Origin of the sequence: Enterobacter cloacae complex sp. IR5418 (assembly GCF_049238105.1) — a bacterium.
In the GTDB taxonomy this organism is placed as follows: domain Bacteria; phylum Pseudomonadota; class Gammaproteobacteria; order Enterobacterales; family Enterobacteriaceae; genus Enterobacter; species Enterobacter hormaechei.
Window position 1 is genome coordinate 1 of sequence record NZ_JBMKHS010000018.1, and the last position, 56,629, is coordinate 56,629.

The window sequence follows — 56,629 nt, forward strand, 5'->3', positions numbered from 1 at the left end:
AAGATGCGTGATCTGATCCTTCAACTCAGCAAAAGTTCGATTTATTCAACAAAGTCGAAAGGAGGCTATCACCGGGCTTTTTTTTTATCGATGGAAATAACGTTTATAAATAAACAAGTTTATTCTTTCGTCGCAGCGGCCTTAAGGGATAATGCTGAGTCCAATTATTTCCCTGGAGTGTTTCGATGAAGAGCCTACCGTTCTTTTTCGCTGTATTAACCCTCAGCACATTAACAGCCTGTAGCTCTCCCCCACCAGACAACGTTGAAAAGATTAATCATCTGCAAATTCCGCTGGTATTGCCTGGCGAAAAACCACCGCAGGCACAGATATCACATATTGCCTCTCTCTATCAGGAAAATAAACAGCAGATTGATAATTTAACGCGCAGCGTTAAATCACAGTATCTTCAGGACACCTCCGCAAACGAAATTTTTATTGCGGACAGCGCTGTTCAACGCGTCTATGCCTCGCTGACCAAACTGGAACAGTTAGATATGGTTAATCAGCAATACCTGAAAGATAATAATGTTACGGGCCTGCAAAATATTCATATTATTCTTGAACCGTTATTCGCCAGCTGAAAACAAAAAACCCGGCAACATCGCAGCCGGGTTTTTATTAAGGGACAAAGCACGGGCATCAGTCGTACTGACCAAAGCGATAGCTAAGCCCTGCGGTGACGGAACTCAGGTCGCTGCTCACACCGATCTGGTTAGCATTGCCCACGTTGCTTACCCACTGATACTCCAGGCGACCCGCCCAGTTTTTATTGAAGGCGTATTCAGTACCCACGGCGGCAAGCGGGCGCACACCCGTTTCAAAGCGATTGTGACCACTTACATCGGATTCAGCGCGATAGCCCATTGCGCCAGCCCGGCCATAGATATCCCAGTCATTGGTCAGGGCGTAGCTGGCCTTCAGCGACATTTGCAGACCCTGAGTCTTCATTTGCGCCCCTGCGCCATGCTGACCTTTGATCTGCATATTACCTAAATAATCATAACCGCCTTCTACCGCAAGCCAGGGGGTGATCTGGTAACCCGTATACACACCCCCGCCGACATTATCATGATCAAAGTCGAAGTGGTCGGAATGGGTGTTCTCAAACGCTTTCGACCCCATATTGGTATCAAAATAGTGAGACCAGCCGAATTTCGCTCCGCCATACCAGGTGCCCGCATCTGCGGCTGCAAACGCTGAGGTGGCGGTAAACGCGTTAACCATAATCAAAGCGATAACTGTCTTTTTCATAAATATACCGTTTACTTGATAAAGATAAAACTTAGAAAGCAAACGATATAGAAAATTAACGTCGTCGTTAATTCCATTTCTGTTTAATTTTAAACTTTCCCTAGAATGATTCAGGTAAATGTCTGACTTCAAGCAGATATCCACCACGCTTAAAGGTAATATATTCCCCCTGCTTAAGGGCGGATAATACATTGAGTATACTGCTGCGAGAGAGCAGCGTACGATCCTGAATATATTCCAGAATCGTGGTACGCAAACGCGTCTCCTCCGGGAGTAAAATCATTTCCTGAAGGTGATTACGAATAACGGAATAGGTACGCTGTTGAAGTACCTGCGCATCACGGAATACCAGATAGGCGGTGTGATAGGAAAGCAGCGCGGCGACATCCTCCCAGACGCCCTCGGCACGAAATAACGCTGCCGCCTTGTCCGCATCGAGACGTAAAATAGTAGACTCCCTTTCCGCACGAAGAAAATGCCCCTGCGTAGGCTGGATCATCTCTGCAATACCAAACAAATGCGGCTCGTAAACGGTCACGACCACCAGTCCATCCGAGGCCCGCAGGAGGGACAGCTCTCCCTCCAGAAAGAGGTACATCTGCTGTTTCCCTTTGCGTAACCAGGTGAGTCGCTTACGCGGGACAACTTGCACTTTCTCCGCTATCGGCTCAAGGATAGCGGTTAATCTTTCGATGGATTTTTCGGGTCGAACAGGCGGTAAAATATGCATGGCACAACCTTCTGACAATGAATATCAGCCATTATAGACCATATATTTTAAGCGGTTAGCCAATCAAAACTGATAGCTGTAGTTGACGCTGGCAAACCAAAGATAAGGATGATCGTAACTTCCGGCAAACACCGCGGGTGATTTCACATGCGACGACTGCATATGCAGATACGATACGGCAAAACCAATATTGCTGGCCGGGGTGATCTGATACTGGGCTCCCGTGCCAAATCGCCACTCGTCGCCGGTGGGTAAGGTTAAGGCCACATCACTCTGGCTTTCATACGGCGAGCTGTCGAACGCCACACCGGCATTCAGTCGCCACTGAGGTGTTGGACGATACTGTACGCCCACCGCGCCGTGCCAGGTGTCCTTCAGGCGGCTGACATTGTTCAGTTGCTGATCTCCGACGACGATTTGCGGCGCACCGAACTGACTCCAGTCCTGCCAGCCGAGATCGCCCATCACCGACCACCGCGGGTTAATATCATGCACAAGACTGAGCATGATTTGCTGCGGCGCGCTGATTTGTGCCGACACCGGCAGGTCGTAGGTGCCATGCTGCACGCGCACTTTGCCGTTAATAGTGTAGCGATAGTTCGTCTCGCTGTTCCATGTAATACCGGCTCGCGTCTGGTCGGTCAGTTGCATGAGTAACCCAAGCCGATAGCTCATGGCCCAGTCCTCATCGTGCCGCCGGTAGTCGTTATCATTAACGTTGCGGGTCAGCGAGAAATAACCGTAATTAACGTTGGCGGACGCCCCTATTGAGAGGCGGTCGTTGAGCTTATAAGCCAGTGACGGACTGAGCGTCATTGCGACCAGAGTGCTCTTTTTAATCAGCCTGTCCCCTGCCCAGCTACCGTAATCGATCCCCAGACCGTAATTACCGTAAAGCCCCACGCCTGCATACAGATCATCGTTTATTTTCTGACTATAAAAGGCGCTGGCATTCGGGATGGTTTTCATCACGTCGCCGGGGCTTTGATGGGCATCGTTATCCAGCTGGTTGTCGATGGAGCCATCCATTACCTGTAACCCACCGGTGATCATATGATCCGGTAAGCGCGTCATGCCAGCAGGGTTGGTCATGATTGTAGAGGCATCCTGCGCACGAGCCGCCTGCCCTGCTCCGGCAAGCGCGGTGTCTTCGGTGCCAGCTTCATAAAAATAGAGTGCGCTGGCATGGGCACTGGAGGCGGCTAATACGCCAGCGCACAGGAGGTATCGTGTTTTCATCTGCGATCCGGGAAATAAAAAATTTGCCGACAGATATAACAGGAGAAAATGTAGGGGTAAAAAGGAAGAGGGTTTAATTTTAAATTATGCGCGGATCAGCCCCTCTGACTATTTTGGCAAATCAGCATGGATGGCAAGCGTTACTCCTCACAGGGATCCCCCTTGTCCTCTCGCATGGATTCAATAAACTCCCGTTGCTCCTGTGTGAGTTCAAGCTCATCCAGCAAGCGATCTAACTCTTCTTCAGGTGATTCCTTTTGATTTTTTCTTTTCCCGGTAGCCATACTCACCCTTGAGTTATTAGGATTAATCTCAGGGTATCCAGGGTACAGGAAATGTGCAACCTAGCGTGTTACACCATGGGTTATTGGTTGTTTAGCAGAGGAAGGTAAATGACAACGTTTGTTGAATAATATCTTGAATAACATGCTGAATCACAGCAACACCACCGACACCAGATACGGACTGGATTTAGACCAGTAAGTCGTTAGCCGTGCGATCGATGAGATGGATTTATAAACAGAGTTACGAGACAAGAGAACCTTTTACACGACTACAATCTCTCGTTTTCTGAAACAGACAGATCCATTCTCAACGATGTCTTACATCGGATATGATCAGGATGTGCAGGACGATTTATCAAAAGAGTTTTCTTTAGGATCACTTAACTCAAATGCACCCCATAGTTACATTTTGGTTTTGTTGCGTTTGCTCATTTACTCATCTGCATCAAAAACCTACACTTTCCGCATGGACTTATAAGCAAAATAAGGAAAAGGACGAATGGCCATTGGTCATTTTTTATTCAGAGGTGATAAGACAGCTTGCGGTGGTAGGATTATTGAAGGATGCCCCGACCATCATTTTTTCAATAAAGATATGGCATGTGAAAGCCATAAAGTAACCTGTGGCAAACATCCCGGGTATTATCGCATCTACGGCGGTCTTGATAGTGATACCCTACATGGTAAAAGAGTAGCCGGTACACTGCACAGCCGTAGTTCCTGTCCCTGCAATTCACGTTTTATTCCTTCCATTGATGACACTTACGAATTTTCTACAGAGGCAGAGAAAGCCGACACAGCCCAATCTCACGTTGTTAAATTTCCCATTCTCCCCGGCCCGATAGACGATCCCGAAAATGATAGCTTCGCTGACACCTGTAAGCCAGAAGATAACCTGCTATTGAACGGGGTTTACCTCTGGACTGAAATCACAGACGCAGGACATGCTTTCGTTTCCGTACATCAAGACAATTCGATTTATCTCTATACCTATGGTCGCTACGGCAGAACAGGCCCCGGGAATTTAACTGGAGATGGAATTTTAAACTTTCTGCAAGATGAAGACGCGAGGGTTTACTACAGAGCAGAGCTGTACCGAATGGGCGCAAGAGCGTTTAGAATAGATGATGCTGATCCAACGAAAACGAGGCAATTCTTTGAAGATCTTTGGAACAAGGGTGAAACAGCGATTCGCACATTGGAAATGAAAGAAACAACCCAACGCAGAGGCCGCACAATTGATGAGTACGACGTAACAGGAAACAACTGTACCACTCACTCTGTTGAAGGGATTAAGTTTGCTGGTTCAACGGTATTCGAGCACAACTACACATTGACTACGACGCAGATTCCTATCGAATCCGAAGAAGATTTCACAATCCCTGTCTCATTGCAGCGTTATCTTGAGTCAAAAAATTCTGACTTCTCATCAATGACAGTTGTTGAAATGACAGGCGAGTTTAAAAAAATGTATCCCAACAAGGACAATTTATCGCGATACCAAGGGCCGCCAAAGGGTAATGTTCAGCACATTGCAGTCGAAGCAGCTGCTACTGGCGATTCATTATCGCAGTATTCCAGCGGTACTTTTGGCGGTGTATTAGGTGGATCTTATGACGTTGACGAATAGGACTAAAACCATTCTCCGTTGGGGAGGGATTTGTATTGTCAGCCTGGGTTACTTTCTCGGACTGTTTGCAGCCTCGCAAGCATTCGAGATTTTCTCACAAAATCAGACACTTACCTCAAACACTGTTACATTAAAAGAGTATTACCAAGCTGTTGATTCGCTTGCTCAGGCTACAAACGGTGTTTTTGATGCGGCAATTTACGGTTTCGCAGTCTGCGTCCCTCTGATCCTGCTTATCTTCAAAAAAGTAAGATGAAGCCAAAGGCTGGAGATATTCAGCCTTTCCCCTTTTCCCCAATTTCAGATAATAGAAGCCATAAAGCCTGGTTGGTGATACAGCAACAAACGGAGCGTAGCGACTCCAACAGACTGTCAGAGTGATCACAACGCTGAGTTATACTGTCATCTCACCATGTAACTTAGCGTGACAGTTACCAAGGGCGGATCACAATGGTAGAACCCATAGGCGACTAAAATAGGTAACGATTTAAGTTGCTGATAGAAAAGGCTTTTAAGGCTTATCCACAAGAGAAGAAACTGGAGCGGGCGAAGGGAATCGAACCCTCGTATAGAGCTTGGGAAGCTCTCGTTCTACCATTGAACTACGCCCGCTTTGAGGTGCGTAAGGCATTATAGACCTTACGCCTCTTCATACAAGCCTTTACCCCACTAAGTGGCGATTAAATAATCACTTAGCACTTTGGTTTACTGCCCTGCACCGGAAGATAGCGCTGCGGATCGATGGCCGTGGCCTTATAGCGGATCTGGAAATGCAGCTTCACCGTATCCGTCCCGGTACTGCCCATGGTCGCAATCTTCTGCCCCGCCTTCACGTTCTGGCCGTTATTGACCAGCATCGTGTCGTTATGCGCATACGCCGTAATGTAATCCTCACCATGCTTAATCATGATCAGGTTACCGTATCCACGTAGCTGGTTACCGACATAGACCACCTTCCCGGCTCCGGAAGCGTAAACCGGTGTGCCGCGCGCGGCAGCGATATCAATACCTTTGTTTCCGCCTTCCGAGAGCGAGTACGGCGCCACCACTTTTCCGCTTGCAGGCCAGATCCAGCAGCGCTGACCGACCGGCGGCCAGGATGATTTAGGCACCTGATAGGATGGCGTGACTTTGGCTGTTTTACGCGTGGAGGACTTTTTCCCTGAGGAGGAACCGCCGTTAACCTTGAGCTTCTGTCCAACCTCAATGGTATACGGTGGAGAGATATTATTCAGGCGCGCCAGCTCCTTCACGCTGGTTCCGGTTGCGCGGGATATGCGGTAGAGCGTGTCCCCGCGCTTAACGGTATAGACTGCACCAGAATAACTGCCCATATCCGAAGATTTACTCCCCGAGCATCCCGCTATAAGTAGCGTCAGCGTCAGGCAGAAAACGGCAATGATCGGGTTTCTCGTCAGGCTTCCTGCAAACAAAACAGCTCCTCGGTCAGCGTGAATGGCGCACTATGATAGCAGCCCAAACTCATGCGGGTCATGCCCTTTTCCGCTCTGTGGGCCAAACCGTTCGGATAAGAATGCAGTATAATAATTCCGCTGATGGTGCTGAACCATTAAGCATTTTGGCACTGGAGCATCAATGAGTATTCAAGAACACGTTATTTTGGTAAATGACCAGGGAAAGGTGATTGGCACTCAGGAGAAGTACGCCGCGCACACGTCACACACCCCGCTACACCTGGCTTTCTCTTCATGGCTGTTTAACGCTCACGGAGAATGTCTGATCACCCGGCGCGCCTTAAGTAAAAAAGCCTGGCCCGGCGTATGGACGAACTCCGTTTGCGGACATCCACAGGCCGACGAAGCGACAGAGCAGGCGATTATCCGCCGCTGCCGCTTTGAAGTCGGCGCCGAAATCACGGACATCACCCCCATTGCCCCGGAGTTCCGCTATCGTGAAGCCGACCCGTCAGGGATCGTTGAAAACGAAATTTGCCCGGTATATGCCGCCCGCGTAACAAATACCCTCGCAATCAATAGCGAAGAAGTGATGGAGTATCAGTGGGTGAAGCTGGACGCGCTATTTCGCGCGCTGGACGCTACGCCGTGGGCTTTCAGTCCGTGGATGGTGCAGGAAGCGAACGCCGCGCGCGAAAAACTCAGCGCCTTCGCGGCGCAATAAAAAAGCCCCGGCGATAAACGCACGGGGCTTTTTTTACGTCTTAACGGCTTATTTCACCGGACGCATCGCCGGGAACAGGATCACGTCGCGGATGGTGTGGCTGTTGGTGAACAGCATTACCATACGGTCGATACCAATACCCAGGCCAGCCGTCGGCGGCAGACCGTGCTCCAGCGCGGTCACGTAGTCTTCGTCGAAGAACATCGCTTCGTCGTCGCCTGCCGCTTTCGCGTTAACCTGATCCTGGAAGCGCTGCGCCTGATCTTCTGCATCGTTCAGCTCGCTAAAGCCGTTACCGATTTCGCGGCCACCGATGAAGAATTCGAAGCGGTCAGTGATTTCCGGGTTCTCGTCATTACGACGCGCCAGCGGAGACACTTCCGCCGGGTATTCGGTGATGAAGGTCGGCTGAATCAGATGCGCTTCGGCCACTTCTTCGAAGATCTCGGTCACGATACGGCCCAGACCCCAGCTCTTCTCAACCTTGATACCGATGCTTTCCGCGATCGCTTTCGCAGAGTCGAAGTTATCCAGGTCAGCCATTTCGGTTTCCGGACGGTATTTCTTGATCGCTTCGCGCATGGTCAGTTTTTCGAACGGCTTGCCGAAGTCGAACACTTCTTCACCGTAAGGCACTTCGGTGGTGCCCAGAATGTCCTGCGCCAGGGTGCGGAACAGGGATTCGGTCAGCTCGATCAGATCTTTGTAATCCGCATACGCCATATAGAGTTCCATCATGGTGAACTCTGGGTTATGACGTACGGAGATACCTTCGTTACGGAAGTTACGGTTGATTTCAAACACGCGGTCGAAACCACCGACCACCAGACGCTTCAGGTACAGTTCCGGCGCGATACGCAGGTACATGTCGAGATCCAGAGCGTTGTGATGGGTGATGAACGGACGGGCAGAGGCACCGCCTGGGATCACCTGCATCATCGGGGTTTCCACTTCCATAAAGTCGCGGTTAACCATGAACTGGCGAATACCGGCCATGATCTGAGAGCGAATTTTGAAGGTCTTACGGGATTCATCGTTAGAGATAAGATCCAGGTAGCGCTGACGATAGCGCGCTTCCTGATCCTGCAAACCGTGGAACTTGTCCGGCAGCGGGCGCAGGGCTTTGGTCAGCAGACGCAGCTCGGTGCAGTGGATAGACAGTTCACCGGTTTTGGTTTTGAACAGCTTACCTTTTGCGCCCAGGATATCGCCCAGGTCCCATTTCTTGAACTGCTCGTTGTAGATGCCTTCCGGCAGGTCGTCACGAGAGACGTACAGCTGAATGCGGCCGCCCACGTCCTGTAAGGTCACGAAGGACGCTTTACCCATGATACGACGGGTCATCATGCGGCCCGCAACGGACACTTCAACGTTCAGCGCTTCCAGCTCTTCGTTCTCTTTACCGTCGAAGTCTGCGTGCAGTTGGTCTGAGGTGTGGTCACGACGAAAATCGTTCGGGAACGGCACGCCCTGCTCGCGCAGCGCTGCCAGCTTCTCGCGGCGGGTTTTCAGTTCGTTGTTAAGATCGACTACCGCGTCAGCGCCCTGTGCTTGTTGTTCAGACATGTTGGTTCCTCATAACCCTGCTTTCAAACTTGCTTCGATAAATTGGTCCAGGCTGCCGTCCAGCACCGCCTGCGTGTTACGGGTTTCAACCCCGGTACGCAGGTCTTTGATGCGGGAGTCATCAAGGACGTAAGAACGGATCTGGCTGCCCCAGCCGATGTCGGACTTGTTGTCTTCCATCGCCTGCTTCTCAGCATTTTTCTTCTGCATCTCCAGCTCATAAAGCTTCGCTTTCATCTGCTTCATGGCCTGGTCTTTGTTCTTATGCTGGGAACGGTCGTTCTGGCACTGTGTTACCAGCCCGGTTGGAATGTGGGTAATACGCACCGCGGATTCCGTACGGTTAACGTGCTGACCACCCGCGCCGGATGCGCGGTAAACGTCGATACGCAGGTCCGCCGGGTTGATGTCGATATCAATATCTTCATCCACTTCCGGGTAGACAAACGCGGAGCTGAAGGAGGTGTGACGACGACCGCCGGAGTCAAACGGGCTTTTACGCACCAGGCGGTGAACGCCGGTTTCAGTACGCAGCCAGCCGTAAGCATAATCACCAATAATCTTGATGGTGACGGATTTGATCCCCGCCACTTCACCCTCGGATTCTTCGATAATCTCGGTTTTGAAACCGCGCGCTTCCGCCCAGCGCAGGTACATGCGCATCAGCATGCTGGCCCAGTCCTGCGCTTCGGTACCGCCAGAACCTGCCTGAATATCGAGATAGCAGTCAGCGCTATCGTATTCGCCGGAGAACATGCGACGGAATTCCAGCTGCGCCAGCTTCTCTTCCAGCACGTCGAGTTCTGCCACGGCTTCGTTAAAGGTTTCTTCGTCGTCGGCTTCGACAGCCAGCTCCAGCAGCCCAGAAACATCTTCCAGACCCTGCGCCATTTGATCCAGCGTATCTACGATGGCTTCGAGGGAGGAACGCTCTTTACCCAGCGCCTGAGCGCGTTCAGGTTCGTTCCAGACGTCCGGCTGTTCCAGCTCGGCGTTTACTTCTTCGAGACGCTCTTTCTTGGCATCGTAGTCAAAGATACCCCCTAAGAACGTCAGAGCGCTCCGTGAGGTCCTGAATGCGGTTTTTTACCGGATTAATTTCAAACATGGTCTGTTTTCTTTTATGAGCTTGTCAAAATGCGGTGATAAGAGCGGGATTGTACCGAATCCACGCCCTTTTTTATAGAGATTACTGACGCTAAATTGGCCAGATATTGTCGATGATGATCTGAAGGGAGCGGTTACCGCGGAACTCGTTAATATCCAGCTTGTAGGCCAATTCAACCTCGCGCACGCCGTTGTCCGGCCAGATGGAGGTATCAACGTTAAAGGCGATGCCGTCGAGCAGCGGCCCGCCGCCGACCGGTTCCACCATCACTTTAAGATGGCGCTCGCCCACAATGCGCTGTTGCAACAGGCGAAAACGTCCGTCGAAAAGCGGCTCCGGGAACATCTGCCCCCAGGGGCCAGCATCGCGCAGCATCTGCGCCACGTCCATGGTCATTTCAGCCGGGGAAAGCTCGCCGTCAGAAACCACTTCTCCCTGCAACAGAGCCGGATCGATCCACTCGGTGACCAGTTGGCCAAACAGACGCTGAAACTCATCGAACTTCGCCTCTTCCAGCGACAGGCCCGCCGCCATCGCGTGGCCGCCGAACTTAATCATCAGATTCGGATGAAGCGTGTCGAGACGCTCCAGCGCATCGCGCATATGCAGCCCCTGAATGGAACGACCGGAGCCTTTCAGCGTGCCGTCTCCGGCGGGCGCAAAGGCAATGACCGGACGGTGGAAACGCTCTTTAATGCGCGACGCCAGAATGCCCACCACGCCCTGATGCCATTCGGGGTGATACATCGCCAGCCCGCCCGGCAGCGTTTCGCCGCTTCGCTCCAGCTTTTCGCACAGGGTCAGCGCTTCGGCCTGCATGCCCTGCTCAATCTCTTTACGGGTCTGGTTGAGTGCGTCCAGCTCACTGGCCAGCACGCGCGCTTCACCGATGTTGTCGCACAGCAGCAGCGCGACGCCAACCGACATATCGTCCAGCCGCCCCGCCGCGTTCAGGCGCGGGCCGAGAGCAAAGCCTAAATCGCTTGCCGCGAGCTTCAGCGGATCGCGGTTGGCGATCTCCAGCAGCGCCTTAATCCCCGGACGGCATTTACCTGCCCGAATGCGGCTTAAGCCCTGCCAGGTGAGGATACGGTTATTGGTATCGAGCGGCACCACGTCCGCCACGGTTCCCAGCGCCACCAGATCGAGATATTCCGCCAGGTTCGGCACGGCAATCCCGCGTGATTCGAACCAGCCCTTATCACGCAGCAACGTGCGCAACGCCAGCATCAGATAAAACGCCACCCCTACTCCGGCCAGCGATTTCGACGGGAAATCGCAGTCGCGCAGATTCGGGTTAATGATGGCTTCGGCGGCAGGCAGGGTTTCTCCGGGCAGGTGGTGATCGGTGACCAGTACCGGGATCCCCAGCGCATGGGCATGATCGACCCCCGCATGAGAAGAGATCCCGTTATCCACGGTCATGATCATCTGTGCGCCACGGGCATGGGCCTGATCGACCACTTCCGGGCTGAGGCCGTAGCCGTCTTCGAACCGGTTCGGCACCAGGTAAGCCACGTTATCGCAGCCCAGCGCACGCAGGCTGAGCACGCTCAGGGCGGTACTGGTTGCGCCGTCGGCATCGAAATCGCCCACCACCACAATGCGCGTCCCTTCACGGAACGCGTCGTAGAGCATTTCAGTCGCTTTTTCGATGCCACTCAACGCTTGCCAGGGCAGCATGCCTTTGACGCTGCGCTCAAGATCGCTTGCCGTACGCACGCCACGGCTGGCATACAGCCGCTTTAACAGTAGCGGAAGCGTGTCTGGTAAATCAGCGGTTTCACCCGCATCGCGGCGGCGCAGTTTTATCGGGGCTTTCACGCGAATTATTTACCACCCATCTGTTTCTGGTGCTCGTCGAGGAACGCTTTCATCTCTTTTGGCCCCTGATAGCCCGGCACCACGTAGCCGTTGCTCAGCACAATGGCTGGCGTACCGCTCACGCCAAACTGTACGCCCAGCGCGTAGTGGTTAGCGATGTCGATATCGCAGGACGCAGGCTTCACGCCTTTGCCGTTCATCGCGTCATCAAAGGCCTTATTACGGTCTTTCGCACACCAGATCGCTTTCATATCCTGCTCAGGCTGGCTCTGCACACCGGCGCGAGGGAAGGCCAGATAACGCACGGTAATGCCCAGCGCGTTGTAGTCTTTCATCTCTTCATGCAGCTTGTGGCAGTAGCCGCAGGTGATGTCGGTGAAGACGGTAATAACGTGTTTTTCCTGCGCCGCTTTGTAAACAATCATCTCTTTTTCGAGCGCGTTCAGGTTTTTCATCAGCAGCTGGTTAGTGACGTTGACCGGCTGCGCGCCGCTCACGTCGTACATGGGTCCCTGAATGATGTGCTTGCCGTCTTCGGTCACGTACAGCACACCGCTGTTGGTTAAAACGGTTTTCATGCCAGCCACCGGCGCTGGCTGGATCTCGCTGCTGGCGACGCCGAGTTTCGTCAGAGACTGTTTAATGGCGTCATCGTCCGCATGGGCAAAACCGGAAACCGAAGCTGCCAGCAGGGTGAGCAGCGCTAAAGACTTTTTCATATATGATCCTGTAACAATTCGTCGGCACTCACGCGCGAGGGTGGTGCTGTTGGTGTAGCTGCCGCAGGCGTTCCGTCGCGACATGGGTGTAAATCTGCGTCGTTGAAAGATCGCTGTGTCCAAGCAGCATCTGGACCACGCGTAAATCAGCGCCGTGGTTTAACAGATGCGTCGCGAAGGCGTGACGCAAAACGTGCGGCGACAGCTTCTCACTGTCAATACCCGCCAGTGTGGCGTAATGTTTAATGCGATGCCAGAACGTTTGTCGCGTCATCTGCTGTGCACGCTGGCTCGGGAACAAGACATCTATAGAGACGCCGTTCAGCAGCCACGGACGCCCGTGTTCGAGATAGGTCTCCAGCCAGTAGACCGCCTCTTCACCCAGCGGCACCAGCCGTTCTTTGTTCCCTTTACCGATGACGCGCACCACGCCCTGACGCAGGCTAATGTCGCTCATCGTCAGGCCAACCAGTTCAGAAACGCGCAAGCCCGTGGCATACAATAGTTCAAGCATGGCTTTATCGCGTAACTCCAGCGGAAGGTCAACTGCGGGCGACTGTAATAATCTCTCAACTTGTGCTTCGCTGAGATCTTTTGGCAACCGCTGAGGCAGTTTTGGCGATGCCAGCAGTGCGCTGGGATCATCCGCGCGGATCTTCTCGCGGTACAGATGCTGGAACAGGCGGCGCATGGCGCTCAGCAGACGCGCGGAGCTGGTAGCTTTGTAGCCCCCTTCCATCCGCTCAGCCAGTAACCCTTGCAGGTCATCGCTTTGCGCGCTTTCGAGCGTCAGCCCCCGGTGCGCCAGCCACTCCACCAGCAGAGTAAGATCCCGACGATAGGCGCTAAGCGTGTTTTCAGCGAGGTTTTTCTCCAGCCACAGCGCGTCGAGAAACTGTTCGATGAGTGCGAGATCCTTTTCCACATCAGCCCCTTTGGTTCTGCAATCTGGCCATTATGCCTGATTGCCATCGGTTTCTGGTACACTACGCGCAAAGTCATAGCAAGAATTGAGATAGTTACGCGATGAATATTGGTCTGTTCTATGGTTCCAGCACCTGCTACACCGAAATGGCGGCGGAGAAAATTCGCGACATCATTGGTCCGGAACTGGTGACGTTGCATAACCTGAAAGATGACGCGGTGGCGCTGATGGAGCAGTACGATGTGCTGATCCTCGGTATCCCGACCTGGGACTTCGGTGAGATACAGGAAGACTGGGAAGCCATCTGGGATCAGCTCGATTCAGTCAATTTTGACGGCAAAATCATTGCGATGTACGGCATGGGCGATCAGCTGGGCTACGGGGAGTGGTTCCTTGACGCACTCGGCATGCTGCATGACAAACTGGCGCCAAAGGGTGCGACGTTTATCGGCTACTGGCCAACAGAAGGCTATGAGTTCACCAGCCAGAAACCGATTATCGCCGACGGTCAGCTGTTTGTCGGGCTCGCGCTGGATGAAACCAACCAGTACGATCTCAGCGACGAGCGCCTGCAAACCTGGTGCGAGCAGATCCTGGGTGAGATGGCCGAGCAGTTCAGCTGATTTACTCCTGCGTCGGCTGTTGCACAATCAACCGGCGCAGATCACGCCACTCTGCGGGATCCATACTGTCTGCGGCCAGCCACAGGTGCTCGCGACGATTGTCCTCAACCCGTCGCAGCCGTAGCATCATCCCCGTGTTAAGCATCCACGGCGTCCCTGTCATCTCCCACTCTTTTCCCTGCCAGCGCAGGCGAGAATCCATCAGCAGCTTAATTTCACCCTGACGGGCGTTGATTCGACGCTGGCTGCGCACGCTGTCAAACACCACAAACGACAGTAATAGCAACCACAGCGGGGTATAGCTAAGTGGCCACGGCACCAGTAACACCAATGCCGCGACCAGACCGTGGAGCAGTAAGGACATCCACTGTGAGCGCCACGAGACGCGAAGATCAGATTGCCACAGGACCACGTTCCTGATTCCGTGTTTGAATTAATTGCACCATCCGTTGCAACTCGGTGTCGGCGGGCTTGCCGTGATTCATCAGCCAGTTGAATAAATCCGGATCGTCAGACTCAAGCAGACGGACAAACAGGCGCTTATCGTCATCGCTTAAGCTGTCGTACTCATACTCGAAGAAAGGCATGATGGAGATATCAAGCTCACGCATGCCGCGACGGCACGCCCAGTGAATACGGGCCTTGTTGTTAATATCCATGTTCTGTTTCCTGCATTACGTTTGGCACAGTCGGTATCCCGTTCGGTATTCATTATTGCTCTCCGGGAACACCTGCTAGTGTAACGTGTTTTTGACCGTTTCTTTACTGGAATATTGCGAACCTCGAGCAGGCTTCCTGAATATTCCTTACAAAGACAGCGGATTACACTATTTTGCGTAGCGCCACGCATAATCGCGTAATGGCACGAATGGCCTGCTGAAAGCGCTTGCATTGAATACAGTCTCTTTTACCATTAGGTATTATCAAAGCGTTAAGCAATTCAGGACATCACTATGGCATTTACACCATTTTCTCCTCGCCAGCCCGCCGCCTCTGCGCGTCTGCCGCTGACGCTGATTACTCTTGATGACTGGGCACTGGCGACACTGACCGGTGCGGACAGCGAAAAATACCTGCAAGGCCAGGTCACGGCGGACGTGGCGCAGTTGACGGAGCACCAGCATCTGCTGGCCGCGCATTGCGATCCAAAAGGCAAAATGTGGAGCAACCTGCGTCTGTTCCGCCGTCAGGACGGATTCGCCTTTATTGAGCGTCGCAGCCTGCGTGACGCCCAGCTTAAAGAGCTGAAAAAATACGCGGTCTTTTCTAAAGTCACCATCGCCCCGGACGATGAACACGTTCTGCTGGGGGTTGCGGGTTTCCAGGCGCGTGCAGCGCTGAAAAATCTGTTTGCCGAGCTACCGGATGCCGAAAAACAGCTGGTCAGCGAGGGTGCCACCTCCATTCTGTGGTTCGAACATCCGGCGGAACGCTTCCTGCTGGTAACCGACGTGGCCACGGCGGAACGCGTCACCGACGCCCTGCGCGGTGAAGCACAGCTCAACAACAGCCAGCAGTGGCTGGCGCTGAACATTGAAGCGGGCCTGCCGGTCATTGACGCGGCAAACAGCGCGCAGTTTATTCCGCAGGCGACAAACATCCAGGCGCTGGGCGGCATCAGCTTTAAGAAAGGCTGCTACACCGGTCAGGAGATGGTGGCGCGGGCGAAATTCCGCGGCGCGAACAAACGCGCCCTGTGGACGCTGGCAGGTCACGCCAGCCGCGTGCCGGAAGCGGGTGAAGATCTTGAGATGAAGATGGGCGAAAACTGGCGCCGTACCGGCACCGTGTTAGCCGCCGTCCAGCTCGATGATGGCCGCCTGCTGGTGCAGGTTGTCATGAATAATGACATGGAGCCCGACAGCGTGTTCCGCGTGCGGGATGATGCAAATACGCTCAGCATTGAGCCGCTGCCGTATTCTCTGGAAGATTGATGCTGTATCGCCCGGTGGCGCTGCGCTTACCGGGCCTACAGATCCCGTAGGTCGGGTAAGGCGAAGCCGCCACCCGACAACAAACTACACTTGCCCAACATACAAATAAATTGCCAGGAAGTGACACACGCTGCCGCCCAGCACAAAGCCGTGCCAGATGGCATGGTTGTACGGGATGCGCTTGCAGACGTAAAAAATCACGCCCAGCGAGTAGACCACACCGCCCACCGCCAGAAGCGTTACGCCGCCTACCGACAGCTTAACGGCTAACTGATATACCACAATCAGCGACAGCCAGCCCATTGTCAGATAGGTAACCAGCGACAGCACTTTAAACCGGTGCGCAATGGTCAGCTTAAACAGGATCCCCAGCAGCGCCAGGCTCCAGATCACAATCATCAGGCCGCGCGACAGCGGTGAGTTGAGTCCCACCAGCAAAAACGGCGTGTAAGTACCTGCAATAAGAAGATAGATAGCGCAGTGGTCAAATTTCTTAAGCCATATCTTCGCCCGTTGATGCGGAATAGCGTGATACAGCGTTGAGGCCAGGAAAAGCAGGATCATACTCCCGCCATACAGGCTGTAGCTGGTTATCGCCATCGCGCTGGCATTAGTATCCACCGCCTGCACCAGCAGTAACACTAAACCGACAATCCCAAACACCAGGCCAATGCCGTGGCTTATACTGTTGGCTACTTCCTCAGCCAGCGAATATCCCTGTGCGATTAATGGTCTGCTCACCATACTTAACTCCGGGAAAACAAAAGATGATTATTCATCGCCAGTCTATGCTAACTGAGAATGATTCCAGTGAACACCTGTTAGCTAAAATAAATCCACATTCAAGATTTATCCTTATAAATCAGATAACTGCAAATACAATCCACCGCACAGGTGTAAATAATTTCATTAACATCTGAGTAATCAAGGAGATAAATCCGTCTCCCGCCCTTCGTCATCATGGTATGATTTATGAATAGTGTCCGACAGCGAGTTTAGCCATTGTGAGTATGTTCAGCCATTCCGCCATTGCCAGCCTCAACAATCTGGAAATGATGGTCTATAACTATGTCATTAAGAACCGCGACAAAGTGATGTACATGACCATCCGCGAGCTGGCGGATGCGGCGGGGGTCTCTACTACCACTATCCTGCGCTTCTGCCGTAAGCTCAACTGCGAAGGCTACTCGGAATTTCGGGTGCGCTTTAAACTCTATCTGGAACAAAACGAGCCGCAGCAGGCGAATTTTGGTGCCAGTGAAATTATCAGCTTCTTCAAAAGCGTAAATAACGAAGAGTTCGATGCGCTATTAGATAAAGCCGTCGATATTATTTTATCTTCTGAACGAATTATTTTTGTCGGTGCGGGCACCTCCGGATCGCTGGCAAAATATGGCGCACGTTTCTTTTCAAATATCGGAAAGTTCAGCAACCATATCGACGACCCTTATTTCCCGGTCACGAATGATATGGCTAAAAATGCGCTGGCCATTGTCCTCTCCGTCTCCGGCGAAACCGAAGAGATCCTGCGCTTCGCCAGTCAGTTCAGCCTGCACCACTGCAAGGTGCTCTCCATCACCAGCCACGAACATTCGCGTCTCGCGAAGCTCGCAGACTTTAACCTCTCCTGGCATGTCCCGCAAACGCGCATTGGCGGCGTATACGATATCACCACGCAAATTCCCGTCATCTATATTCTGGAATCATTAGGCCGGAAACTGGCGAAGAAATTAACAGAATAAAACATCCTGTTTTTTTGATGTGACAAATTACAATTTCCGCAAAATGTTATATCGTGACATTTAATTCCGCTTTGCTAGACTCGAAATCAATAAATCCTGAATTGAGAATAGCAAAGATGAAAAAACTCACCTTACCGAAAGATTTTTTATGGGGCGGCGCGGTGGCGGCGCATCAGGTTGAAGGCGGCTGGAACAAAGGCGGCAAAGGGCCAAGCATCTGCGACGTGCTCACCGGCGGTGCACACGGCGTTCCGCGCGAAATCACGCAGGAAGTGATTGAAGGCAAATATTACCCGAACCACGAAGCCGTCGACTTCTATAGTCATTACAAAGAAGACATCAAGCTGTTTGCCGAGATGGGCTTCAAATGTTTCCGTACCTCCATCGCCTGGACGCGCATCTTCCCGAAAGGCGACGAAACTCAGCCAAACGAAGAGGGGCTGAAGTTTTACGACGACATGTTCGATGAACTGCTGAAGTACAACATCGAGCCGGTGATCACCCTCTCCCACTTCGAAATGCCGCTGCACCTCGTTCAGGAATACGGCGGATGGACCAACCGTAAAGTGGTCGATTTCTTTGTGCGCTTCTCGGAAGTGGTATTTGAGCGCTACAAAAATAAGGTCAAATACTGGATGACCTTCAACGAAATCAACAACCAGCGCAACTGGCGTGCGCCACTGTTCGGCTACTGCTGCTCCGGCGTGGTTTATACCGAGCACGACAACCCGGAAGAGACCATGTACCAGGTGCTGCACCACCAGTTCGTGGCCAGCGCGCTGGCGGTGAAAGCCGCACGCCGCATTAACCCGGAGATGAAAGTCGGCTGCATGCTGGCGATGGTGGCGCTCTATCCGTACTCCTGTAAGCCAGAGGACGTGATGTTCGCTCAGGGATCCATGCGCGAGCGCTACGTCTTTACCGACGTACAGCTGCGCGGCTACTACCCGTCCTACGTGCTGAACGAGTGGGAGCGCCGTGGCTTCTCCATCAAAATGGAAGCAGGCGACGAGCAGATCCTGCGTGAAGGCACCTGCGACTACTTAGGTTTCAGCTACTACATGACCAACGCGGTCAAAGCGGAAGGCGGCACCGGCGACGCCATTTCCGGCTTCGAGGGCAGCGTGCCGAACCCATACGTCAAGGCGTCCGACTGGGGCTGGCAGATTGATCCGGTAGGCCTGCGCTATTCGCTGTGTGAACTGTACGAGCGTTACCAGAAGCCGCTGTTTATCGTGGAAAACGGTTTCGGCGCCTACGACAACGTGGAAGAGGACGGCAGCATCAACGATGACTACCGCATCGACTACCTGCGCGCCCACGTGGAAGAGATGATGAAGGCGGTGACCTGGGACGGCGTGGATCTGATGGGCTACACCCCGTGGGGCTGCATAGACTGCGTCTCCTTCACCACCGGCCAGTACAGCAAGCGCTACGGCTTTATCTACGTCAACAAGCACGACGACGGCACCGGTGACATGTCCCGCTCCCGTAAGAAGAGCTTTGAGTGGTATAAAACCGTCATTGCCAGCAACGGCGAAACGCTGTAATGGCTCGCCCTCTCTGCAAGCGGAGAGGGCAAACCGCTTATCTTCCAGACACTTCTTTACAGCTTTTGCGTTGCCAAAATATGTTCGCCCGATAATATAGGCGTCCTGAATATTTGAGGCGAACATGATCAAGCGACAACGCAACGCTATCCTGCTTGTAGCCCTGGCCTGCCTGGTGGTGCTGATATGCACCGCCCAGCGGATGGCCGGGATGCACGCGCTTGTCATGAACGTCACCGCCGCAAGCCAGTCTGTCCAGCAGGGTCAGGAGAGTGCCGACGCCCCGGTAACCCCGTGTGAGCTAAGCGCCAAGTCGCTGATGTCGGTCCCGCCTGTTTTGTTTGAAGGCGCCCTGATTGCCGTCACCCTGCTGCTGGCGTTGCTGGCAGCCAGTCCGCCGCGGCGTGAACGTCAGTGGCCTCCTCGCGTTATCTCCCCGCCCCGGTTACGGGTACATCTGCGATTATGCGTCTTCCGTGAATGAGCCTTCGCCTGTCACTTCAGGTTAATTCATCATTTACGGAGAAAATTTATGTTTACTGTATTCAGGCGACTGCTGGTCTGCCTGCTTTGGCTATGGCTGCCCCTCAGCCAGGCTGCCGACAGCGGCTGGCTGCGCGCCGCCGATAATCAACACGCCAGCGTCAGGCTGCGTGCACAACCCGAGAGCAGCGGCGAAACTCGCCTGCTGCTGGACGTCGCCCTGCAAAAAGGCTGGAAAACCTACTGGCGCTCGCCGGGCGAAGGCGGCGTCGCACCCGCGATTAAATGGCATCAGCCCGTCGAGGCAAACTGGCGCTGGCCTGTGCCGCAGCGTTTCGACGTCGCGGGCATCACCACGCAGGGCTATCACGGCGATGTCAGCTTTCCCATCACCCTGCGGGGCGACGTTCCGAAGATCCTGAGCGGCGTGCTGACGCTCTCCACCTGTAGCAACGTCTGTATTCTCACGGACTACCCGTTTTCGCTGAACCTGACCGCATCCGCAGAAGCTGGTTTTGATTACGATTTCAGCCGGGCCATGGGCACCCTTCCGCTCAGTGGCGGGTTGACCTCAACGCTTAACGCCACCTATGCCCCCGGCAAGCTGACCGTGACGGCACAGCGTGACGCAGGCTGGCAGGCGCCGTCGCTGTTTATCGACGGCATGGACGACGTTGATTTCGGCAAGCCGACCCTCGACGTACGCGGTGATTCACTGGTCGCCACCGTGCCCGTGACGGACAGCTGGGGCGAAGCCGCCCCCAACCTCAGCGGAAAAACCCTGTCGCTGGTTCTGGCCGATAGCGGCCAGGCGCAGGAGTCCCGCGTGGATATCCAGCCGGGCAGCGACGCCCCCGCGTTCTCGTTAGGCTGGGTGCTGCTGATGGCGCTGGCTGGCGGCCTGATCCTTAACGTCATGCCCTGCGTACTGCCCGTGCTGGCCATGAAGCTGGGCACGCTGATGCAAACCGGGCTACAGGGGCGCGGTCAGGTACGTCGACAGTTTCTTGCGTCGGTCGCCGGGATCGTCATCTCGTTCCTCGCGCTGGCGCTGATGATGACGGTATTACGTTTAGGCAATCAGGCGCTTGGCTGGGGGATCCAGTTCCAGAATCCGTGGTTTATTGGCGCGATGACGCTGGTGATGGTGCTCTTCAGCGCCAGCCTGCTGGGGTTATTTGAAATCCGCCTCCCTTCCGGCGCCAGCACCTTCCTCGCCACGCGTGGGGGGAACGGGCTTGCGGGTCATTTCTGGCAAGGCGCGTTTGCCACGCTGCTGGCGACGCCCTGCACCGCGCCATTCCTGGGGACGGCGGTCTCGGTCGCGCTGGCGGCGCCGCTTCCCCTGCTGTGGGGGATCTTCCTGGCGATGGGTATCGGCATGAGCCTGCCGTGGCTGCTGGTGGCGGCCTGGCCGGGGCTGGCCCGAAAGCTGCCGCGACCGGGACGCTGGATGAACGTTGTGCGCCTGGTGCTGGGGCTGATGATGCTTGGCTCCTCGCTGTGGCTGCTCAGCCTGCTGACGGTGCACGTTGGCAGCCTGCCCGTTATCACGCTGGGCGTACTGCTGATCCTCGCGCTGCTGCTGGCCACCGCCTGGCGCTACCGCTGGCAAACGGCCCTGCGCGCCGGAGCATTCGCTGTCGTGGTAGCCGGGGCGGTCGCGTTTGTTTCCGGCTCCGGTGGCGAGAGTTCCCGCCGCGATCGTATTCACTGGCAGCCGCTCAGCGAGCAGGCCATTACCCGCGCGCTGGCGGAGAACAAACGAGTGTTCGTCGACGTAACCGCCGACTGGTGCGTGACCTGTAAAGCCAATAAATACAACGTGCTGCTGCGTGACGACGTGCAGGATGCGCTCTCCGCCCCGGACGTGGTCGCCCTGCGCGGCGACTGGAGCCGCCCCTCCGATACCATCAGCCAGTTTTTAACCACGCGCGGCAGCGCCGCCGTGCCGTTTAATCAGATCTACGGACCGGGATTACCGCAGGGCCACGTGCTGCCTGCGTTGTTAAGCCGCGAAGCGGTGCTGAGCACCCTGTCCGATGCGAAAGGAAAATAACATGCGTACGATTATCGCCTTACTGCTGCTCTCTTTAACGACCTTCAGTTTTGCTGCGTCGACAGAGGGCAATGCCGATGACCAGCTGGCCGCACTGCTGTTCAACGATCCGGCCAGCCCGCGAACCGGCGCGACATCGCCGAAGCTCACCATCGTCTCCTTCACGGACTACAACTGCCCTTACTGCAAGCAGTTTGACCCGATGCTGGAGAAAATCGTGCAGGAAAATCCCGACGTGCAGCTCATCGTCAAACTGCTGCCGTTCAAGGGGCAAAGTTCGGTGAATACCGCTAAAGTGGCGCTCTCAACGTGGCAGCAGGCGCCGGATAAATTCTGGGCGCTGCATCAGCGGCTGATGATGAAAAAGGGCTATCACGATGACGCCAGCATTGCCGCCGCGCAGGTGAAAACCGGAACGGACGACATTAAAACGGATGATAAGACCATGGACAGCTTAAAGATGAACCTGATCCTGGCGCAGGTACTGAATATTCAGGGCACCCCGGCGACCATTATCGGTGACCAGATGGTGGCGGGCGCAATCCCGTATGACGACCTGGAGGGGCTGGTCAAAGAACAGCTGGCAAACGCCCATGGCAAGTAAGCTGCCGCGCCTGCTGCGCGAGCTGGCCGTGTGGCTGCTGATTGGCGTAGCCGTGAGCCTGGCGGTGGACTATTACCGCCAGCCCGCGCTGCCGCAGAATTTCTCCGCGACGCGTCTGCACACCCTCGACGGCGAGACCGTCGATCTTGCTGCCATGAGCGAGGAGCGTCCGCTGCTGGTTTACCTCTGGGCGACATGGTGTGGCGTCTGCCGCTACACCACGCCATCGGTGGCGGCGCTTGCCGCGGACGGGGGTAACGTGATGTCGGTTGCGCTGCGCTCGGGCGATAACGCGATGCTCGAAAAGTGGCTCAGGAAGAAGAAGGTGACGATGCCCACGGTCAACGACGCCAGCGGAGAACTGGCGCGTCAATGGGACGTTCAGGTGACGCCAACGCTGGTGGTGATCTCTCACGGTGAAGTGAAGTCGATCACCACCGGCTGGACCAGCCGCTGGGGAATGCGCCTGCGGCTGTGGCTGGCGTCGTAGCGTTACTTCCCGCCAGCCAGCTCCAGGAAGCTCCCGGTAACATAGGAGGCTTTGTCGCTCAGCAGCCAGGTTATGGCCTGGGCGACCTCCTCCGGCTGACCGCCACGCTGCATCGGTAACATCGACTTCACCCGATCCACACGCCCCGGTTCACCGCCGGAGGCGTGAATATCGGTATAAATCAGGCCTGGCCGCACGCAGTTAACGCGAATGCCCTGCGCCGCCACCTCCAGCGCGAGGCCGGTGGTCAGGGAATCCACCGCCCCTTTGGAGGCAGCATAATCCACATATTCCCCCGGCGCGCCCAGCCGTGATGCCGCCGAGGAGACATTCACAATCGCGCCCCCTTTGCCGCCGTGTTTATGCGACATGCGCTTAACCGCCTCACGGCAGCAGAGAAAATAGCCGGTGACGTTGGTAGTCAGCACGCGGTTGATACGTTCAGCGGAGAGGTTTTCGATCGTGGATTGTTCAAACAAAATCCCGGCGTTATTTACCAGCGCGGTGAGCGGTTCACCTTCGCGATCGATGCTGTCGAACATCGCCATCACCTGTGCCTCATCGCTGATATCCGCGCGCACGGCAAAGGCTTTTCCCCCTGCTTCAACGATGTGATTAATCACATCCGTCGCAGCCTTGATGTTGTGATGATAATTTACCGCAACGGTGTAGCCTTCGCTTGCCAGCTGTAGCGCGGTGGCTTTACCAATACCCCGGCTGGCGCCGGTGACCAATGCAATTGCCATTCTTTTCTCCCAATAAAAAAGCCGGGTAGCGGCTTCGCCTTACCCGGCCTACGTTACTACAGGATCACCGTTACTGGTATTCGCTCATCGGCACGCAGGAGCAGAACAGGTTACGGTCGCCGTAAACATCATCAAGACGTTTCACGGTTGGCCAGTATTTGTTTGCCATACCTGCCGGGAAGACAGCCAGCTCGCGGGTGTAACCGTGGTTCCACTCTGCCACCAGTTCGTTCTGGGTATGCGGCGCGTTAACCAGCGGGTTATCTTCCAGCGTCCACTCCCCGCCTTTTACGCGGTCGATTTCGCTGCGGATCGCCAGCATCGCGTCGATGAAGCGGTCCAGCTCCACCTTGCTTTCAGACTCGGTCGGCTCAACCATCAGCGTACCCGCAACCGGGAAGGACATGGTTGGCGCATGGAAACCGTAGTCGATCAGGCGCTTGGCAATATCCAGCTCGCTGATGCCTGTCTCTTCTTTCAGAGGACGAATATCGAGGATGCATTCGTGCGCCACGCGACCGTCGCGGCCAGTGTAGAGCACCGGATAGGCATCCTTCAGACGCGTTGCGATGTAGTTAGCGTTGAGGATCGCCACCTGGCTGGCCTGCTTCAGCCCTTCCGCGCCCATCATGCGGATGTACATCCAGCTGATTGGCAGGATAGAGGCGCTACCGAACGGTGCCGCAGAGACCGCGCCCTGACGGGTCAGCATGCCTTCAATCTGCACCACGCTGTGGCCCGGCACAAACGGCGCCAGGTGTGCTTTAACACCGATTGGCCCCATACCCGGGCCGCCACCGCCGTGCGGAATGCAGAACGTTTTGTGCAGGTTCAGGTGCGACACGTCCGCGCCGATAAAGCCCGGAGAGGTAATACCCACCTGAGCGTTCATGTTCGCGCCGTCGAGGTAAACCTGACCGCCGAACTGATGCACCACCTCACACACTTCACGGATAGTTTCTTCGTACACGCCGTGGGTGGACGGGTAGGTCACCATGATGCAGGAGAGTTTGTCGCCCGCCTGCTCGGCTTTAGCGCGCAGGTCGGCCAGGTCGATATTGCCGTTTTTATCGCAGGCCACGACCACCACTTCCATCCCCGCCATCTGGGCAGAGGCCGGGTTAGTACCGTGGGCAGAGCTTGGGATCAGACAGATATCACGGTGGCCTTCGTTGCGGCTTTCGTGATAGTGACGGATCGCCAGCAGACCGGCGTATTCACCCTGCGCACCGGAGTTCGGCTGCATGCAGAGCGCGTCGTACCCGGTCAGCTTCACCAGCCAGTCGGAAAGCTGGTTGATCATCATGTGATAGCCTTCCGCCTGCTCAGCCGGGCAGAACGGGTGCAGCTCGGAGAATTCAGGCCAGGTAATTGGGATCATCTCAGCTGCGGCGTTCAGCTTCATGGTGCAGGAGCCCAGCGGGATCATCGCCTGGTTCAGCGCCAGATCTTTGCGCTCCAGAGAGTGCATATAGCGCATCATCTCGGTTTCGCTGTGGTAGCGGTTAAACACCGGATGCGTCAGGATCGCGTCGTCGCGCAGCATGCTTTCCTGAATGGAGCGGCTGTCGAGCGCAACCTCTTTGTCGAGCGTATCCACGTCCAGACCGTGGGCGTCACCCAGCAATACGCTGAACAGGGTCAGGATATCGTCACGGGTGGTGCTTTCGTCCAGCGTAATGCCGACCGCATTGTGGATGTCGCTGCGCAGGTTGATTTGCGCTGCCTCGGCGCGCGCCAGCACGGCCGCTTTGTCTGCCACTTCCACGCACAGGGTATCGAAGTAGTACTCATGACGCAGCTTGAGGCCCTTCTGCTGGAGGCCGCAGGCCAGAATATCGGCCAGGCGGTGAATGCGGCTGGCAATGCGCTTCAGGCCAGCCGGACCGTGGAATACCGCGTACAGGCTGGCAATGTTAGCCAGCAGGACCTGCGAGGTACAGATATTGGAGTTCGCTTTCTCGCGGCGGATATGCTGCTCGCGGGTCTGCATCGCCATGCGCAGCGCGGTGTTACCGGCGGCATCTTTCGATACGCCGATAATACGGCCTGGCATGGAACGTTTAAATTCATCTTTCGCGCCAAAGAACGCCGCGTGCGGGCCGCCGTAGCCCATCGGCACGCCGAAACGCTGGGCTGAGCCGAAGACAATGTCCGCGCCCTGCTTGCCCGGCGCCGTCAGCAGCACCAGCGCCATAAAATCGGCGGCGACGCTGACGATCACTTTGCGGGATTTCAGCTCGGCAATCAGCGCGCTGTAGTCGTGCACTTCACCGGTGGTACCCACCTGCTGTAACAGCACGCCGAAAACGTCCTGGTGATCCAGCACCTTATCAGCGTCGTCGACAATCACCTCAAAGCCGAAGGTTTCCGCGCGGGTGCGCACCACGTCCAGCGTCTGCGGATGCACGTCCGCCGCAACGAAGAAGCGGTTGGCGTTTTTCAGCTTGCTCACGCGCTTCGCCATTGCCATCGCTTCGGCGGCGGCGGTGGCTTCATCCAGCAGTGAGGCGGAAGCAATGTCCATACCGGTCAGATCCAGCGTCACCTGCTGGAAGTTCAGCAACGCTTCCAGACGGCCCTGGGAGACTTCTGGCTGATACGGGGTGTAAGCGGTGTACCAGCCCGGGTTTTCCAGCATGTTGCGCAGGATCACCGGGGGTAACTGCACGTTGGTGTAGCCCATGCCAATGTAAGACTTATAGCGCTTGTTCAGGCCCGCGATAGCCTTCAGCTCCGCCAGCGCGGCGAACTCCGTGGTGGAATCGCCTACCTGCGGCGGCGTGGCAAGCTGGATGTCTTTTGGCACGATCTGGCCGATCAGTGCCTTTAATGAATCCGCGCCAACTGTCTTTAGCATCTCCTGCTGTTGCTGAGCATCCGGCCCAATGTGACGTTCAATGAAGGCGCCACGGTTTTCAAGCTGGCTTAAAGTCTGTGTCATGAGCGATGGTTCCTGAAACGTGCAGTGAATCGTAGTTATCTGTAACGCTGTTGCCCGGTGGCGCTAACGCTTACCGGGCCTACGTTGACTACCCTCTCCCCAAAGGGGAGAGGGTAATGGCTTATTCGTCTTCCAGTAGTGCTTCGTACGCGGTCGCATCCAGCAGCGCGGCAACCTGCGCTTCGTCGCTGGCTTTGATCTTGAAGATCCAGCCACCTTCATACGGCTCGCTGTTCACCAGCTCCGGGGAGTCGCTCAGCGCGTCGTTCACGGCAACAATTTCACCGCTCACCGGGGCGTAGATGTCAGAAGCCGCTTTCACGGATTCCGCCACCGCACAGTCGTCGCCTGCGCTTACGGTTGCGCCCACTTCCGGCAGATCAACAAACACCATGTCGCCCAGCAGCTCCTGCGCGTGCTCGGTGATCCCAACGGTGTAAGTGCCGTCCGCCTCTTTGCGCAGCCACTCGTGTTCTTTGCTGTATTTCAGTTCTGCTGGCACATTGCTCATTGAAGTTCTCCTGATAAAAATAGTTAGGCGACCGGCTTACCGGCGCGAACAAAAATCGGTTTGGTCACGTTGACCGGCATTTCGCGGTTGCGGATCTGCACCACCGCCGTTTCGCCAATGCCCGCTGGCACGCGTGCCAGGGCAATACTGTAGCCGAGCGTCGGGGAGAACGTTCCGCTGGTGATCACGCCTTCGCGATGATTGCCATCGGCATCGGTGAAGCGCACCGGCAGCTCGCCGCGCAGAACGCCTTTTTCTTTCATCACCAGACCAACCAGCTGTTCAGTGCCCTTCTCACGCTGCATCTCCAGCGCTTCACGACCAATGAAGTCACGGTCAGCCGGTTCCCACGCGATGGTCCAGCCCATGTTGGCGGCCAGCGGAGAGACACCTTCGTCCATCTCCTGACCGTAAAGGTTCATACCCGCTTCCAGGCGCAGCGTATCGCGCGCGCCCAGGCCCGCAGGCTTCACGCCCGCTTCCACCAGCGCACGCCAGAAATCGGCCGCTTTCTCATTCGGCATGGCAATTTCATAGCCCGCTTCACCGGTGTAGCCGGTGGTGGCAATAAACAGATCGCCCGCCTGCACGCCGAAGAACGGCTTCATGCCTTCGGTGGCTTTGCGCTGCTCGTCGCTGAACAGAGAGGCGGCTTTCGCCTGGGCGTTTGGCCCCTGCACCGCAATCAGCGACAGATCGTCACGGACGGTAATGTCGATGGCGTAAGGTTCAGCGTGTTGGGAAATCCAGGAGAAGTCTTTTTCGCGGGTGGCGGAGTTTACAACGAGGCGGAAGAAATCTTCGGTGAAGTAGTAGACGATAAGGTCGTCAATTACGCCACCCGAGGCATTGAGCATGCCGGTGTAGAGCGCTTTGCCCGGCGTCTTCAGTTTAGCGACGTCATTTGCCAGCAGATAACGCAAAAACTCCCGGGTGCGGCTTCCACGCAGGTCGACAATCGTCATGTGAGACACGTCGAACATACCGGCATCGGTGCGCACCGCGTGGTGCTCATCAATCTGCGAGCCGTAGTGCAGCGGCATCATCCAGCCGTGGAAGTCCACCATGCGGGCGCCGCATAACACGTGCTGTTCGTACAAAGGAGTCTGTTGAGCCATCTTTTCCTCGTTGAAAAATTCACCGTGAAACCCGGTGTCGGCCTCGCGATCGGGGGCCGACGCAAACGTTCTCTTTTACCTGAACTTACCACCGAAACCGGCGGTTAACCATAAGGTAAAACGGGTCATCACATTAGCTTATGACTAAAAAACGCTGAAAAGCCTACAGAATTATTCACTGGGAAAATGCGATTAGACCCGCATAAAATTAACAATGATCTAACAGGATTTAGCAGATGGTGACATTTCGTGCGGAAAAACGGGCCGAATTTCCGTAACATAAAAACAGTAAGATTAGATTTTCTAATGCGAAAAATGACGTGAAATTAGATTATTTCAAACGAGGAAATTTCCCCGGCGCGGAGGCCGGGAAAATAAAGTGTGACGGGGATCGAGATTAGCGTAACCAGTCGGGAAGATCGTTGAGGCCCATTGCCTGACGGAGAAGCTGCGGTTTTACGCCGGGAAGGGTATCGGCCAGCTTGAGGCCGATATCGCGCAGCAGTTTTTTCGCCGGATTTGCTCCAGCAAACAGCTCGCGGAAGCCCTGCATACTCGCCAGCATCATCGCCGCGCTGTGTTTGCGGCTGCGCTCGTAACGACGCAGATACAGATGCTGTCCAATGTCTTTGCCTTCCCGATGCAGACGACGCAGCTCTTCAACCAGCTCCGCCGCGTCCATAAAGCCGAGGTTCACCCCCTGCCCGGCCAGCGGATGAATGGTATGCGCCGCATCGCCCACCAGCGCCAGACGGTGCGCCGCAAACTGACGCGCGTAGCGACCGGTTAACGGAAACGTCTGGCGTTCGCTTTCAAGCGAGCACAGTCCCAGACGGTTATCAAACGCCACGCATAGTGCCTGACTGAAGGCATCCGGTGTCGCCTCCTGCATCTGCTGCGCTTTCTCCGGCTCTAAGGACCAGACGATGGAGCAAAGATGCGGATCGGCAAGCGGCAGGAAGGCCAGAATGCCGTCATTATGGAAAATCTGGCGCGCCACGCCGCCGTGCGGCTCTTCGGTGCGGATTGTGGCCACCAACGCGTGATGGCGGTAATCCCAGAAGGTCAGCGGAATATCGGCTTTGTTACGCAGCCAGGAATTGGCGCCGTCGGCGCCCACCACCAGACGCGCGGTCAGCATGTCGCCGCTTTCAAGGGTGATAAACGCGTCGTTTTCGCCCCACGCCACCTGCTGAAGCTTCGCGGGGGCAATCAGCGTGATGTCGCTGCCCTGCTGCGCTTTACGCCACAGGGCGTGGTGGATCACCGCGTTCTCGATGATATGTCCGAGGTGGCTGTAGCCCATGCTTTCATCGTCAAACGCGATGTGACCAAAGCTGTCTTTGTCCCACACTTCCATCCCGTGATAGCAACTGGCACGCTGCGCCACGATCTCAGACCAGACGCCGAGGTGCGTCAGTAACTTTTCGCTGGCCGCGTTGATCGCCGAGACGCGCAGCGCTGGCGGTGCATCCTGCGCCACAGGCTGCGGCGCGTTTTGCTCAAGCACGGCCACGCGCAGGCCACTGCCCTGTAAACCACAGGCCAGCGCCAGTCCTACCATTCCGCCGCCTACAATGGCGACATCAACATTTTGCACGGTGATAACTCCTTAACGCGCGACCCAACCCAGGGTCCGCTGCGCCAGCACGTCACGTGCCGGAATGAACAGTTCCATCGCCATCAGCCCAAGGTTGCGACCCGCAACCAGCGGTGCCCAGCGATTGGCAAACAGGTGGACTAAACCATCGGTGACGCCAATGGTCGCCGCTTTGTCCGACTGGCGTCGTTTCTGGTAATGACTCAGCACTGAGTATGCACCACAATCCTGCTGCTCGCGCCACGTCTGCGCCAGTAGCTCAGCCAGGCTCATCACGTCGCGCAGGCCAAGGTTGAAACCTTGTCCGGCGATGGGATGCAGCGTCTGCGCGGCATTGCCGACCAGGGCGACGCGGTGGGAGACTGTCTGCGATGCGGTGGTCAGTGAGAGCGGATAGGCCACGCGTTTTCCGGCGTGGGTGATACGCCCAAGCCGCCAGCCGAAGGCCTTTTGCAGCCCGGAGCAAAAACGTTCGTCGGACCAGGAGAGAACCTCATCAGCCCGATCCTGCGCATGGCACCACACCAGCGAGCAGCGCCCGTTCGACATCGGCAGCATGGCCAGCGGGCCGTGCTCCGTGAAGCGTTCAAATGCCCTGCCGTTATGCGCGCCAGCCGTGGAAACGTTAGCGATGACCGCCACCTGCCCATAGGATTCAGAACGCCATTCGACGCCGCACTGCGTGGCGATCGCGGAGCGTGATCCATCCGCCGCCACCAGCAGTTGCCCCTCCAGCGTGGTGCCGTTATCCAGCGTCACGCTGACGGCCTCATCACGGCGGCTAAAGCTGGCGACGCGCGCCGGACAGTGCAGCGTGACGCCAGGCGCGTCCTGCAACAGACGGAACAGCCGCAGCCCCACGTCATGCAGCTCAACAACCTGCCCCAGCGCCTCAATCCGGTAGTCGTGGGCATCCAGCGTCACAAACCCGGCGTGCCCGCGATCGCTGACGTGAACGGTGTCGATCGCCGTCGCGCAATCCGCTATCGCCTGCCAGATCCCAATGCGCGCAAGCTGCTGACAGGTTCCCTGCGCCAGCGCGATGGCGCGGGCGTCGAAACCGGGATGATCGGTCGACAGTGGCGCGATCGCCTCAACCAGATGCACCGGAAGCTGGCCCTGGGTTAACTGCGAAATAGCCAGCGCCAGAGTAGCGCCGGTCATGCCTCCGCCAACGATGATCACGCTCATACGCGTGCCGCCGCCATCAGCGCCTCGATGTCGTCAGCTTTTTTCACCACGGTCGCGGTCAGATTTTCGTTACCGGTTTCGGTGATGACGATGTCATCTTCGATACGAATGCCGATCCCGCGGTACTGCTCCGGCACGTCGGCATCCGGCGCGATGTACAGCCCCGGCTCGACGGTCAGCACCATGCCCGGCTCCAGCACGCGCGAGCGTTCCGGGCCGTATACGCCCACGTCATGCACATCCAGCCCCAGCCAGTGGCTCAGGCCGTGCATAAAGTACGGACGATGGGCGTTTTCAGCAATCAGCGTGTCCACATCGCCTTTCAGAATGCCGAGCTTCACCAGCCCGGTAATCATGATGCGCACCACCTCGCCCGTAACCTCCTGAATGGAGGTGCCCGGGCGGAACAGCGTCAGCGCGGTCTCCAGAGACGCAAGCACGATGTCATAGATTTCTCGCTGAGCAGGCGTGAACTTGCCGTTCACCGGGAAGGTACGGGTGATGTCACCCGCGTAACCCTGATACTCACAGCCAGCGTCAATCAGCACAAGATCGCCATCGCGCAGTTCACATTCGTTTTCGGTGTAGTGCAGGATGCAGCCGTTTTCCCCGCCACCAACAATCGTGTTGTAGGACGGGAAGCGCGCGCCGTGACGGTTAAATTCGTGATGGATTTCCCCTTCAAGCTGATACTCGAACATGCCGGGACGGCACTTTTCCATTGCGCGGGTATGCGCCAGGGCGCTGATTTCGCCCGCGCGGCGCAGCACGTTGAGTTCTTCTTCAGACTTGAACAGGCGCATCTCATGCACCACCGGACGCCAGTCCGTAAGCGTTGCGGGCGCAGACAGATTCTGGCGCGAACCTTTACGCAGCTTATCCAGCGCGGTGAAAACAATCTCATCCGCATATGCGTATTCGCCCTGCGCGTGGTAGAGCACGTCCAGACCGTTCAGCAGTTGATAAAGCTGCTGGTTAATTTCGCTAAAGGCCAGCGCGCGGTCCACGCCCAGCTTTTCCGGTGCGGCCTCTTGCCCTAAGCGGCGACCAAACCAGATTTCAGCCGTCAGATCGCGCACGCGGTTGAAAATCACGCTGTGGTTGTGGGTGTCATTGCTTTTAATCAGCACCAGTACCGCTTCCGGCTCGTTAAACCCGGTGAAGTACCAGAAATCGCTGTTCTGGCGATAGGGATATTCGCTGTCGGCGCTGCGCGTTACTTCCGGCGCGGCAAAAATCAGGGCAGCGCTTCCCGGCTGCATTTTTGCCAACAGAGCCTGACGGCGGCGAGAATACTCTTGACTGGAGATAACCATGACACCCTCCTGTGCGTTATTTTTCTTAATGTAATGTTGGCTTGCGAACTTCCGGCGCGGTCGGCTGCGAGCGCGTAAAGTTGTCGTGGCACAGCAGCGCCGCCACGCGCACGTACTCGATGATCTCTTCGAGAGACATCTCCAGCTCTTCCTGATCTTCGTCTTCGTCGTAGCCGAGCTGAGCGATGTTACGCAGATCGTCGATCGCTTCACCCGCTTCGCCGGTCACTTTATCCAGTTTAGGCTGGGTTACGCCCAGGCCAAGCAGATAGTGGTTTACCCAACCCGCGAGCGCATCGGCGCGATCGAAGACGCTGACATCGTCGCCTTCAGGCAGATAAAGCTGAAAAAGAAAGCCATCGTCTTCCAGCGAGTCGCTGGTTGCGGCGTGCATTTTACGCAGCGCTTCCGCCAGTTCGTGGCCAAACGCCAGCCCTTCGTTGGTGAGGTCGTGGATCAGCGGCTGCCATGAGCTGTCGCTGTTTCCGCCGCACAGTATGCCGCTGATCAGACCGTGCATTTCGGCAGGGGTTAAACCGACTCCCTGCTGGTTCAGTAACTGGTTTAAATCCTTGTAACCAGGCATTTCGTTCTGTATAGACATACGCATTCGTCATCAAAGGGAGGATATTCATGATATGCTACCACTTTGGACCCTGGTGATACCAGAAAAGGGCTTGTATCTTCACATCAGGGTAGCTATAGTGTCGCCCCTTCGCAGCCCCCGGGGCAGTAAGCGAAGGCAGCGCAGTCAATCAGCAGGAAGGTGGCATGTCTGCACAACCCGTCGATCTCCAGATTTTTGGCCGTTCACTGCGAGTGAATTGTCCGCCTGAACAAAGGGATGCCTTGAATCAGGCTGCGGACGATTTGAATCAGCGGTTGCAAGATCTAAAAGAACGCACTAGAGTCACAAATACTGAGCAGCTGGTTTTCATCGCCGCGTTGAACATCAGTTATGAACTGACTCAGGAAAAAGCGAAGACCCGCGACTACGCGGCTAGCATGGAGCAGCGCATTAAAATGCTCCAGCAGACCATAGAACAGGCATTGCTTGATCAAGGTCGCAATCCCGAAAGACCGGGACCAAAGTTTGAATAACACTTCGCAGTTGACTATGGTAGAGTAACTGTGAAGACAAAATTTCTCTGAGATGTTCGCAAGCGGGCCAGTCCCCTGAGCCGATATTTCATACCACAAGAATGTGGCGCTCCATGGTTGGTGAGCATGCTCGGTTCGTCCGAGAAGCCTTAAAACTATGACGACACATTCACCTTGAACCAAGGGTTCAAGGGTTACAGCCTGCAGCGGCATCTCGGAGATTCCCTCTTTCTTCTTCTACCCACAACCATGACTCCATTCCCTGAAGTTTCTGCCTCACGCCAGGATATTCGTCAGCTCATTCGCCAGCGTCGTCGCGCCTTAAGTGCCGAACAACAAGCCCACTTTGCGCAGCAGGCCGCCGCCCGCATGATGGCCTATCCGCCTGTAGTGATGGCCAACACCGTCGCACTGTTTCTGTCGTTTGATGGCGAACTGGATACCCAACCCCTTATCGACCAGCTCTGGCGCGCGGGGAAAAAGGTTTATCTGCCAGTGCTGCATCCATTTAGCCCAGGCAATCTGCTGTTTCTGCACTACCATCCGCACAGCGAACTGGTGGTGAATCGTCTGAAAATCACCGAGCCGAAACTCGACGTGCGTGACGTGCTGCCGCTTTCTGAGCTGGATGTGCTGATTACGCCGCTGGTGGCGTTTGATGAGCAGGGTCAGCGATTAGGCATGGGCGGGGGTTTCTATGACAGAACGCTGCAAAACTGGCAGCAGTACGGGTTGCAGCCGGTGGGCTATGCGCATGATTGCCAGGGCGTGGAGGCATTACCCGTGGAGAAGTGGGATGTGCCGCTGCCAGCGGTGGTGACGCCCAGTAAAACCTGGACCTGGTAGAACAAAGCCGGGTGGCGGCTACGCCTTACCCGGCCTACATAAATCCTCGAACATTGTAGATCGGGTAAGCGCAAGCACCACCCGACACAACAAACCGCACCATCAGTACAACAGGCGCGCGCGAATCGTCCCTGGAATGGCCTTCATGCTCTGCAATGCTTTCTCGGCAATGTCTTCATCCGCTTCAATATCAATGACCACATAACCCATCTGCGAGTTGGTTTGCAGATACTGCGCGGCGATGTTAACGCTCTGCTCGGCAAAGATCTGGTTGATGGCAGTCAGCACGCCCGGACGGTTCTCGTGGATATGCAGCAGACGGCGGCCACCGTGCAGCGGCAGAGAGACTTCCGGGAAGTTCACCGCAGAGAGCGTAGAACCGTTGTCGGAGTATTTGCTCAGCTTACCCGCCACTTCCAGGCCGATATTCTCCTGCGCTTCCTGCGTAGAACCGCCGATGTGCGGCGTCAGGATCACGTTGTCAAACTCGCACAGCGGAGAGGTGAACGGATCGCTGTTGGTAGCTGGCTCCGTCGGGAACACGTCGATGGCCGCCCCCGCCAGATGTTTACGCTTCAGCGCATCGCACAGCGCAGGAATATCGACCACCGTACCACGCGCGGCGTTGATCAGCAGTGAACCTGGCTTCATCAGCGCCAGCTCTTCCGCCCCCATCATGTTTTTAGTGGACGCGTTTTCCGGCACGTGCAGGCTGACCACGTCGCTCATGTTCAGCAGGTCAGAAAGATGCTGCACCTGCGTCGCGTTACCTAGCGGCAGCTTGCTTTCGATATCGTAGAAAAACACGTGCATACCGAGGGATTCCGCCAGAATACCAAGCTGCGTACCGATGTGGCCGTAGCCGATGATACCCAGTTTTTTACCACGCGCTTCGTAGGAGCCCGCGGCCAGCTTATTCCACACGCCACGGTGCGCTTTGGCGTTAGCTTCCGGAATGCCGCGCAGCAGCAGCAGCAGCTCGCCAATCACCAGCTCCGCCACGGAACGGGTGTTAGAGAACGGGGCGTTAAAGACCGGGATACCGCGTTTTGCGGCGGCATTCAGATCAACCTGGTTGGTGCCGATGCAGAAACAGCCGATCGCCACCAGCTTTTCTGCCGCAGCAATAACGTCTTCAGTCAGTTGGGTACGGGATCGCAGGCCAATGAAATGGGCATCACGGATGGACGCTTTCAGCTCTTCAGTGTCCAGCGCGCCTTTGTGAAATTCGATGTTGGTGTAACCTGCTGCACGAAGGCTATCGATTGCTTTTTGATGCACGCCCTCGACCAGCAGGAATTTAATTTTGTCTTTCTCCAGTGATACCTTTGCCATTTCCCCGACCCTGTTTTTATCTGAACTGATGTTGTGCTGGATATAAATCCCGTGCAGCCAACATATCAAAAAAAACTATTGCAGCAATATGAACGTTTGCGTCGGTACTCTGAAGAAAAGTCATACAAGGCAAAATGGCAGAGGAAAATGCTGCGGAAATTTACGAACGTGGCAGGATCGGCAAAAGAGGCGGAAAAACGTGACACAAGTCACCGAATTTAGCTTTTCAAAATTTTTTTAGCGGGGGGAGCGCTCCCCCCGTCAGATCATTTTACGATGGTTTTCACACCGTCAGCCGTACCGATCAGCGCCACGTCCGCGCCACGGTTGGCAAATAACCCTACGGTGACGACGCCTGGAATACCATTGATCGCATTTTCCAGCGCGACTGCATCGAGGATCTCAAGGCCGTGAACGTCGAGGATCACGTTGCCATTATCGGTCACCACACCCTGACGGTATTCCGGACGGCCACCCAGCTTAACCAGCTGTCGAGCCACCGCGCTGCGCGCCATCGGGATCACTTCGACCGGCAGCGGGAAATTACCCAGAATATCAACCTGCTTGGAGGCGTCCGCGATGCAGATGAACTTGTCCGCGACGGAAGCGATAATTTTTTCGCGGGTCAGCGCCGCGCCGCCGCCTTTGATCATCTGCATGTGGCCGTTGATTTCATCCGCACCATCAACGTAAATGCCCAGACGGTCCACTTCGTTAAGGTCGAAAACGGTAATGCCAAGGCTTTTCAGCTTTTCCGTGGAAGCATCGGAGCTGGAAACCGCGCCCTCGATCTGCCCCTTCATCGTGCCCAGCGCATCGATAAAGTGCGCCGCCGTCGACCCCGTACCAACACCGACAATGGTACCTGGCTGTACGTACTGGAGAGCGGCCCATCCTACTGCTTTTTTCAGTTCATCCTGCGTCATGATCGTTTTGCCTGTGGTGTGAAAACTCAGGGCGCATTATAGAACACGTCGAATGGATTTCGTCTGCCACGAAGGGAAAATTGTGTCATAGTGCAGATTAAGCAAAATTAAGGAGTCAGCCAGAGCAATGAAACGTCCGGACTACAGAACACTACAGGCACTTGATGCAGTTATTCGTGAACGCGGTTTTGAGCGCGCGGCGCAAAAGCTGTGCATCACCCAGTCCGCCGTATCACAGCGTATCAAACAGCTTGAAAACATGTTCGGGCAGCCGCTGCTGGTGCGTACCGTGCCGCCGCGTCCAACGGAGCAAGGACAAAAGCTCCTCGCCCTGCTGCGCCAGGTTGAGCTGCTGGAAGATGAATGGCTGGGTGATGAACAGACCGGCTCCACGCCGCTGCTGCTGTCGCTGGCGGTGAACGCCGACAGTCTGGCGACCTGGCTGCTGCCAGCCCTTGCGCCGGTGCTGGCCGACTCCCCTATCCGCCTGAATCTCCAGGTTGAAGATGAAACCCGCACCCAGGAACGCCTGCGCCGCGGCGAAGTGGTTGGTGCCGTCAGTATTCAGCCTCAGGCGCTGCCAAGCTGTCTGGTGGATCAACTGGGCGCGCTGGATTACCTGTTTGTCGGTTCAAAAGCTTTTGCCGAGCGCTACTTCCCGAACGGTGTGACCCGCGCCGCGCTGCTGAAAGCGCCTGCCGTCGCATTCGATCATCTGGACGATATGCATCAGGCCTTCCTGCAACAAAACTTCGATCTGCCGCCGGGCAGCGTACCGTGTCATATCGTTAACTCGTCCGAAGCCTTTGTGCAGCTTGCACGTCAGGGAACCACCTGCTGCATGATCCCGCATTTGCAGATTGAGAAAGAGTTGAAAAGCGGTGAGCTGATTGATTTAACCCCGGGGCTGTATCAGCGCCGGATGCTGTACTGGCACCGTTTTGCGCCGGAAAGCCGTATGATGCGCAACGTCACTGACGCGCTGCTGGCATTTGGGCATAAGGTTTTGAGGCAGGATTAAAAAGAAAAGCCGGGTGGCGGCTACGCCTTACCCGGCCTACGGGTTTACTGCGCTGGCTTTTCAGTCGGCTCCAGCTGGAACACCACATCCACCTGATCGTCGAACTGAATGGTTGGCTGCTCGTAGGTTTCCTGAGCAGAAACCGGTGCGGCGTCCGCTTTCATCATCCGCACCATCGGGCTTGGCTGGTAGTTTGAAACGTGGTAACGCACGCTGTAAACCGGACCGAGCTTGCTCTTGAAGCCGGATGCCAGCTGCTGCGCCTGATGAATGGCATCATCAATCGCCGCTTTACGCGCTTCGTCTTTATATTTCTCCGGTTGCGCAACGCCCAGCGAGACGGAACGGATTTCGTTCAGCCCTGCCTTCAGCGCACCATCCAGCAATGAGTTGAGCTTATCAAGCTGGCGTAAAGTCACTTCAACAGTACGCACGGCGCGATAGCCTTTCAGGATGCTTTTGCCGTTCTGGTAGTCGTAATCCGGTTGGGTACGCAGGTTCGCAGAGCTGATGTCTTTTTTCGCGACACCGTTCTGTTCCAGGAAAGAGAGGTATTGCGCAACACGATCGTCTGCCTGTTTCTTGGCGGAAGCAGCATCTTTCGCCGCCACGTTCACTTCAATTGCCAGGGTTGCAACATCCGGTACCGCATCCACGCTTGCCGTACCTGAAGTGACAATGTGCGGGCCGTTTGGCAGTTCATTCGCCTGCACCGACACCGCACCTAAACTTACTAATGCCGCCAGGGCCATCACCTTAAACTTCACTGTCATTCCTCCATGTTGCGAAGAGTGCCCTGTTAACAGGGCTCATGCCAGCAAGCTTAGCGGGTCTTGTTCAGATGTCCATAAGACAACGCTTAGTTGAACAATCCCTGTACGTGATGGATCCCCTCTTTCGCCAGCTGGAAGGCAATAAACCACATCACCAGCCCCACCAGGGTATTGATGATGCGCTGCGCTTTGGCGGTACGTAGTCGCGGCGCCAGCCACGCCGCCAGGATCGCAAGGCCGAAGAACCAGAGGAAGGAGGCGCTGACCGTACCAAGCGCAAACCAGCGTTTCGGCTCAACGTCCAGCTGTCCACCCAGGCTGCCGAGCACCACGAACGTATCAAGATAAACATGCGGGTTAAGCCACGTGACGGCGAGCATGGTGACGATAATCTTCCAGCGCCCCTGCTTCATCACTTCGGCGCTGGCCAGCTCAAGATTGCCGCTCATGGCGGTTTTCAGAGCGCCGAATCCGTACCATAACAGAAACGCCACGCCGCCCCAGGTCACCAGTGCCAGTAGCCACGGGGACTGCATCAACAGGGCGCTACCGCCAAAAATCCCGGCGCAAATCAGCAGCAGATCGCTCACCGCGCACAGCAGGGCAATCATCAGATGGTACTGACGGCGAATACCCTGGTTCATCACGAACGCATTTTGTGGACCGAGGGGGAGGATCATGGCCGCACCTAACGCAAGCCCTTGAAAATAATAAGATAGCATAACGTAATTCTCGCAGAGTTGTCCTGGAGGCAGACTATACTGCGGGAATGACATTAGAGGAAATTGATAATATTAATTGGCGATTAATATGGCTAATACAAAAAAAGCCCGGTGGCGCTAGCGCTTACCGGGCCTACGGGTGACGTTACTCGGCTTCTTTGACTTTTTTGACGTTTACGTCCATCTGCGGGTACGGGAAGCTAATGCCGTTGGCGTCGAAGTCGCGCTTAATGCGCTCCAGCACATCCCAGTACACGTTTTGCAGATCGCTGCTTTTGCTCCAGATGCGCACCACAAAATTAATGGATGACGCGCCCAGTTCGTTCAGACGAATGGTCTGCTCGCGGTCCTTCAGAATGCGGTCGTCAGAAGCGATGATGTTGGCGATCAGCGACTTCACCTGGTCGATATCGGAATCGTACGCCACGCTGACGATCAGCTCGTTACGACGCACCGGCTCGCGGGAGAAGTTAATGATATTACCCGCAATGATTTTCCCGTTCGGCACCACCACAATACGACCATCGACGGTACGCAGTGTCGTGGAGAAAATCTGTACCTGCAACACGGTACCGGCGATCCCGCCTAAATCCACATATTCACCGGAACGGAACGGACGGAAGGTGACCAGCAGAACGCCCGCCGCCAGGTTCGAAAGCGACCCCTGCAATGCAAGACCAATGGCCAGACCGGCAGCACCGAGCACAGCGATAACGGATGCCGTCTGCACGCCTACGCGCCCCAGCGCCGCAATCAGCGTAAAGGCGATGATGCCGTAACGCACCAGTGCGGAGAGGAAATCGGCGACCGTGGCGTCAATGTGTCGTGCGACCATCACCCGGTTGACCGCGTTGGATACGATACGCGCCACGATCATCCCGACAATGATGATGGCAATAGCGGCAACAATATTCACGGCGTAGCTCAGCAGTAGCGCCTGGTTGCGCACCAGCCAGTTACCCGCGTGATTGATGCTGTCTACAACATCAAGTTGTTCCATTTGTTCTTCCTTTTGCTAAACCAAAACACAAAATCTATCCCTTAAGGGGACAGGCAGGTCAGTAAAGGGTAAACAAAAAGAGCGGGTAATGCCAAACAGATCACAAAATCAGGTATTGCAGGATATTGAAAAAGCATAAAAAAAGGCCCGCATCTGCGGGCCTTCTGATGTGCTGTCAGCAGCGCAAATTACAGAACGTCGATCGCGTTCAGTTCTTTGAATGCCTGCTCCAGACGAGTCACCATGGACGTCTGTGCAGCGCGCAGCCATACGCGTGGATCGTAGTATTTCTTGTTCGGCTGGTCTTCGCCTTTCGGGTTGCCCAGCTGACCTTGCAGGTAAGCTTCGTTGGTTTTGTAGTATTGCAGGATACCGTCCCAGGTTGCCCATTGGGTGTCGGTATCGATGTTCATTTTCACTACGCCGTAGCTTACGGAATCTTTGATTTCCTGAGCAGAAGAACCAGAACCGCCGTGGAAGACGAAGTTCAGGCTGTTGTGCGGCAGGTTGTGTTTCTTAGACACGTATTCCTGAGAATCACGCAGGATGGTCGGGGTCAGAACCACGTTACCTGGCTTGTACACGCCGTGCACGTTACCGAAGGACGCTGCGATGGTGAAACGTGGGCTGATTTTGCTCAGCTCGGTGTAAGCGTAATCAACGTCTTCTGGCTGAGTGTACAGAGCAGAAGCGTCCATGTGGCTGTTGTCCACACCGTCTTCTTCACCACCGGTGCAACCCAGTTCGATTTCCAGGGTCATGCCCATTTTGGACATACGCGCCAGGTACTTAGAACAGATCTCGATGTTTTCTTCCAGAGACTCTTCGGACAGGTCGATCATGTGAGAAGAGAACAGTGGCTTACCGGTTGCTGCAAAGTGTTTTTCACCTGCGTCCAGCAGACCGTCGATCCACGGCAGCAGTTTCTTCGCGCAGTGGTCAGTGTGCAGGATAACCGGAACACCGTAGTGTTCAGCCATCTGATGAACGTGGTGCGCACCAGAGATAGCACCCAGGATAGCAGCGCCCTGAGGAATGTCAGTTTTCACGCCTTTACCTGCGATGAACGCAGCGCCGCCGTTAGAGAACTGAACGATAACCGGTGCTTTAACTTTTGCAGCGGTTTCCAGTACGGCGTTGATGGAGTCGGTACCTACGCAGTTAACTGCTGGCAGAGCGAAGTTGTTTTCTTTAGCTACCTGGAACACTTTCTGTACGTCATCACCAGTGATAACGCCAGGTTTTACGAAATCAAAAATTTTAGACATGTTGCTTAGTCCTGTATCTTCGGCCGTTAGAAAGGTGCGTGCTCTGATAAGCGCGCTGAAAATTGGGCAGGTTTCCCTGCCCCTGAATGGCTTACTTCTTAGCGCGCTCTTCGAGCATTGCTACTGCTGGCAGGACTTTACCTTCCACGAATTCGAGGAATGCGCCGCCACCAGTGGAGATGTAGGAGATCTTGTCAGCGATACCGAACAGGTCGATTGCTGCCAGGGTGTCACCACCGCCTGCGATAGAGAACGCTTCGCTGTCTGCAATAGCGTTAGCAACGATTTCAGTCCCTTTGCGGAAGTTCGGGAATTCGAACACGCCGACAGGACCGTTCCACAGGATAGTTTTTGCGTTTTTCAGGATTTCAGCCAGTTTCTGTGCAGAAACGTCACCCAGGTCCAGGATCTGCTCTTCATCTTTGATGTCGTTAACAGATTTCAGGGTTGCGGTAGCGGTTTCGGAGAACTCGGTTGCTACGCGAACGTCAGTTGGAACCGGGATATCACAGGTGCCCAGCAGGCGTTTGGCTTCATCAACCAGGTCTGCTTCGTACAGGGATTTACCCACGTTGTGGCCTTGAGCAGCAACGAAGGTGTTCGCAATACCACCGCCAACGATCAGCTGGTCAGCGATTTTGGACAGAGAATCCAGTACGGTCAGTTTGGTAGAAACTTTAGAACCACCTACGATAGCGACCATTGGACGAGCAGGTTCTTTCAGTGCTTTACCCAGTGCTTCCAGTTCGTCAGCCAGCAGTGGACCTGCACAGGCGACGTCTGCGAATTTACCGATACCGTGGGTAGAGGCCTGCGCACGGTGAGCCGTACCAAATGCATCCATGACGAATACGTCGCACAGTGCAGCGTATTTTTTGGACAGAGTTTCGTCGTCTTTCTTTTCGCCTTTGTTGAAGCGAACGTTTTCCAGAACAACCAGCTCACCTTCGGCAACTTCCACGCCATCCAGGTAATCTTTCACCAGGCGAACCGGGCTGGACAGTTTGTCTTTCAGGTAATTAACAACCGGCAGCAGAGAGAACTCTTCGTTGTACTCGCCTTCAGTTGGACGGCCCAGGTGGGAGGTGACCATCACTTTAGCGCCCTGCTTCAGAGCCAGTTCAATGGTTGGCAGAGATGCACGAATACGCGCGTCGCTGGTCACTTTGCCATCTTTAACCGGTACGTTCAGATCGGCACGGATGAAAACGCGTTTACCTGCCAGATCCAGATCGGTCATCTTAATTACAGACATGGTGAATCCTCTCGTTGATTCTTAAAGTTTTGCAAGCGCAAGGTGCGCTCTACCTGAAACCTTTTGCGGCCATGGCTAACGTGGTGTCGAGCATTCGGTTAGCAAAGCCCCATTCGTTATCACACCAGACCAGCGTCTTGATGAGGTGTGCACCACTGACTCGCGTCTGCGTGCCATCCACGATGGCGCTGTGCGGGTCGTGGTTAAAATCTACTGAGACCAACGGTAATTCCGTATAGTCAACTATACCATGAAATGCTCCCTGTGCCGCTTTTTGCAGCAACAGGTTGACTTCACAGGCTTTTACCGGTTTTTTCACCGTCACGCTAAGATCGATCGCGGTGACGTTTATCGTTGGCACACGCACGGCAATCGCTTCGAAACGGTCGTTAAACTGCGGGAAAATACGGGTGATCCCGGCAGCCAGTTTCGTATCTACCGGAATGATAGACTGGCTCGCCGCGCGAGTGCGTCGTAAATCCGGATGGTAGGCGTCGATAACCTGCTGATCGTGCATGGCGGAGTGAATCGTGGTCACCGTGCCGGATTCAATGCCATACGCATCGTCTAACAGTTTAATGACCGGAATAATGCAGTTGGTGGTGCAGGAGGCGTTGGAGACAATGCGGTGTTCAGCTTTCAGCTCGTGCTGGTTGACGCCAAACACGACGGTAGCGTCGAGGTCGTGACTGCCGGGATGGGAGAACAAGACTTTTTTCGCGCCAGCATTCAGATGCGCTTCGCCATGTTCACGGTTACCGTACACGCCGGTACAGTCCAGCACCACATCCACACCCAGTTCGCGCCAGGGCAGCCCTTCAATACTGTTCTCATGCAGCACGCGGATAGCATCGTCACCGACAAACAGCTGTTCCCTTTCCTGGCGAACGTCCCAGGCAAAGCGACCGTGGCTGGTGTCATATTTCAACAAATGCGCCATACCCGCAGCATCCGCCAGTTCATTGATTGCCACCACGGTGATTTCCGCCCGACGCCCGGATTCATATAAAGCACGAACCACGTTGCGCCCGATGCGACCGAAGCCATTAATCGCTACGCGTACGGTCATAGATCTCCTGCAAAGCTATCCCTGAGTTTGAGGTGGCTGAAAGAGTAATCCAGCGACGCCCGAAGGGGAATCCTTGCTGTCACAAACTGCGATTGATTGGTCAATTGTCGAACATTTAATCGACTGAAACGCTTCAGCAAGAATAAGCGAATCGGGGAATAAAAGGAATCTCTGTCCAGATGAATAAGCGAGCTATATGACTTGCATCACATTTTCGGTGGAATAATTTACAGAGCAGTTACATGTCTGAGGAATCGTGCATACAAAAAAGCCGGGTGGCGCTAGCGCTTACCCGGCCTATTTTATACTCCCTCTCCCTGTGGGAGAGGGCCGGGGTGAGGGCATCAGCCCGCACCGGACAAACAATTACAGCAGTTCTTTCGCCTTAGCGACAACGTTCTCAACGGTGAAGCCAAACTCTTCAAACAGCTGTTCCGCCGGAGCAGACTCACCGAAAGTGGTCATACCGACGATAGCACCGTTCAGGCCAACGTATTTGAACCAGTAGTCAGCGATACCCGCTTCCACTGCCACACGCGCGGAAACCGCTTTAGGCAGTACAGATTCGCGGTATGCGGCATCCTGCTTGTCGAACGCATCGGTAGACGGCATGGAGACCACGCGCGCTTTCACGCCTTCGGCAGTCAGTTTTTCCCATGCTGCTACAGCCAGTTCAACTTCAGAACCGGTCGCGATGAAGATCAGCTCCGGCTGGCCTGCGCAATCTTTCAGCACGTAACCACCGCGCGCGATGTTTGCCAGCTGCTCTGGGGTACGCTCCTGCTGTGCCAGGTTCTGACGGGAGAGGATCAGCGCGGTTGGACCGTCCTGACGCTCAACGCCGTATTTCCACGCCACCGCAGATTCAACCTGGTCACATGGACGCCATGTGCTCATGTTCGGGGTCACGCGCAGGGAAGCCACCTGCTCTACCGGCTGGTGAGTTGGACCATCTTCGCCCAGACCGATGGAGTCGTGGGTGTAGACCATCACCTGACGCTGTTTCATCAGCGCAGCCATACGCACGGCGTTACGTGCATATTCCACGAACATCAGGAAGGTAGAGGTGTACGGCAGGAAACCACCGTGCAGAGCGATACCGTTGGCAATCGCGGTCATACCGAATTCACGTACACCGTAATGGATGTAGTTACCGGCAGTGTCTTCGTTGATTGGCTTAGAGCCAGACCACAGGGTCAGGTTAGATGGCGCCAGGTCAGCGGAACCGCCGAGGAATTCTGGAAGCAGAGGACCAAACGCTTCGATCGCATTCTGCGATGCTTTACGGCTGGCGATCTTAGATGGATTCGCCTGCAACTTCGCGATGAACTCGTTGGCTTTCGCGTCGAAGTCGGACGGCATGTCACCTTTCATACGACGGGTGAATTCAGCGGCTTCCTGAGGGAAGGCTTTCGCGTATGCCGCGAATTTCTCGTTCCAGGCCGCTTCTTTCGCCTGGCCCACTTCTTTCGCATCCCACTGCGCGTAGATTTCAGACGGGATTTCGAAGGCAGGGTGTTTCCAGCCAAGCGCTTCACGGGTCAGTGCGATTTCCGCGTCGCCCAGCGGTGCGCCGTGGGAGTCGTGAGTACCCGCTTTGTTCGGAGAACCGAAGCCGATGATGGTTTTGCACATCAGCAGGGACGGTTTGTCGGTCACGGCGCGCGCTTCTTCTACTGCACGTTTAATCGAGTCAGCATCGTGGCCATCAACGCCGCGCACAACGTGCCAGCCGTAGGCTTCGAAACGTGCGGCGGTGTCGTCAGTGAACCAGCCTTCAACGTGGCCGTCGATGGAGATGCCGTTGTCGTCATAGAACGCAACCAGTTTGCCCAGCTTCAGGGTACCGGCCAGGGAGCACACTTCGTGAGAAATGCCTTCCATCATGCAGCCGTCGCCCAGGAAGGCGTAGGTGAAGTGGTCAACGATGTCGTGGCCTGGACGGTTGAACTGCGCCGCCAGAGTCTTCTCTGCAATCGCCATACCTACAGCGTTAGCGATGCCCTGACCCAGCGGACCGGTGGTGGTTTCAACGCCAGCGGTGTAGCCCACTTCCGGGTGACCTGGAGTTTTGGAGTGCAGCTGACGGAAGTTTTTCAGCTCTTCGATTGGCAGATCGTAGCCAGTGAGGTGCAGCAGGCTGTAGATCAGCATAGAGCCGTGGCCGTTAGACAGCACGAAACGGTCACGGTCAGCCCATGCCGGGTTCTGAGGGTTGTGGTTAAGGAAATCACGCCACAGGACTTCGGCGATGTCAGCCATACCCATAGGGGCACCCGGGTGGCCGGATTTGGCTTTCTGTACTGCATCCATGCTCAGCGCACGAATAGCATTAGCAAGCTCTTTACGTGAGGACATTTTAACTCCAGATCGGACTGTTAAAGGCCATGCCCTTGACGACAGCGCGTTTTGGGCTACGCCGGAAAAAAGTGCCAACAATGTAACCCAAGCCGCAGGGCATGTACATGGAGCATTCTTTTGCAGCTTAAGAAATCTCTGGATCATGCTCGCATGTTGCGCAATCTGCTCGCCCGCCCCTGTCGATATTCCTTATACTTAGCCCGACACCGGCTTCGTTGACGGTGCATTTTTCGGAATTAATTCAGATTAACGAGTACGGAAGCAACATCATGAAAATGCGTGCAATCGGGCTGGCTGTGGGAACAACGTTCCTGCTAAGCGGCTGTCAGAATATGGATTCTAACGGCCTGATGACCTCAGGCGCAGAAGCTTTTCAGGCCTACTCATTGAGCGATGCGCAGGTCATAGCGCTGAGCGATCAGGCCTGTAAGGATATGGATGGAAAAGCTACGCTTGCCCCGGCTAACAGCACCTATACGCAGCGTCTGAACAAGATTGCTTCCGCGCTGGGCGACAACATTAACGGCCAGCCGGTGAACTACAAAGTGTACATGGCGAAAGACGTCAACGCCTTCGCGATGGCGAACGGCTGTATCCGCGTTTACAGCGGCCTGATGGACATGATGACCGACAACGAAGTGGAAGCGGTGATCGGCCATGAAATGGGTCACGTTGCACTGGGTCACGTGAAGAAAGGGATGCAGGTTGCGCTGGGCACCAATGCCGTGCGTGCCGCAGCAGCCTCTGCGGGCGGCATTGTCGGCAGCCTGTCCCAGTCGCAGCTTGGCGATGTGGGCGAGAAACTGGTGAACTCCCAGTTCTCCCAGCGTCAGGAGTCGGAAGCGGATGACTACTCTTACGATCTGTTGCGCAAACGCGGCATCAATCCATCGGGTTTAGCCACCAGCTTCGAAAAACTGGCGAAACTGGAAGAAGGCCGTCAGAGCTCCATGTTTGACGATCACCCGGCCTCCGTTGAACGTGCGCAGCATATCCGTGACCGCATGGCGGCAGACGGAATTAAATAAAACGCCGGCCCGGTGCGCGCCGCGCTACCGGGCAACAAGGCTCAATCAGTACAGCGTTTTCTGTGGCGGCCCGGCAAACTTAAGGGCGCCAATCTGCCCCATCCGCACCTCAACCACCGACGGCCCCGGCATCGCCAGCGCCTCTGTCATGACCGCATCAAAGTCCTCGGCCTGCTCAACGCTCCAGGCCTGAAGGCCAATCGCCTGCGCCAGCAGGGTAAAGTCCGGCGTATGCAGCGCGTTATAATACTGCCGTCCGCCAAAATATTTATCCTGAATGCCGCGCATTACGCCGTAGCCCCCGTCGTTCATGATCAGCAGCGTCACATTAGCTTTCTCCTGCGCCAGCGTCGCCAGTTCGCCTAAATTCAGGCTCAGGCCGCCGTCGCCCACCAGCCCCACCACCTTGCGCTGCGGGTTGGCAATCGCGGTGCCGATGGCCATCGGCAGCCCCATACCAATCGCCCCGGCGAGAGAGTGTATGTTCATCAGCGGACCGTTAGCCCTCAACAGGCGGCTCCCCCACAGGCTGCCGGACACGGTGATATCGCGCACCAGCAGGCCGTCTTTCGGCAGCGCTTTTTCTATGGCGTCGTTAAGCTTCGCATAGACGCCGCACTGCTCGCGCAACCCCTGTTCAGCTTGCCCGACCGCCTGCTGTACCTGCGCGTCCCACTGGGCGTTGCCCCATTCCCGGCCCTGGGCTTTTTCAGCCAGCGCGCCAAGCAACGCTGAACAATCGGCTATCAACGTGCTATCCATCAGGTAGTTACGGCTTGCTGCCGCCGGGTCGATATCAATCTGCACCCGCGGAGACGGCAGTTCCAGCGTCCAGGAGCGGGTTTCGTTGCTGCGCAGGCGTGAACCGGCCACCAGGGTAAAATCACACTGCGCCATCAGCGCTTCCACCGACGGCGAATTGTGGAACGCGCGCAGGCTGGCGCGATGGTCGTCCGGCAGCACGCCGCGCGCGTGGGTACTGGAGATCACCGTCACGCCTGCATCCGCCAGCGTTTTCACGGCGTCAGCGCTTCCCAGCGCCCCGCCCCCCAGCCACAGCAGCGGCTGTTTCGCCTGCTTGAGTTGCGCCCACAGCGCGTCAACCACTGCGGGATCCACGGCGGGAGCCGATGCCGGTTTGACCGGCGCGGTCACCAGCGACAGCGGAATTTTGGCACCCTGAATATCAATCGGGATTTCCACAGAGACCGGCCCGTACGGTGGCGTCTGCGCGTCCTGGATGGCTTTATGCAGAATCGCTATCGCCTGATTCGCATTGCTGATCCGGTACGCCCGTTTTGAGCTGGCTTTCAGGAAGGTCAACTGGTCGCGGGTCTCATGGATAAACCCGGTGTCGGCGTCCAGCCAGGCTTTCTCTACCTGCCCGGTTAAATGCAGCAGCGGCGTGCAGGCGTTCATCGCCTCTACCAGCGCGCCTACCGCGTTACCTGCCCCCGCGCCGGTGCTGGTCAGCGCCACGCCGAGGCCGGAAAAACGTCCGTGGGCATCGGCCATGGTGACGGAACCGGCTTCGCCGCGCGCGGGCACAAAGCGGATGGTGCCCCGCTGCCCAACCGCATCCGCGATCGGCAGGTTGTGAATGGAGATGACGCCGTAGATGGCCTCAACCTGATACTGCTCCAGCGTTCTGGCGATGGCGTCGCCGACGGTTATCATTTCGCTCATTGCTCACCCTTTCTCAGTCGCACCAGTGGTTGACGCTGTTACCCGTCGCCAGATAAATGCTCTTTTGTTGCATCCAGGCCTTCAGCCCCTGAATGCCCTTCTCGCGGCCCAGACCGCTCTCTTTAAAGCCCCCGAACGGGGTCGAAATCGCAAACACTTTGTAGGTGTTGATCCACACCGTGCCTGCCTCCAGCTGCTCGCTGAGACGCAGGGCGCGTCCGGTATCGCGCGTCCAGATCCCTGCCGCCAGGCCGTAAACCGAGTCGTTCGCCTCGCGGATAAGCGTGGCTTCATCGCGAAACGGCATCGCCACCAGCACCGGGCCGAAGATCTCTTCCTGACAGGCGCGGGCGCGGTTGGTCAGCCCTTCAATGATGGTTGGCTGGAAGAAACTGCCGTTTGCCAGCGCGGGATCGGCGGGGATCTCGCCGCCGCACAGCACCCGGCCCCCTTCACGTTTCGCCAGTTCGACATACTCGATCACGCTCTGACGATGTTTCTCGTTGATTAGCGGTCCTACATGAACGCCGTCGGTAAACGGGTGTCCGACGCGCAGCCCGCGGGTTAACTCCAGCAGCCGCGCCATCAGCGGTGCGTACAGGCTTTCGTGGATAAACAGCCGCGACCCGGCGATACACGCCTGCCCCGCCGAGCTGAAAATGCCGTAGCAGATCCCGCGCGCGGCCTGTTCGATATCGGCATCCTCCAGCACGATGGTCGGGGATTTTCCGCCCAGCTCCAGCGAGGCCGGGATCAGTTTTTCCGCCGCCACGTGCGCCAGATGACGGCCCGTGGTGGTGCCGCCGGTAAAGGAGATTTTGCGCACCTCAGGATGGCGCGCCAGCGCATCGCCAATTACCGAGCCTTTGCCCGGCAGGACGCTCAGCAGCCCGGCGGGCAGCCCGGCCTGTTCAAATATCCGCGCCAGCTCCAGCGCCATCAGCGGCGTGGCTTCGGCGGGCTTGAGGATCACCGCGTTCCCGGCGGCAATGGCTGGCGCGACCTTCTGCATTTCGCTGGCAATCGGCGAGTTCCACGGCGTGATGGCCGCCACCACGCCGAGCGGCTCGTAGCGGCTCAGCGTCAGCAGATCCGCCTGGCGCGGCGTCGGGAGTTCCCCCTCCAGCAGCTCGCAGGCGGCGGCAAAGTAACGCGCCGTTCCCGCCGCGCTCATCACCAGCCCGCGCGCTTCCGCCAGCGGCTTGCCGTTATCGCGGCTCTGCATCTGCGCCAGCGCGTCGACGCGGGATTCAATGAGATCCGCAACCTTATGCAGGATCTTCGCCCGCATATGCGGCAGGCTGTTACGCCATGCGGGTTCGCGCCAGGCGCGCGCTCCTGTGGCTATCGCCTCCTCCAGATCATCCAGACTGGCGGCGTTCAGCGTCGCGTTGATTGTTCCGTCTGCCGGGAAGTGGCTCTGCATCGGGTTGCCGCCGCCGTGTCGCCACTGTCCGCCAATAAAAATCTTCAGATTGTCCATCATCACTCCTCAGCTCAGGGCCAGCTCGCGACAGGCGCGCACCGCGCTGAGTGCCGCCAGGGTGGAGGTTTTAGGATTGGAAGCCAGCGGCAGGCCGCTCAGCTCCAGATGGAACTCGCCGAACAATCCTTCCACGTGCAGCGTGTGGGTGTTACGTTTCGTTGCCGGGTCAACCATCAGCTGCACGCGGGTCTCATCCATCCCCACGCCGCCGAGCGCCACGGTCGCCGCCACGTTGGCGTTCGCCGGGAACAGCCGCGCCGCCTCGCGGGCGCTGCCTTCAAAAAAGACCTTTGCCTCTGACACCGAATTCAGATCGATAAGCTGCTCGGCATAGCTGCCGCGCCAGCTGGCCGGGCTTTTGCGCGACTGATAGGTGACGCGCTCAAGCCCGCCCTCCTTCGCCGCTGCCAGACCGTCGATACCGGCCACCGCACCGGAAAGCAGGGTCAGTTTGCCGCCCGCCGCAAACAGGCGCTGCTCCAGCGCGCTGTCCGCCAGCGCGCCGGTGGAAATAACGGCCAGATGCCAGCCGCGACGCAGGATCTCTTCCCCGTACTGGGCCACCGCCTGCTGGCTGGCGCACTCCAGCACCAGATCGGGCGTTTGTGCGCACGCCGTCGGTGACGTCAGCGCCTCGACCGCATCGCCAAACTGGTCGTGAATGGCGGCATGGTGAGATTCTCGCGCCACGATCCAGCCGATAGCCACGCCAGCAGGCAGGCGCTCAATCACCGCCTGCGCCATGGCGCCAAAACCAATCAACATTACCTTTTTCATGATGTGTCCTTACAGATGGCGGCAGAAGCCGCCGGAAACGTCCAGCGCCGCACCGGTGGTAAACGAGGCCAGCGGCGAGGCGAGGAACAGCAGCGCCTGCGCTGGCTCCTGCGGCTTGCCGAGGCGCGCCATCGGAATGCCGCGCTTGCGCGCGATGTCCGCCGTCCACTCCGGCCAGCTCTGGTTTTTGTCCGCCCGCGTTTCAAAGCGGCGCTGCCACTGGCCGGATTCCACCATGCCAAGCAGTATGGAGTTGACGCGAATGCCTTTGCCTACCAGCTCTTTCGAGAGCGTCAGCGTCATGTTCAGCAGTGCGGCACGGGCGGCGGAGGTGGCGATCATGTGCTCCTCCGGCTGTAGCGCCAGCAGGGAGTTGACGCAGGTAATGGAGGCGATGTCGGACTGCTCCAGCAGAGGCTGAAACGCCTGGACCGGGTTAATCACCCCGAACAGTTTGAGTTCAGCTTCGTGCAGCCACGCCTCGCGCGGGGTGTCCTGGAAGTGCGCCACGTAGCCCTGCCCGGCGTTATTGATCAGCATATCCGCCGCGCCAAAGCGCGCCTGCACCGCATCCGCAAAGGCCTGCACGTCGTCGGCGTTCAGCACGTCGCAGCGGTAAGAGAAAATCTCCCCGTGGGGGAATTCGTTTTGCAGCGTCGCATGAGCGCTGGCGAGCCGGTCCGGGTCACGGCCGCAGAAGGCGACTTTCGCCCCGTCACCCAGCAGCAGGCGCAGCGTTTCAAAGCCAATGCCGGAAGATCCGCCGGTGACTACCGCTACACGCCCGTCAATTTGTGCATTCATCGCGCACCTCTTCGTTAATGCGTAAAAGCTGTTGGTTAAAAAACGCGTCGTTATCGAGATAGCTGGCGTGCCCGGCCTGCGGAATGGCGGTAAACGGCATGCCGTAGCGCAGCGCCAGCCCCTGCACCAGCTCGGGCTGTGTGATGGCGTCCTGCTCGCCGCACCAGACTTCAAAACTGCCAGCGTAACGCTTCAGCCAGCCGTGGATGTCGTCGTGTGCCAGCATCCACGCGGCGGCAAGGTAGCCCTCGGAACGCAGCGCGCGCATGCCCGCCGCGACGGTGGCAATATCTTCCGCGCGCGCGCCGGGGCGCAGCAGCTTCGCGGCGCGGGTCTGGGCGAGGATTTCGCCACCCAGCGCCATCTGCTGCTCGCGGTTGCGCCAGACCTGCTCCCGCTGCTCCGGCGCGGCCTGCCCGTAACCCTGCGCAGCGTCGGCCAGCACCAGATGAAGGACGCGCTCAGGGAATTTCGCCGCAAAGGCGCTGGCGACCAGCGCGCCGAGCGAGTGGCCGACCAGCACCGCCTGCCAGACGCCCGCGCGGTCAAGCATCGCCGCCAGCGCGTCGGCGTAATCCCCCGCGTTCGCCCGCTCGACGGCCAGCATCGGGCTTTCGCCATAACCGGGCATGTCCCACGCCAGCACACGAAAACCGTTCAGCGCCATCTGCTTGTGCCAGGACGCAGCGCCGGAGCTGATCCCGTGCAGCAGCATCAGCGGAATACCGCTTCCCTGTTCACGAAAACCCGTCATCATGCCCCCTTAGTTCCGCTTCACTTTCGAGAGCGGATGGTCGGACGGATAGGTCGGGATTTCCGGCTTGTTGGTCCCCAGCATGACGCACATCAGTGCCTCTTCTTCACCGTGGTTAAACAGGCCGCGATAGATACCCGGCGGGACGGAGATCAGGTCACGCTCGCGCAGCACGGTTTCGGTGTAGCTGTCGCCGTCCTGGATCATCAGCGTGATCTGCCCCTTGAGCATAAAGAACACCTCTTCCACGTCGTCGTGCAGGTGCAGCGGCCCTTCGCACTTAGACGGCAGCACCATGGTGGAGAAAGTAAAATGGTCCGCCTGCACGGTGTTGGTGTCGTTCGCCACGCCCGTTGCGCCGGTACCGATGTAGCGCATCTGCGCCCGGCGGTATTTCGGGTCAAAATCGGCCTGGAACTTCAGCGCGTTCCAGTCGTATTTCCGGCCTTCGAAGCGCGCGATGCGCGACTCGACCCATTCTTCCATCGTCAGGTGGTCAGGTTTAATGCCGGTTTTGTGGGTTACGGTTGAATCAGTCATGACACTCTCCTCAGTAACGTCTCAGCAGCGGCAGTAACAGGACGCAGCCCACCGCCGCCATCACCGCCAGAAAAATCAGCCCGGAATCCATGCTGTGGGTGAAGGCGATAAGCGCGCCCATCACCGCTGGCGACAGCGCGCCCGCAAAGTTTCCCAGCCCGTTGAAGATGCCGCCCGCCGTAGCGCTCACCCGGGGATGGGTGGCCTTCGCCAGCAGGGCGAAAATGTTTGGTGCGCCGGTGCCCCACATAAAGGTGCTGAAGCTCATCGCCGCGATGATGGCGATCGGGGTATCAAGATGCATTACCGCCGCCAGCCCCACCGCCGCCCCCGCCATCGAGATAAAGCAGGCCGCCGCGCGCTTATCGACCCTGTCCGAGAGCCACGCGCCAATCACCTCGCCCGCCAGCATGGCGATAAACGGCATCGACGACAGCCAGCCTGCATGCTCCAGATGAATGCCTTTGCCTTTGATCAGGTAGCCAGGCAGCCAGCCGTTGATGCCCCACAGGTAGGTCAGGAAAGCGATGTTAAAGATGCAGATGATCCAGAAGTGCGGGCTGACAAACAGCTCGCGCCGCGCCGCGCGCCGCTCGTCCTGAGACGCCTGTGAAGTGCCGGGTTTTGCCTCCAGGCGGATCCCGCGCAGACCGATGCGCACGAAGATAAGCACCGGCACGGTAAGCATGGCCATCACAAAGAAAGTGCTCTGCCAGCCAAAGGTGTTCAGCAGCCAGAGGGAGAGCGGGAAACCAATCGCCGCGCCCACCGGGGTGCCCAACAGCCACAGCATGGTGGCGCGCGCCTGCAAATGCTGCGGGAAGTTGTGACGTACGATGGCGAAAGCCAGCGGGAAGAGCGGTCCTTCCGCCACGCCCAGCAGAATACGCAGGACGATCATCAGCGTGTAGTTATGGGTAAAGCCCATCTCCACCATCAGCACGCACCACACCACCATCATCCCGGTGAGCAGACGCAGCGGCGCGATTTTGTCGCCTAAACCGCTTAAAAACACCGACGAGAAGCCGTAGCTCAGCAGGAAGGCGCTCATCAGAATGCCGAGGCGCGTGGTATCGAAATCGATGCCCATCGCCTGCTGGAAATGGGTATCAGAAAAGAGCGCCGCGATGCTGATTTTGTCGAAAAACGCCAGCAGCACGCAGGCCAGCAGCGACAGCGGGATGGCCCAGCGCACCGCTTTTTCGGGCGTGCGGGTCCCCTCACCGCTCGCCTCAACGGGCGCGGTGTTAGTCTCTAGTGTGGTCATCTCTCCCCCTACGGGTGCGGGTTAGCTATCGCAGTGACATCAGTGAAAAAGTCGGGTCGGCAAGCGGTACGTCCGACAGATCCCGCCCCGCCGCCATCCAGCGCTTCGCCAGCTTCACGGTGCGCGCATCGTTGAACGCCACCAGCTGCGTCAGCCGCCCGTTTTCGTCCAGCGAGAAGTACAGCGAATCTTCGCGCGCTATCGTTGTGCTCCCCGGCTGCGGTATGCCGAGGATCTGAATATTGTGCTGGTATTGATCCGACCACAGCCACGGCGCGTCGTCGTAGCCTGGCGCATCCGGGTTGAGCATCGCTTTGGCCGTTGCCACCGCCTGATTCTGGGCGAAGGCCCAGGACTGGATGCACAGGCCGTAGTGATGGTGCTGGGCGACATCGCCTGCGGCAAAGATGAACGGATCCGACGTGCGGCCCTGAGCATCCACCACGATCCCGCGTCCGGTTTTCAGCCCCGCGTCGCGCGCCAGCTCCAGATTAAGATCGACGCCGATCCCCACCACCACCGCATCAAAGGTTTCACGCTGGCCGTCGCAGTGGATGACCGGCAGGCCGTTATCGTCCTCCAGCTCCAGCGCGCCGCAGCCGGTACGGATCTCCACGCCCTGTTCGCGGTGGATGGCCTCCAGGCGCTGTGAAACCTCGCCGCTCACCGAGCGCATGCACAGCGCAGGCTGCTGCTCGAACAGGGTGACCGCCACGCCGCTTTTGCGCGCCGAGGCAGCAATCTCAAGCCCGATCCAGCCGCCGCCGACAATCGCCAGCTTTTGACTTTCCGCGAGACGTGCTTTCAGGCGCTGCGCGTCCTGCCAGTGGCGCAGGGTATAGACCTGCGGATGGCTGGCCCACGCCTGCGAAGGCAGGCGCGCCCGACCGCCGGTAGCCATTAAAAGGATGTTGTAACTAAGGTGTTCACCGTTGCTCAGAACGACTTTTTTCTCATCACGCTCGACAGATTCAGCGCGCAGCGGACGGTACCAGGTCAGGCTCAGCGCCTGCTGTGCTTCTTCGCTAAACAGCCGCGGGAGTGCCGCGTCCGGCTCCAGCAGCGTCGCTTTCGACAGCGGCGGACGTTCGTAGAAATCCCACTCTTCTTCCGCCACCACGCAAATCTCGGCGTCGAAACCCTCGTCGCGCAGGGTTTTCGCCGCCCAGCCACCTGCCTGACCGCCGCCGATTATGACTATGCGCGATGTCATACCGCCTCCGGCTTTTTCTGCTGACGGCGCGTGTCGTGGTCAATCCCGCCTTCCACCGCCCACTCGGTAAAGGAGACCAGCGAATGCTCCAGCTCACGCGGCTGCCAGTTTTCCGTCAGGTAATCGTCGTTGGTGTAATACTCAAACGCCCCGCCGGTCGGGCTGTTGACGTACCAGAAGTACGCCGACGACACCGGATGACGGCCCGGCCCGATAAAGGTGCTCCAGTCATGTTTATTCATCGCGATACCGCCGCCGATCACCTCGTGGATGTCGCGTACCGTGAAGGCCACGTGGTTAAGGCCGCGCTTGCGGTTCGGCAGTTGCAGCAGGAACAGGTTGTGATGACCGCCACGCACGCCACAGCGCAGGAACACGGCTCGGTTGATATAGCGGTCAGAGACCTGAAAGCCGAGCACCTCGCGGTAGAATTTCTCCACTGCCGCCAGCTCTTCCACGAAGAACACCACGTGCCCGACGTTGATCGGCTGGGCGCGATCGTAAACCGGGCTGGGGGTATCGATACGGCGGGCGTCGCCCCACTGGTTTATCGGCTCGACGTTCAGTTCCACCTCGGTCTGCTGGCTGACCTGCACGCGCAGCGTCATGCCGTTCGGATCCAGGCACTCCAGCGCGTCGCCCACTTCGCGAAAGCCAGGCTGTTGCGCCAGCTTCGGGCGCAGCGCATCCAGATCTGACTGTGCGGCAACCGCCCAGGTCATGCGGCGCAGGGTGTTGCCCGCTTCAAACGCGGGCGGCAGGTCGGGGCTGTCGATGGGGTTAAGCTCCACGCGCGCCGCTCAGGGTGGTGAAACGCTGGCCGCTGGCATCGCCCGTCAGGCCAAAATCACGCATAAATTTGGCGCAGTGCGTCAGGTCTTCCACGCCAAATTCCAGCTTTTCAATTCCGGTTACACTCATCGTTCGTTGCCTCATCTGGCCCAAATTGGGCGTAAAACATGCCCGACGCAGTTAAGCGCCTGACGTTAACTCACTGATTTAACTGGCCTGTGACAAATACCCTAAGAAGCCAGAAATTTTATCCGCCGCGAGGCGAACCTCGTTTTG

55 protein-coding genes, 1 tRNA gene, 1 other RNA gene and 2 pseudogenes (1 of these 59 cut by a window edge) are annotated in these 56,629 nt (G+C 56.8%); 18 read left to right on the forward strand and 41 right to left on the reverse strand.

Annotated features, from left to right (window positions below; translation table 11 throughout):
• Positions 1-189 (forward strand): annotated as a pseudogene (locus tag ACOTX7_RS14630) (hypothetical protein); the annotation flags it as partial.
• Positions 186-584 carry a hypothetical protein gene (locus tag ACOTX7_RS14635; protein WP_047355212.1) on the forward strand — a complete coding sequence of 133 codons (399 nt, stop codon included), beginning with the start codon at positions 186-188 and terminating at the stop codon, positions 582-584. The pseudogene ACOTX7_RS14630 and the gene ACOTX7_RS14635, both read left to right, overlap by 4 nt.
• Before the next feature lie 58 nt (positions 585-642).
• Here ACOTX7_RS14635 and ACOTX7_RS14640 read toward each other — a convergent pair whose 3' ends face one another.
• The 4 genes from ACOTX7_RS14640 to ACOTX7_RS14655 all read right to left on the reverse strand — a co-directional run bounded on the left by ACOTX7_RS14640 (position 643) and on the right by ACOTX7_RS14655 (position 3,507).
• Positions 643-1,254, reverse strand: a complete 612-nt coding sequence (locus ACOTX7_RS14640; RefSeq protein ID WP_006811860.1) for an outer membrane beta-barrel protein — start codon at positions 1,252-1,254, stop codon at positions 643-645.
• Between the two features lie 100 nt (positions 1,255-1,354).
• Positions 1,355-1,984, reverse strand: a complete 630-nt coding sequence (locus ACOTX7_RS14645; protein WP_006811861.1) for a winged helix-turn-helix transcriptional regulator — start codon at positions 1,982-1,984, stop codon at positions 1,355-1,357.
• 63 nt (positions 1,985-2,047) lie between these two features.
• Positions 2,048-3,223, reverse strand: coding sequence for an OmpP1/FadL family transporter (locus tag ACOTX7_RS14650; protein ID WP_221813596.1), 1,176 nt, complete (start codon positions 3,221-3,223; stop codon positions 2,048-2,050).
• Between the two features lie 140 nt (positions 3,224-3,363).
• Positions 3,364-3,507 (reverse strand): hypothetical protein, encoded by a 144-nt coding sequence (locus ACOTX7_RS14655; protein WP_048339495.1) that lies wholly within the window; start codon positions 3,505-3,507, stop codon positions 3,364-3,366.
• Between the two features lie 499 nt (positions 3,508-4,006).
• Between ACOTX7_RS14655 and ACOTX7_RS14660 the strand changes: the two genes are divergently transcribed.
• Entirely contained in the window at positions 4,007-5,137 is a 1,131-nt protein-coding gene (locus ACOTX7_RS14660; protein ID WP_221813595.1) for a PAAR domain-containing protein, read from the forward strand.
• On the forward strand, positions 5,121-5,393 hold the full coding sequence (locus ACOTX7_RS14665; protein WP_221813594.1) for a hypothetical protein: 273 nt from the start codon (positions 5,121-5,123) through the stop codon (positions 5,391-5,393). Before ACOTX7_RS14660 ends, ACOTX7_RS14665 begins: the two co-directional genes overlap by 17 nt.
• 282 nt (positions 5,394-5,675) lie before the next feature.
• On the opposite strand, the gene ACOTX7_RS14670 is transcribed toward ACOTX7_RS14665, so the two are convergent.
• Positions 5,676-5,749, reverse strand: a tRNA-Gly gene (locus tag ACOTX7_RS14670).
• An 80-nt stretch (positions 5,750-5,829) separates the two neighbouring features.
• Complete coding sequence (gene actS / locus ACOTX7_RS14675) at positions 5,830-6,570, reverse strand: amidase activator ActS (RefSeq protein ID WP_221256434.1); 741 nt, start codon at positions 6,568-6,570, stop codon at positions 5,830-5,832.
• Between the two features lie 163 nt (positions 6,571-6,733).
• Here actS and idi point away from each other — a divergent pair, with 163 nt between their 5' ends.
• On the forward strand, positions 6,734-7,276 hold the full coding sequence (gene idi / locus ACOTX7_RS14680; protein WP_006811867.1) for an isopentenyl-diphosphate Delta-isomerase: 543 nt from the start codon (positions 6,734-6,736) through the stop codon (positions 7,274-7,276).
• Positions 7,277-7,324: 48 nt separating this feature from the next.
• Here idi and lysS read toward each other — a convergent pair whose 3' ends face one another.
• From lysS to xerD, 5 genes are all read right to left on the reverse strand, one after another.
• Complete coding sequence (gene lysS / locus ACOTX7_RS14685) at positions 7,325-8,842, reverse strand: lysine--tRNA ligase (protein ID WP_006811868.1); 1,518 nt, start codon at positions 8,840-8,842, stop codon at positions 7,325-7,327.
• Between the two features lie 9 nt (positions 8,843-8,851).
• Positions 8,852-9,950, reverse strand: a protein-coding gene (gene prfB, locus ACOTX7_RS14690) for a peptide chain release factor 2 (protein ID WP_096147815.1) whose coding sequence is annotated in 2 segments (ribosomal slippage) — positions 8,852-9,874 and positions 9,876-9,950 — 1,098 coding nt in all. Because the reading frame shifts where the segments join, the coding sequence is not laid out codon by codon here.
• A gap of 90 nt (positions 9,951-10,040) precedes the next feature.
• Positions 10,041-11,774, reverse strand: coding sequence for a single-stranded-DNA-specific exonuclease RecJ (gene recJ, locus ACOTX7_RS14695; RefSeq protein WP_221256435.1), 1,734 nt, complete (start codon positions 11,772-11,774; stop codon positions 10,041-10,043).
• A 5-nt stretch (positions 11,775-11,779) separates the two neighbouring features.
• The gene (dsbC, locus tag ACOTX7_RS14700; protein ID WP_213828005.1) at positions 11,780-12,493 is read right to left on the reverse strand and encodes a bifunctional protein-disulfide isomerase/oxidoreductase DsbC; all 714 of its coding nucleotides are present in this window, start codon (positions 12,491-12,493) and stop codon (positions 11,780-11,782) included.
• A 28-nt stretch (positions 12,494-12,521) separates the two neighbouring features.
• Positions 12,522-13,418 carry a site-specific tyrosine recombinase XerD gene (xerD, locus tag ACOTX7_RS14705; RefSeq protein WP_003863442.1) on the reverse strand — a complete coding sequence of 299 codons (897 nt, stop codon included), beginning with the start codon at positions 13,416-13,418 and terminating at the stop codon, positions 12,522-12,524.
• Between the two features lie 101 nt (positions 13,419-13,519).
• Between xerD and fldB the strand changes: the two genes are divergently transcribed.
• Complete coding sequence (gene fldB / locus ACOTX7_RS14710; protein ID WP_006811872.1) at positions 13,520-14,041, forward strand: flavodoxin FldB; 522 nt, start codon at positions 13,520-13,522, stop codon at positions 14,039-14,041.
• A 1-nt stretch (position 14,042) separates the two neighbouring features.
• Here the strand turns inward: fldB and ACOTX7_RS14715 are convergent, their stop codons facing one another.
• A complete protein-coding gene (locus tag ACOTX7_RS14715) occupies positions 14,043-14,453 on the reverse strand; it encodes a protein YgfX (RefSeq protein ID WP_032674037.1) in 411 nt (136 codons plus the stop codon).
• The gene (gene sdhE / locus ACOTX7_RS14720) at positions 14,434-14,700 is read right to left on the reverse strand and encodes an FAD assembly factor SdhE (RefSeq protein ID WP_003863437.1); all 267 of its coding nucleotides are present in this window, start codon (positions 14,698-14,700) and stop codon (positions 14,434-14,436) included. Before sdhE ends, ACOTX7_RS14715 begins: the two co-directional genes overlap by 20 nt.
• Positions 14,701-14,994: 294 nt before the next feature.
• Here sdhE and ygfZ point away from each other — a divergent pair, with 294 nt between their 5' ends.
• Positions 14,995-15,975, forward strand: coding sequence for a tRNA-modifying protein YgfZ (gene ygfZ / locus ACOTX7_RS14725; protein ID WP_205924545.1), 981 nt, complete (start codon positions 14,995-14,997; stop codon positions 15,973-15,975).
• An 84-nt stretch (positions 15,976-16,059) separates the two neighbouring features.
• Here the strand turns inward: ygfZ and trhA are convergent, their stop codons facing one another.
• Positions 16,060-16,719, reverse strand: coding sequence for a PAQR family membrane homeostasis protein TrhA (gene trhA / locus ACOTX7_RS14730; protein ID WP_006811875.1), 660 nt, complete (start codon positions 16,717-16,719; stop codon positions 16,060-16,062).
• Between the two features lie 266 nt (positions 16,720-16,985).
• Between trhA and ACOTX7_RS14735 the strand changes: the two genes are divergently transcribed.
• The 6 genes from ACOTX7_RS14735 (at position 16,986) to ACOTX7_RS14760 (ending at position 22,903) form a co-directional block, all read left to right on the forward strand.
• The gene (locus tag ACOTX7_RS14735; protein WP_006811877.1) at positions 16,986-17,717 is read left to right on the forward strand and encodes a MurR/RpiR family transcriptional regulator; all 732 of its coding nucleotides are present in this window, start codon (positions 16,986-16,988) and stop codon (positions 17,715-17,717) included.
• Between the two features lie 116 nt (positions 17,718-17,833).
• Complete coding sequence (gene bglA / locus ACOTX7_RS14740; protein ID WP_047355206.1) at positions 17,834-19,267, forward strand: 6-phospho-beta-glucosidase BglA; 1,434 nt, start codon at positions 17,834-17,836, stop codon at positions 19,265-19,267.
• Positions 19,268-19,391: 124 nt separating this feature from the next.
• Positions 19,392-19,751: a hypothetical protein gene (locus ACOTX7_RS14745; RefSeq protein ID WP_047355205.1), complete on the forward strand. Its 360-nt coding sequence runs from the start codon at positions 19,392-19,394 to the stop codon at positions 19,749-19,751.
• Between the two features lie 48 nt (positions 19,752-19,799).
• Entirely contained in the window at positions 19,800-21,809 is a 2,010-nt protein-coding gene (locus ACOTX7_RS14750) for a protein-disulfide reductase DsbD family protein (RefSeq protein WP_221813593.1), read from the forward strand.
• Position 21,810: 1 nt separating this feature from the next.
• Positions 21,811-22,413, forward strand: coding sequence for a DsbA family protein (locus ACOTX7_RS14755; protein WP_221813592.1), 603 nt, complete (start codon positions 21,811-21,813; stop codon positions 22,411-22,413).
• The gene (locus ACOTX7_RS14760) at positions 22,403-22,903 is read left to right on the forward strand and encodes a protein disulfide oxidoreductase (RefSeq protein WP_221256438.1); all 501 of its coding nucleotides are present in this window, start codon (positions 22,403-22,405) and stop codon (positions 22,901-22,903) included. Before ACOTX7_RS14755 ends, ACOTX7_RS14760 begins: the two co-directional genes overlap by 11 nt.
• A gap of 2 nt (positions 22,904-22,905) precedes the next feature.
• Here the strand turns inward: ACOTX7_RS14760 and ACOTX7_RS14765 are convergent, their stop codons facing one another.
• The 8 genes from ACOTX7_RS14765 to ACOTX7_RS14800 form a co-directional block, all read right to left on the reverse strand.
• Entirely contained in the window at positions 22,906-23,649 is a 744-nt protein-coding gene (locus ACOTX7_RS14765; protein WP_221256439.1) for an SDR family oxidoreductase, read from the reverse strand.
• 70 nt (positions 23,650-23,719) lie between these two features.
• The gene (gcvP, locus tag ACOTX7_RS14770) at positions 23,720-26,593 is read right to left on the reverse strand and encodes an aminomethyl-transferring glycine dehydrogenase (protein ID WP_221256440.1); all 2,874 of its coding nucleotides are present in this window, start codon (positions 26,591-26,593) and stop codon (positions 23,720-23,722) included.
• Between the two features lie 121 nt (positions 26,594-26,714).
• Positions 26,715-27,104 (reverse strand): glycine cleavage system protein GcvH, encoded by a 390-nt coding sequence (gcvH, locus tag ACOTX7_RS14775; protein WP_006811885.1) that lies wholly within the window; start codon positions 27,102-27,104, stop codon positions 26,715-26,717.
• Positions 27,105-27,127: 23 nt separating this feature from the next.
• On the reverse strand, positions 27,128-28,222 hold the full coding sequence (gene gcvT, locus ACOTX7_RS14780) for a glycine cleavage system aminomethyltransferase GcvT (RefSeq protein ID WP_221256441.1): 1,095 nt from the start codon (positions 28,220-28,222) through the stop codon (positions 27,128-27,130).
• Positions 28,223-28,619: 397 nt separating this feature from the next.
• A complete protein-coding gene (gene ubiI / locus ACOTX7_RS14785) occupies positions 28,620-29,822 on the reverse strand; it encodes an FAD-dependent 2-octaprenylphenol hydroxylase (protein ID WP_205921488.1) in 1,203 nt (400 codons plus the stop codon).
• A 12-nt stretch (positions 29,823-29,834) separates the two neighbouring features.
• Complete coding sequence (gene ubiH / locus ACOTX7_RS14790) at positions 29,835-31,013, reverse strand: 2-octaprenyl-6-methoxyphenyl hydroxylase (RefSeq protein ID WP_221256442.1); 1,179 nt, start codon at positions 31,011-31,013, stop codon at positions 29,835-29,837.
• Entirely contained in the window at positions 31,010-32,323 is a 1,314-nt protein-coding gene (gene pepP, locus ACOTX7_RS14795) for a Xaa-Pro aminopeptidase (protein ID WP_221257284.1), read from the reverse strand. The genes ubiH and pepP overlap by 4 nt, the downstream gene beginning before the upstream one ends.
• 31 nt (positions 32,324-32,354) lie before the next feature.
• Positions 32,355-32,933, reverse strand: a complete 579-nt coding sequence (locus tag ACOTX7_RS14800) for a YecA family protein (RefSeq protein ID WP_072265689.1) — start codon at positions 32,931-32,933, stop codon at positions 32,355-32,357.
• Between the two features lie 167 nt (positions 32,934-33,100).
• Between ACOTX7_RS14800 and zapA the strand changes: the two genes are divergently transcribed.
• The 3 genes from zapA (at position 33,101) to ACOTX7_RS14815 (ending at position 34,276) form a co-directional block, all read left to right on the forward strand.
• Positions 33,101-33,430 (forward strand): cell division protein ZapA, encoded by a 330-nt coding sequence (gene zapA, locus ACOTX7_RS14805; RefSeq protein WP_006811891.1) that lies wholly within the window; start codon positions 33,101-33,103, stop codon positions 33,428-33,430.
• Between the two features lie 41 nt (positions 33,431-33,471).
• A non-coding RNA gene (ssrS, locus tag ACOTX7_RS14810) (6S RNA) lies at positions 33,472-33,655 on the forward strand.
• Between the two features lie 24 nt (positions 33,656-33,679).
• Positions 33,680-34,276: a 5-formyltetrahydrofolate cyclo-ligase gene (locus ACOTX7_RS14815; RefSeq protein WP_221256443.1), complete on the forward strand. Its 597-nt coding sequence runs from the start codon at positions 33,680-33,682 to the stop codon at positions 34,274-34,276.
• 102 nt (positions 34,277-34,378) lie between these two features.
• Here the strand turns inward: ACOTX7_RS14815 and serA are convergent, their stop codons facing one another.
• Both serA and rpiA read right to left on the reverse strand, forming a co-directional pair.
• Positions 34,379-35,611: a phosphoglycerate dehydrogenase gene (serA, locus tag ACOTX7_RS14820; RefSeq protein ID WP_032674039.1), complete on the reverse strand. Its 1,233-nt coding sequence runs from the start codon at positions 35,609-35,611 to the stop codon at positions 34,379-34,381.
• Between the two features lie 266 nt (positions 35,612-35,877).
• Positions 35,878-36,537, reverse strand: coding sequence for a ribose-5-phosphate isomerase RpiA (rpiA, locus tag ACOTX7_RS14825; protein WP_047355196.1), 660 nt, complete (start codon positions 36,535-36,537; stop codon positions 35,878-35,880).
• Between the two features lie 127 nt (positions 36,538-36,664).
• Between rpiA and argP the strand changes: the two genes are divergently transcribed.
• Positions 36,665-37,558: a DNA-binding transcriptional regulator ArgP gene (gene argP / locus ACOTX7_RS14830; protein WP_003860089.1), complete on the forward strand. Its 894-nt coding sequence runs from the start codon at positions 36,665-36,667 to the stop codon at positions 37,556-37,558.
• A 44-nt stretch (positions 37,559-37,602) separates the two neighbouring features.
• Here argP and ACOTX7_RS14835 read toward each other — a convergent pair whose 3' ends face one another.
• The 7 genes from ACOTX7_RS14835 to tkt form a co-directional block, all read right to left on the reverse strand.
• Positions 37,603-38,325, reverse strand: coding sequence for an oxidative stress defense protein (locus ACOTX7_RS14835; protein WP_032674040.1), 723 nt, complete (start codon positions 38,323-38,325; stop codon positions 37,603-37,605).
• A 92-nt stretch (positions 38,326-38,417) separates the two neighbouring features.
• Positions 38,418-39,053 carry an arginine exporter ArgO gene (gene argO / locus ACOTX7_RS14840; protein ID WP_221256444.1) on the reverse strand — a complete coding sequence of 212 codons (636 nt, stop codon included), beginning with the start codon at positions 39,051-39,053 and terminating at the stop codon, positions 38,418-38,420.
• A gap of 145 nt (positions 39,054-39,198) precedes the next feature.
• Positions 39,199-40,053, reverse strand: a complete 855-nt coding sequence (gene mscS / locus ACOTX7_RS14845; RefSeq protein WP_006811897.1) for a small-conductance mechanosensitive channel MscS — start codon at positions 40,051-40,053, stop codon at positions 39,199-39,201.
• Positions 40,054-40,241: 188 nt separating this feature from the next.
• Positions 40,242-41,321: a class II fructose-bisphosphate aldolase gene (gene fbaA / locus ACOTX7_RS14850; RefSeq protein ID WP_006811898.1), complete on the reverse strand. Its 1,080-nt coding sequence runs from the start codon at positions 41,319-41,321 to the stop codon at positions 40,242-40,244.
• 91 nt (positions 41,322-41,412) lie between these two features.
• The gene (gene pgk, locus ACOTX7_RS14855; RefSeq protein ID WP_003860077.1) at positions 41,413-42,576 is read right to left on the reverse strand and encodes a phosphoglycerate kinase; all 1,164 of its coding nucleotides are present in this window, start codon (positions 42,574-42,576) and stop codon (positions 41,413-41,415) included.
• Between the two features lie 49 nt (positions 42,577-42,625).
• Positions 42,626-43,645 carry an erythrose-4-phosphate dehydrogenase gene (gene epd / locus ACOTX7_RS14860; RefSeq protein WP_006811899.1) on the reverse strand — a complete coding sequence of 340 codons (1,020 nt, stop codon included), beginning with the start codon at positions 43,643-43,645 and terminating at the stop codon, positions 42,626-42,628.
• A 366-nt stretch (positions 43,646-44,011) separates the two neighbouring features.
• Positions 44,012-46,003 carry a transketolase gene (tkt, locus tag ACOTX7_RS14865; protein ID WP_041908344.1) on the reverse strand — a complete coding sequence of 664 codons (1,992 nt, stop codon included), beginning with the start codon at positions 46,001-46,003 and terminating at the stop codon, positions 44,012-44,014.
• Positions 46,004-46,275: 272 nt separating this feature from the next.
• Here tkt and ACOTX7_RS14870 point away from each other — a divergent pair, with 272 nt between their 5' ends.
• Positions 46,276-47,034, forward strand: coding sequence for a M48 family metallopeptidase (locus ACOTX7_RS14870; protein ID WP_221256446.1), 759 nt, complete (start codon positions 46,276-46,278; stop codon positions 47,032-47,034).
• 45 nt (positions 47,035-47,079) lie between these two features.
• Here the strand turns inward: ACOTX7_RS14870 and ACOTX7_RS14875 are convergent, their stop codons facing one another.
• From ACOTX7_RS14875 to ACOTX7_RS14920, 10 genes and pseudogenes are all read right to left on the reverse strand, one after another.
• Positions 47,080-48,720, reverse strand: a complete 1,641-nt coding sequence (locus ACOTX7_RS14875; protein WP_221256447.1) for a thiamine pyrophosphate-binding protein — start codon at positions 48,718-48,720, stop codon at positions 47,080-47,082.
• Positions 48,721-48,733: 13 nt separating this feature from the next.
• A complete protein-coding gene (locus ACOTX7_RS14880; RefSeq protein ID WP_221257285.1) occupies positions 48,734-50,203 on the reverse strand; it encodes an aldehyde dehydrogenase in 1,470 nt (489 codons plus the stop codon).
• A gap of 9 nt (positions 50,204-50,212) precedes the next feature.
• Positions 50,213-50,983, reverse strand: a complete 771-nt coding sequence (locus ACOTX7_RS14885) for an aspartate dehydrogenase (protein WP_221256448.1) — start codon at positions 50,981-50,983, stop codon at positions 50,213-50,215.
• Positions 50,984-50,992: 9 nt separating this feature from the next.
• The gene (locus ACOTX7_RS14890) at positions 50,993-51,787 is read right to left on the reverse strand and encodes an SDR family oxidoreductase (protein ID WP_047355190.1); all 795 of its coding nucleotides are present in this window, start codon (positions 51,785-51,787) and stop codon (positions 50,993-50,995) included.
• The gene (locus ACOTX7_RS14895; RefSeq protein WP_221257286.1) at positions 51,771-52,541 is read right to left on the reverse strand and encodes an alpha/beta fold hydrolase; all 771 of its coding nucleotides are present in this window, start codon (positions 52,539-52,541) and stop codon (positions 51,771-51,773) included. Before ACOTX7_RS14895 ends, ACOTX7_RS14890 begins: the two co-directional genes overlap by 17 nt.
• Positions 52,542-52,550: 9 nt before the next feature.
• Positions 52,551-53,081: a cupin domain-containing protein gene (locus tag ACOTX7_RS14900; protein WP_205921483.1), complete on the reverse strand. Its 531-nt coding sequence runs from the start codon at positions 53,079-53,081 to the stop codon at positions 52,551-52,553.
• A 10-nt stretch (positions 53,082-53,091) separates the two neighbouring features.
• Positions 53,092-54,348, reverse strand: a complete 1,257-nt coding sequence (locus tag ACOTX7_RS14905; protein WP_221256449.1) for an MFS transporter — start codon at positions 54,346-54,348, stop codon at positions 53,092-53,094.
• Between the two features lie 25 nt (positions 54,349-54,373).
• Positions 54,374-55,561, reverse strand: a complete 1,188-nt coding sequence (locus tag ACOTX7_RS14910; RefSeq protein WP_221256450.1) for an NAD(P)/FAD-dependent oxidoreductase — start codon at positions 55,559-55,561, stop codon at positions 54,374-54,376.
• Positions 55,558-56,482 (reverse strand): annotated as a pseudogene (locus tag ACOTX7_RS14915) (VOC family protein). Before ACOTX7_RS14915 ends, ACOTX7_RS14910 begins: the two are co-directional and overlap by 4 nt.
• A gap of 78 nt (positions 56,483-56,560) precedes the next feature.
• Positions 56,561-56,629, reverse strand: the end of a protein-coding gene (locus tag ACOTX7_RS14920; RefSeq protein ID WP_221257287.1) for an IclR family transcriptional regulator. It continues 720 nt past the right edge of the window; 69 of the gene's 789 nt are visible here — the last part of the coding sequence; the start codon falls outside the window, past its right edge — the gene reads right to left on this strand; the stop codon is at positions 56,561-56,563.

Coding starts and splice junctions, on each gene's coding strand:
- ACOTX7_RS14635 (WP_047355212.1), top strand. CDS start 186: ATGAAGAGCCTACCGTTCTTTTTCGCTGTATTAACCCTCAGCACATTA.
- ACOTX7_RS14640 (WP_006811860.1), bottom strand. CDS start 1,254: ATGAAAAAGACAGTTATCGCTTTGATTATGGTTAACGCGTTTACCGCC.
- ACOTX7_RS14645 (WP_006811861.1), bottom strand. CDS start 1,984: ATGCATATTTTACCGCCTGTTCGACCCGAAAAATCCATCGAAAGATTA.
- ACOTX7_RS14650 (WP_221813596.1), bottom strand. CDS start 3,223: ATGAAAACACGATACCTCCTGTGCGCTGGCGTATTAGCCGCCTCCAGT.
- ACOTX7_RS14655 (WP_048339495.1), bottom strand. CDS start 3,507: ATGGCTACCGGGAAAAGAAAAAATCAAAAGGAATCACCTGAAGAAGAG.
- ACOTX7_RS14660 (WP_221813595.1), top strand. CDS start 4,007: ATGGCCATTGGTCATTTTTTATTCAGAGGTGATAAGACAGCTTGCGGT.
- ACOTX7_RS14665 (WP_221813594.1), top strand. CDS start 5,121: ATGACGTTGACGAATAGGACTAAAACCATTCTCCGTTGGGGAGGGATT.
- idi (WP_006811867.1), top strand. CDS start 6,734: ATGAGTATTCAAGAACACGTTATTTTGGTAAATGACCAGGGAAAGGTG.
- lysS (WP_006811868.1), bottom strand. CDS start 8,842: ATGTCTGAACAACAAGCACAGGGCGCTGACGCGGTAGTCGATCTTAAC.
- dsbC (WP_213828005.1), bottom strand. CDS start 12,493: ATGAAAAAGTCTTTAGCGCTGCTCACCCTGCTGGCAGCTTCGGTTTCC.
- fldB (WP_006811872.1), top strand. CDS start 13,520: ATGAATATTGGTCTGTTCTATGGTTCCAGCACCTGCTACACCGAAATG.
- sdhE (WP_003863437.1), bottom strand. CDS start 14,700: ATGGATATTAACAACAAGGCCCGTATTCACTGGGCGTGCCGTCGCGGC.
- ygfZ (WP_205924545.1), top strand. CDS start 14,995: ATGGCATTTACACCATTTTCTCCTCGCCAGCCCGCCGCCTCTGCGCGT.
- trhA (WP_006811875.1), bottom strand. CDS start 16,719: ATGGTGAGCAGACCATTAATCGCACAGGGATATTCGCTGGCTGAGGAA.
- ACOTX7_RS14735 (WP_006811877.1), top strand. CDS start 16,986: ATGTTCAGCCATTCCGCCATTGCCAGCCTCAACAATCTGGAAATGATG.
- bglA (WP_047355206.1), top strand. CDS start 17,834: ATGAAAAAACTCACCTTACCGAAAGATTTTTTATGGGGCGGCGCGGTG.
- ACOTX7_RS14745 (WP_047355205.1), top strand. CDS start 19,392: ATGATCAAGCGACAACGCAACGCTATCCTGCTTGTAGCCCTGGCCTGC.
- ACOTX7_RS14750 (WP_221813593.1), top strand. CDS start 19,800: ATGTTTACTGTATTCAGGCGACTGCTGGTCTGCCTGCTTTGGCTATGG.
- ACOTX7_RS14755 (WP_221813592.1), top strand. CDS start 21,811: ATGCGTACGATTATCGCCTTACTGCTGCTCTCTTTAACGACCTTCAGT.
- ACOTX7_RS14760 (WP_221256438.1), top strand. CDS start 22,403: ATGGCAAGTAAGCTGCCGCGCCTGCTGCGCGAGCTGGCCGTGTGGCTG.
- ACOTX7_RS14765 (WP_221256439.1), bottom strand. CDS start 23,649: ATGGCAATTGCATTGGTCACCGGCGCCAGCCGGGGTATTGGTAAAGCC.
- gcvP (WP_221256440.1), bottom strand. CDS start 26,593: ATGACACAGACTTTAAGCCAGCTTGAAAACCGTGGCGCCTTCATTGAA.
- gcvH (WP_006811885.1), bottom strand. CDS start 27,104: ATGAGCAATGTGCCAGCAGAACTGAAATACAGCAAAGAACACGAGTGG.
- gcvT (WP_221256441.1), bottom strand. CDS start 28,222: ATGGCTCAACAGACTCCTTTGTACGAACAGCACGTGTTATGCGGCGCC.
- ubiH (WP_221256442.1), bottom strand. CDS start 31,013: ATGAGCGTGATCATCGTTGGCGGAGGCATGACCGGCGCTACTCTGGCG.
- ACOTX7_RS14800 (WP_072265689.1), bottom strand. CDS start 32,933: ATGTCTATACAGAACGAAATGCCTGGTTACAAGGATTTAAACCAGTTA.
- zapA (WP_006811891.1), top strand. CDS start 33,101: ATGTCTGCACAACCCGTCGATCTCCAGATTTTTGGCCGTTCACTGCGA.
- ACOTX7_RS14815 (WP_221256443.1), top strand. CDS start 33,680: ATGACTCCATTCCCTGAAGTTTCTGCCTCACGCCAGGATATTCGTCAG.
- serA (WP_032674039.1), bottom strand. CDS start 35,611: ATGGCAAAGGTATCACTGGAGAAAGACAAAATTAAATTCCTGCTGGTC.
- rpiA (WP_047355196.1), bottom strand. CDS start 36,537: ATGACGCAGGATGAACTGAAAAAAGCAGTAGGATGGGCCGCTCTCCAG.
- argP (WP_003860089.1), top strand. CDS start 36,665: ATGAAACGTCCGGACTACAGAACACTACAGGCACTTGATGCAGTTATT.
- argO (WP_221256444.1), bottom strand. CDS start 39,053: ATGCTATCTTATTATTTTCAAGGGCTTGCGTTAGGTGCGGCCATGATC.
- mscS (WP_006811897.1), bottom strand. CDS start 40,053: ATGGAACAACTTGATGTTGTAGACAGCATCAATCACGCGGGTAACTGG.
- fbaA (WP_006811898.1), bottom strand. CDS start 41,321: ATGTCTAAAATTTTTGATTTCGTAAAACCTGGCGTTATCACTGGTGAT.
- pgk (WP_003860077.1), bottom strand. CDS start 42,576: ATGTCTGTAATTAAGATGACCGATCTGGATCTGGCAGGTAAACGCGTT.
- epd (WP_006811899.1), bottom strand. CDS start 43,645: ATGACCGTACGCGTAGCGATTAATGGCTTCGGTCGCATCGGGCGCAAC.
- tkt (WP_041908344.1), bottom strand. CDS start 46,003: ATGTCCTCACGTAAAGAGCTTGCTAATGCTATTCGTGCGCTGAGCATG.
- ACOTX7_RS14870 (WP_221256446.1), top strand. CDS start 46,276: ATGAAAATGCGTGCAATCGGGCTGGCTGTGGGAACAACGTTCCTGCTA.
- ACOTX7_RS14875 (WP_221256447.1), bottom strand. CDS start 48,720: ATGAGCGAAATGATAACCGTCGGCGACGCCATCGCCAGAACGCTGGAG.
- ACOTX7_RS14880 (WP_221257285.1), bottom strand. CDS start 50,203: ATGGACAATCTGAAGATTTTTATTGGCGGACAGTGGCGACACGGCGGC.
- ACOTX7_RS14885 (WP_221256448.1), bottom strand. CDS start 50,983: ATGAAAAAGGTAATGTTGATTGGTTTTGGCGCCATGGCGCAGGCGGTG.
- ACOTX7_RS14890 (WP_047355190.1), bottom strand. CDS start 51,787: ATGAATGCACAAATTGACGGGCGTGTAGCGGTAGTCACCGGCGGATCT.
- ACOTX7_RS14895 (WP_221257286.1), bottom strand. CDS start 52,541: ATGACGGGTTTTCGTGAACAGGGAAGCGGTATTCCGCTGATGCTGCTG.
- ACOTX7_RS14900 (WP_205921483.1), bottom strand. CDS start 53,081: ATGACTGATTCAACCGTAACCCACAAAACCGGCATTAAACCTGACCAC.
- ACOTX7_RS14905 (WP_221256449.1), bottom strand. CDS start 54,348: ATGACCACACTAGAGACTAACACCGCGCCCGTTGAGGCGAGCGGTGAG.
- ACOTX7_RS14910 (WP_221256450.1), bottom strand. CDS start 55,561: ATGACATCGCGCATAGTCATAATCGGCGGCGGTCAGGCAGGTGGCTGG.